We start from the raw sequence: 53,980 nt of genomic DNA on the forward strand, positions 1-53,980 counted from the left end.
ACCAGAGCGAGTTCGACGTCATCACCAGAGGCGGCGCGCCGCCAGAGTACGCACCCGGCCGCGCGGGTCACCCACCCGTCCGCTCGGATTTCCTTTTGTGTCTCCGCCATGTCAGTGCCCCTTCCGCACCGCCGGGCCCTGCTCGGGCGGCTGGCCGTGGAGCCATATCCGGCCGAACACGAAGCGGGCGGCTTCGACTTCGTGCCGCTGGTCGGCGTGGAGTACGCCGAGTGCGTACGCGGTGGCCGGGGCGATCCGTGGCGTACGGGCCGCGGCGGCGGTCGCGGCGGCGGCCTCGGCGGCGTCGCGGTGCCGTTCCAGGGCGCGGCAGGCCTCGTCCAGGCGCGGGTCGGCGTCGTCCGGGTCGGTCACCTCCTGGGCGTACCGGCTCAGCCGGGCGAGCAGCCGTACCTGGTGCCAGGGCGCGTCCTGGCGGGAGTCGGAGGCCAGCGCGTCGGCGTTGTACGGATGTGCGGCGCGGGCGAGCGGCAGTGCCGCGACGGCCTCCGCGAGCCGCCGGTGGGCCTGCTCGGCCAGCGGTGGCAGCACCTCCGTCGCGGGCTGGTCCGCTGCGGCGGTGAGCGGCGCCTCGGAGGCGAGTACGGCTACGGCGTCGGCGACGGCGTGGAAGCGGGAGGAGCCGAGGGCCTGGAGGGCGGCGGAGTGGGCGCGCGTACGGGCGAGGGTGATCTGCCGCTCCAGAAGGGCGCCGGCCCGCGCGGCCCCGGCGGAGAGGGTGGCGGCGGCCTCGCCGAGGTCCGCCTGGTCCGGACCGGAGGAAACAGAATTGGCGGTGGGGGCCGAATGGGCGGTGGGAGCGGAATTGGCGGTGCGGGTGGAGTTCCTTGCCTGGCCGGCGCCGGGCTCGCGCTCGCCCCGCCCCGTGAGCCGCTGAAGCGCTCCCATCAGCCGGTCCAGCCGGGCCGTGCCGGCGTGTTCGCGGGCCAGTGTGCCCGAGAGCCAGGCGAGTTCGCCGCGCAGGTGGTCGGCCCACTTCTCGTCCGCGAGGGGGCGGAAGGTGTGCAGCGCGCCGCCGATCCGGCGGGAGGCGGAGCGCAGGTGGCGGGCCGCTTCGCGGGCGCCCTCCGCGTCGGGGCCGCTGTCTCGGTGCGCGCGCAGGCTGCGCAGGAACTCGGTGGACTGGTGGTGCAGGTAGGCGGCCAGTACCTCGCCCGCGGTGTGTCCGGTAAGCGGGGAGCCGCTGGGCACGCCCGGCCGTCCCTGGCCGCCGGGCCAGGCCGACGGGCCGGGGCGTGCCGGCCCCTCGGCCAGTGCGGCAGGCGCGCCACCGGGACCTGCGGGCTCGTAACGCGGTGGGGGGAAGTCATGTCGCTGGGCCACGCCGGCGCCTCCGGGCGTCTATGAGCATTTCCTGTACGTTGCGCAGCGGCGCGCCGTCCGCGTCGGCCGCGTGCCGGGTCCAGTTGCCGTCCGGGCCCAGGTGCCAGGACGAGGTGGTGTCCGACGTGCCGGTCTCCAGCAGGCGGTTGAGCGCGGCGCGGTGGGCCGGGTCGGTGACCCGTACCAGCGCCTCGATCCGCCGGTCCAGGTTGCGGTGCATCATGTCGGCGCTGCCGAGCCACACTTCGGGCTCGCCGCCGTTGCCGAAGGCGAAGACCCGGGAGTGTTCGAGGAACCGGCCGAGGACGCTGCGGACCCTGATGTTCTCGCTGAGCCCTTCGACGCCTGGCCGCAGGGCACAGATGCCGCGTACCCACACGTCGACCGGTACACCGGCCTGTGACGCGCGGTACAACGCGTCCACGACGGCCTCGTCGACCATCGAGTTGACCTTGACGCGTACGTAGGCGGGCCGTCCGGCGCGGTGGTGCGCGATCTCCTTGGTGATGCGCTGGACGAGGCCGTCACGCAGGGACTTCGGGGCGACCAGCAGGCGCCGGTAGGTCTCCCGCCGGGAGTAGCCGCTGAGCCGGTTGAAGAGGTCGGAGAGGTCCGCGCCGACCTGCGGGTCGGCGGTCAGCAGCCCAAGGTCCTCGTACAGCCGGGCCGTCTTGGGGTGGTAGTTCCCCGTCCCCACATGTGAGTAGCGGCGCAGCATCTCGCCTTCCTGGCGGACGACGAGCGACAGTTTGCAGTGCGTCTTGAGCCCCACCAGCCCGTACACGACATGGCAGCCCGCTTCCTCCAACTTGCGTGCCCATTTGATGTTGGCCTGTTCGTCGAAGCGCGCCTTGATCTCGACGAGGACGAGCACCTGCTTACCGGACTCGGCCGCGTCTATGAGCGCGTCGACGATCGGCGAGTCGCCCGAGGTCCGGTAGAGGGTTTGCTTGATGGCCAGTACGTCGGGGTCGGCGGCGGCCTGCTCCAGGAACGCCTGTACGGAGGTGGAGAACGAGTCGTACGGGTGGTGGAGCAGTACGTCGCGGGTGCGCAGCGCGGCGAAGATGTCGGGCGCCGAGGCCGATTCGACCTCGGCGAGGTCGCGGTGGGTGCCCGCGACGAACTTGGGGTATTTCAGCTCGGGGCGGTCCAGGGCGCCGATTCCGAAGAGTCCGGTCAGGTCCAGCGGGCCCGGCAGCGGGTAGACCTCGGAGTCGGAGACCTTCAGCTCCTGGACGAGCAGGTCCAGTACGGCCGGGTCGATGGACTCCTCGACCTCCAGGCGGACCGGCGGCCCGAAGCGGCGCCGCATCAGTTCCTTCTCCAGCGCCTGGAGCAGGTTCTCCGCGTCGTCCTCCTCGACTTCCAGGTCCTCGTTGCGGGTCACCCGGAACATGTGGTGCGCCCGCACCTCCATTCCGGGGAACAGCTCCTCCAGGTGCGCGGCGATCACGTCCTCGATGGGCACGTACCGCTGCGGCGCGGCCTCCAGGAAGCGGGACAGCAGCGGCGGCACCTTGACCCGCGCGAAGTGGTCGTGGCCGCTGACCGGGTTGCGTACGACGACGGCCAGGTTCAGGGAGAGGCCGGAGATGTACGGGAACGGGTGGGCGGGGTCGACGGCGAGCGGGGTGAGGACCGGGAAGATCTGCTGACGGAACAGGGTGAAGAGGCGGGCCTGCTCCTTCTCGGTCAGGTCGGGCCAGCGGATGAGGTGGATGCCCTGGTCGGCCAGCTCGGGGGCGACGTCCTGCTGGTAACAGGCGGCGTGCCGGGCCATGAGTTCGCGCGAGCGGGTCCAGATGAGGTCCAGCACCTCGCGGGGCTGGAGGCCGGAGGCGGAGCGGGTGGCGACGCCGGTCGCGATGCGCCGCTTCAGGCCCGCCACCCTGACCATGAAGAACTCGTCGAGGTTGCTCGCGAAGATCGCCAGGAAGTTGGCCCGTTCGAGTAGCGGGGTGGCCGGGTCCTCGGCCAGCTCCAGGACCCGTTCGTTGAACGCCAGCCAGCTGCGTTCGCGGTCCAGGAAGCGGTTGGGCGGCAGCTCCCTGCCGTCTTCGCCCGCCGCGCCGTCGTCCTCGTAGTCGTCCAGGTCGGCGTCGAGGTCGGGTTCCAGCTCGGGCACCGGCACGGCGACCGCGTGCGGCCGGTGCGCGGCTATGGAGCCCACCGAAGGCTGCGCGTTCGGCGGCTGGGGGGACGCCGTGCGGGACGACGTCTCGGTCCGGTCCGTGGCCTGGGCGCTCGGCTGCTGGGTCATGGCCTTATTCTTCCGCGCCGGGGCCTTCGTCAGCCCGTCGGACGGAGTCGGTACGGGACGCAGGCGGCGGCCGGCGGCATTCGGGACAGCGGGCTGCATTCAGCGATGCTCGCAAGCGACGTTGAATCACCGGTAACGCGGACATGGCGGCCAGGCAAGCGGGCCGCTACTCCCCGGTGTTTACGTTCCCGTGTCTTGTGTTTTCGGGGGCGCGCCTCGGGGCGCAAAAGGGGGCGCGCGAAGTACACGTAAAGCGCCCCCGGAGGTCCGTACACCCACCAGCCCCAGCAGTCTCAGCGGCGCCGCAGCACCCGGTACGCGATCAGCGTCAGGGCCGGGAGCAGCACCAGCGCCACCCCCGCGACCATCGCCGACTCGGTCCACGCCAGGGGCCAGTGGTGGCTGACGGGGTGATTGTCGATGTAGGCGCCCACCACTTTGTGCCCGCTCAGACACGACGCGTAGCCCTCGCCGGCGGGACAGGTCCCGTCCGGCAGCCGGTCGCCCGACGCGGTCAGCAGGCCGCCGCCCTGGTACCAGGAAGAGTCCGGCAGCTCGGAGGCGTCGGTGCTGCCCGAGGCGGACCACGTGGTCACGGTCGGCATCAGGTGGGGGCGTACGGCGTCGAAGGCGTACGACATCAGGGCCGTGAGCACGGCGGTGAGCGCCATCGCGGGCACCGTGCGCCGTACCACCAGCCCGCCCAGCACGCCCGTCGTGAACGCCAGCAGGCAGTACGCGACCGGGACCGGGCCGAGCGCGTTGAAGGCGGACGTCGCGTACCAGTACGTGCCGGAGACCTCGTCGACGGCGGGCCGCAGACACCAGGTGACCAGCGCGGCCAGGGCCGACGACGCCACCAGCACGATCCCGGCGGGCACCGCGCACTTCGCGGCCAGCCACCGCACCGGGCTCACCGCCTGCGTCCAGGCCAGCCTGGCCGTACCGTGCTCCAGCTCGCGGGCGATCAGCGGCGCGCCCAGGAGCATGCCGGTCACCACGGGCAGGAACAGCATGCCCGTGGTCATCAGGCCGATCGGCCCTCCGTAGGCGGCGCGGAAGGCGGCGACGGCGTCCTGCGTGCCCGCGCAGGCCGCGAGCCGGGAAATCTCGGAGCAGCCCGCGATGTGATGGCTGTCGATGTAGTCGGCCATCCGGGCGCGCAGCAGTACGGCACCGGCCGCGCAGACGAGGACGAGCGCCGTGAGCAGCCGGACGGCCCACCGGTGCTGGCGCCAGACCAGCCAGGTCGCGCCGCGCAGCGGGCTCCGCCAGATGCGCCGGGAGTGCGCGCTGCCGGACCCGGTCGTCCGCGTGCTCACGTCAGGCTCGACCGTTCGGCTGGGCGGGGCCCCGCCGAGCGGGGTTCGGCGCTCGGGGCGATCAGCTCGGGCGCGTTGGGTACCCGCAGGTAGGAGAGCAGCAGCTCTTCGAGGGTGGGGTCGGCGGCCGTCCACGGCCCCGCGACCGGGCCCTGGCGCCGGACGAGGGCGGTGAGCTGCCGGCCGGTGACCCGGGACTCGATCACGGTGTGCGCGGCGATCTCCGGCGGCAGGCCGGCCCCGGCGGCCCCGGTGGCTCCGGCGGCCCCGGCGGCTCCGGCGCCCGGATACGGGCCGGTCAGAAGCGTGTGGGCGCCGATCACGTCATCGGCCTCCCCGGCCACCCGTACCCGGCCGTCCGCGAGGACGAGCACGTAGTCGCAGACACCGTCGAGTTCGGCGAGGACGTGCGAGGACAGCACGATGGTGGTGCCGTGCTCGGCGGCCTGGGCCATCAGCAGGCCCACGATCTCATGGCGTACGAGGGGGTCGAGGTCGGCCAGCGGCTCGTCCAGCAGCATCAGTTCGGGCCGCCTGCCGAAGACGAGGGCCAGCGCGACACGGGTGCGCCGGCCGGACGACAGCGTGCCGACGCGCACGTCGAGGGGCACGTCCCCGCCCCGTACGATCCGCTCCGCCGTCTCGCGGCACCACCGGCCCCGGTTCAACTCGTAGCCCATGCGCAGGGTCTCGGCGACGGTCAGCCGCGGATACAGCGGCTTGTCCTGGGTGAGGATGGCGACATGGGCGCGGCCGTGCGGGGTGGCCGGGTCGACGCCGAAGACCGACACGGTGCCCTCGGTCGGCCGGTGCAGCCCGGCGGCCAGGGCGAACAGGGTGCTCTTGCCGGCGCCGTTGGGGCCGACCAGGGCGCAGACCCGGCCGGCCGGCAGCCGGAAGGTGCAGTTCCGCAGGGCCCAGTCGCGGCGGAACCGCAGCCCGAGGCCGACCGCCTCGATGGCGGTGTGCCCCGCGATCCGGCTGGCCGGATCGCTCCTGCCCCGCAGCACGCTCCCGCGTCCCTCCCCGTCTCAGGCCCCGTCAGTTCCACTAGCGAAGTAGTGGAAGCGTGATCCACACGTGTGACGCCTGTCAACCCGCGTCCACGGGCGGCAGGGTACCGGGCCGCTTCGGCACGGCCGTGGGGTGCCCGGTGGTCCGGCCGGACCGGGCACCTGGCCGTGCCGGGCGCCGTCACATCTCCGTGCGGTACATCAAGTCCGTCTCGTGCGTGGTGAAACCGAGCCGCTCGTAGACCGTCACGGCGGGCCCGTTGTCCGCGTCCACGTACAGCATCGCCGTCGGCACGCCCTGCCCCGCCAGGTGCCGCAGGCCGATCGCGGTGAGGGCCTTGCCGAGCCCGCCGCCCTGCGCGTCCGGCCGGACGCCGACCACGTACACCTCGCCCAGGCCCTCGTCGGCGTGGACCTTGGTCCAGTGGAAGCCGACCAGCCGGCCGTCCTGCTCCGCGAGGAAGAAGCCCTTGGGGTCGAACCACGGCTCCGCCTTGCGGTCGTCCAGGTCGCGCTGGGTCAGCGACCCCTGCTCGGGGTGGTGGGCGAAGGCGGCCGCGTTCGCCTCCAGCCAGGCCGCGTCGTCCGTACCCGGCTGGAAGCTCCGTACGGTGACGCCCTCCGGAAGCGTCGGTTCCGCCAGCTCCAGTCCGCTCAGCGGGCGCCGCATCTGCCGCAGCTCGCGGAAGAGCGTCATGCCGAGCGTCTGCGCGAGGTGGCGGGCCGCCGCGTGGCCGCCGTGCGCCCAGACCCGCAGCCGGCGGCCCGACTGCTCCATCAGCCCGGTGCCCAGCGCACGGCCGTGCCCGTGTCCCCGGTGGCTCGGATGCACGACCAGCTCGGCGGCCGGCGCCTCCACGGGGTCGGCGTCCTCCAGCTGTGCGTACCCGGCGAGCTGCCCGGCCTCGTCGTCCGGGCCGCCCGGTACGTACAGCAGCAGGTGCCGTACGCCCTCGCGCCGCCCGCCGCGCAGCTGGAGCCGCCCCTGTTCGGACACGGCGGGCTGCCCGTCCACCGCCGCGGCCTGCTCGATCAGTGCGAGGACGGCGGCGGCCGCGTCCGGCGGCAGCTCGTCCGCCACCGCGATCCGGCGGCCCGTCCGGTCCATGTCCTGTGCTGCGTCAGTCATGCCTCGAAGCGTACGACCCGGGGGCCGGTACACCCGATGCACACCGGTCCGTAACCCGGTACCCCCTGTTCCGCTACGCGCGTTGACCGTAGGCTGCGTCCGCTCGACACCAGCCAGCATGCCCGGACGCCGGCCCGCATGCCCGGACGCCGGTCCCAGGCCCGGACGCCGGCCGGCAAGCCGGGCCCCAGCCCACAAGGGGGACCCACCTCATGTCACCGAGACCGCAGCGGCGGCGCACGACGCGCCGGCTGACGGCGGGAGCGGCCGTGCTCGCCGCCGCCGTCGGCATCACGGCCGCCGCGCCCGCCGGCGCCGAATCCACCGCCACGGCCGGCGGGAGCCACTCCTCCCGCACCGTCGACGTCCAGCTGCTCTCCTTCAACGACCTCCACGGCAACCTCGAACCCCCGCAGGGCTCGTCCGGCACCGTCGAGGAACTCCAGGCCGACGGCAGCCGCAAAAAGGTCGAAGCGGGCGGTGTCGAGTACCTGGCCAACGCGCTCCGCACGGCACGCAAGGGACACCCGTACTCGGTGACCGCGGCGGCCGGCGACATGGTCGGCGCCAGCCCGCTGCTGTCCGGGCTCTTCCACGACGAGCCGACCATCGAGGCTATGAACAAGCTCGGCCTGGACGTCACCTCCGTCGGCAACCACGAGTTCGACGAGGGCCGCGCCGAGCTGGCCCGTCTCCAAAAGGGCGGCTGCCACCCCACGGACGGCTGCTACGAGAAGGGCAAGCGCTTCAAGGGCGCGGACTTCCCCTACCTCGCCGCGAACGTCACCGACCAGAAGACCGGCCGCCCGATCCTCAAGCCGTACACCGTCTGGAAGCACAAGGGCGTCAAGATCGGCTTCATCGGCGTCACGCTGGAGGGCACCCCCGACGTCGTCAGCGCCAACGGCGTCAAGGGCCTGAAGTTCCACGACGAGGCCGAGACCATCGACAAGTACGCCAAGGAGCTGGACCGGCAGGGCGTGAAGTCGATCGTCGCGCTGGTCCACGAGGGCGGCATGCCGGCCTCCACCGCGTACAACCACGACTGCGACAGCCCCGGGCCGGGCTCCGGCATCTCCGGACCGATAGCCGAGATCGCCAAGAAGGTCACGCCCAAGGTGGACGCGCTGGTCACCGGCCACACCCACCAGGCGTACGCGTGCACCATCCCGGACCCGTCCGGCATGCCGCGCACCGTCACCTCGGCCGCGTCCTTCGGCAAGCTCTACACGGACACGACGCTCACCTACGACCGCCGCACCAAGGACATCGTCCGTACGTCGGTGAAGTCGCCCAGCGCGCGCAACCACGTCGTCAACCGCACCCAGCCCAAGGCCGCGGACATGACCGCGCTCATCCAGCGCTGGAACAAGCTGGCCGCGCCGGTCGCCAACAAGCCCGTCGGCTACATCTCCGCCGACATTCCGGGCCGCGGCTCCGCGTCCCCGGAGACACCGCTCGGCGACCTGATCTCCGACGCGCAGCTGGAGGCCACCAGGGCCGCCGACAAGGGCGGCGCGCAGCTCGCCCTGATGAACCCCGGCGGAGTCCGCTCCGACCTGGCGTACAAGGCGTCCGGCAGCGAGGGCGACGGCGTCGTCACGTACGGCGAAGCCTTCACCGTGCAACCCTTCACCAACATGACCAACGTCGTGGACCTCACCGGCGCACAGGTCCTCACCGCGCTCCAGCAGCAGGTCAGCGGCGCGAACGCGGCGTCACCGAAGATCCTCCAGGTGTCGCGGGGGCTGACCTACACCCTGGACCTGACCAAGGCGGGCGCCGACCGCGTCGTCAAGGACTCGGTCCGCCTCGACGGCGCGCCGCTCGACCCCGCGAAGACCTACCGCGTGGCCATGAACGAGTTCCTGGCCGGCGGCGGCGACGGCTTCACCGTCCTCAAGGAGGGCAAGAACAAGTACGTCGGGCCGTCCGACCTGGACGCGCTCACCGCGTACCTGACGGCCCACTCCTCGCCCGCCGCGCCGCTCGCGCCGCCCAAGGCGGACCGGATCACGGTGGTGAAGTAACACCCGCCGGTACGTCGTCAGTTCTCCCGGACCGCCGCCACGAAACCGATGCCCAGGTTGGTCGTCGGATACGTGTCGGCGGTCAGGTAATCCGGACCCAGCTGGTACCGCACCGTCTGGTCGAACCGCTTCCGCACGTCTTCCTCGACCTTCATGGTCTCTTTCGAGCACCGGGCGTCGGAAGTGGGTTCGGCGTGCGAGAACGTGATGGTCTCAGCACCGACGTCGGCCTTGCCCCGGTAGTCGTTACAACCGAAATTCCCGTGGAAGGTGCCGTCCCCGTCGAGGGTGAAATACACCTTCCCCCGGACCGGGGCGTCGCGGTCGACGGGCCACTCCTCGTCCATCCAATTCAGCTTCGCGATCTCCCACTTGCTGCCGACGAACGGTACGGGGCGGCCCTTGCGGAGCACCAGCTTCGAACCGTGCTCGTTGGTCAGGTTCACCCAGGCGTAGTTCGTGGTGACTTTCAGCCGGCCGTTGAGGATCCGCTGTACGTCCTTCTCGTAATCCTGGCGCGCCGGGTCACACTTCTCCTCGTTGCCTCCGCCCTCGCCCTCGCCCTCGCCCGGCAAGGTTTTCCGGTCGCTCACCGTCACCCGATCACCCTTGATGTCGGCCTTCGCCCGGAACGCATGGCACCCGAAATTGCCGGACGCCTGCCCGGCACCGTCGAATTTCACCCAGGCCGCTCCGCGCGGCGCCCGCTTCAACCCGCCGCCCTTGTCGGCCACCTCCCAGATGTTCCAGTGCGGGCCGGCCAGCGGCAGCGGATTCTCGTCGGTGGGCGAAGAAGCGGGCGATGCCGCCGTGCGCTCGCCCGCGCCCGGCCTCTTCTGCGCCCCACAAGCCGACAGCGCGGCAACCAGTGCCACGGCTCCGGCACAGGTCAGAACACCGCCTGTTCTTCTTCGCCACAACACCACGAGCCCCGCTTCTCCCGGTTCGACTCCTACGCCTCGCCCACCAGCCTCTCAATCCGTGTCACACACACGGAACCGGGGGCCCGGGGGATGTCCGGAACGTACAGAGCGCCGCCCCGCCCCCACCCGCTACCTTCGCTCCCCCGACCGCCCTCCGTTTCCCACGAAAGGCACGGCCGATGACACCAATCACCAACCGCTTCCGCCGCCCCCGGCTGCGGCTGGCCGCCCTCGCGCTGAGCGCCGCGCTGCTCGGCGCCGGCACGCCGACCGCGTACGCGGCACTCACCGACGAGTCGCGCCCCTTCACGGCCACCGCCTCATCGCCAAAGGCCGCCGAGGGCCGCCCCTACATCGAGACCAGCCTCCTGTTCGGCACCGCCCGCCCCAACGGCGGCCCCCCGGTCACCGAGAAGGAATTGCACGCCTTCGTGGACGAGTTCGTCACCCCGCGCTTCCCCGACGGTCTCACCGTCCAGGACGGCTACGGCCAGTACCGCGACTCCCACGGCACGATCGAACGCGAGCGCTCGTACGAACTGATCCTGCTCTACCCCACCTCCGAGGCCGGCCCCAACGACCCCAAGATCGAGCAGATCCGTACCGCCTACATGAAGCGCTTCGGCCAGGAATCGGTGGCCCGCATCGACGACCGTGCACGGGTGGACTTCTAGGGGTCGCAGCCTCGAACCACCGCCGGGAAGACCCCGTAAATCCGCCGGCTTTACTTTCCCGTTGCTGTTTGCCTGCTCAGTTTGTGGCGTCCTTATCGGCTCCTTGACAGGCCAGGCCCGCCGACCGCCCCGCTCCATCATTAGCGTGTTCGACAGAACCAGTGCGACCGCGACGGGGAGCGAGGCATGGCGCACAACCATTAGCCTCCAGGGCCTGCGCGAACAGCTCGCCGGATACGCGGCCGGGCTGGACCACAACGCCGCGAGCTATGAGCACACCGACGCGTGGCGGGAGATGGCCAACGACCTGCGGACGGCGGGACGCGACCTCGACCGGCAGGTCGACGACCTCGGCGAGGCCCCCACTCATGTTCACCCCGGGGTGAACATGAGCTAAGGTGGCTGCCGTCCCGCCGGGCGCGCGAGCGCGCACCCTCGTGCCCGACCCGCTCGGCCGGCCGGACGCCCACCAGCCGCGACAGCAGTGAGATCGAGGGGCAATGCCGACTCTGGGAATCATCGGGAGCGGAAACATCGGCGCGGCGGTCGCACGCCTGGCGGTGGCGGCCGGCATCCCGGTCTTGCTGGCCAACTCCCGCGGCCCTGAAAGCCTCGGCCGCCTCGTCTTCGAGCTGGGCCCGCTGTCCGCGGCGGGCACGGTCGAAGAGGCGGCCCAGGCCGGCGGCCCGGTCGTGACGTCCGTACCGCTGACCGCCGTCCCCGCCCTGCCCGCGGACGCCCTACGGGGCCGGACCGTGCTGGACACCAGTAACTACTACCCGCGCCGGGACGGCCGGATCGCGCCCCTCGACTCCGAGGAACTGACCACCAGTGAACTTGTCCAGCAGCACCTGCCCGGAGCGCACCTGGTCAAGGCGTTCAACAACATCCTGGCCCACCACATCCCCCAACTCGCCCTGCCCACCGGCGCACCGGACCGCTCCGCGCTGCCTCTCGCCGGTGACGACGCCCACGCGAAGAGGATGGCGGCTGACCTGATCGACCGGCTCGGGTTCGACACGGTCGACGCCGGACCGCTGAGCGAGAGCTGGCGGTTCGAGCCGGAATCCGCCGCGTACACCCGGCTGTACGCGGCCGACCCCGACCTGCCGCGAGCCCGCCTCCTCGAATCCCTCGCCGTCCCCGTACCGGCCGAGGGCCTCCGCACCGCCCTCCACCGCGCCCATCGCGTACGCGTAGCCGACCGCACGTTCTAACGCGCGCCGCCTCCGCCCTACTTCACCTTGTCCTCCGCGAGCGCGTGCGCCACCAGAGCGTTGGCATGCCCGTGCCCCATCCCGTGCTCGGCCTTGAGCCAGCCGACCAGCTCCATGTGCTTGCTCAGCGGCGAAGCACGGACGAGCCCCTTCCACTCGGCTATCGGCCGCCCGTACTTCTTCTCGATCGACGGAAAGTAACTGGCCGGGCCCTTCACGGTTTCTGTCATGTTGGTGAGTCTGACATCCACCACTGACAACGCCCTTGGACCTTGGGGCCAGCCCCCGCTCCCCTACCCGCGCCCGCCGAGGCGCCCCGCCTTCACCTGGCATATGAGGCGACGCAGGCCTTGGGGGGTGGCCCTGAGAACCGTGTCCGGCGCCTCGCTCTCCACCAGACTGACGCCTCCGCCGCGCTCGTCCGCAGCCACGAACAGGCAGTTCGCCCCCTCGCCGCTGAACGACGACTTCTGCCAGACGCCCTTTTCCATGAGCCCCTCTCACAGTTCGCGGGCGACGCCGTGGATCAAGTCCCTGGACTTGTCCGGTGTGAGGGCGCACCCTTCCATTCGGTCGAGCACCGACCGGTACTTGTCCAACTGGGCCGCTGCGTCCAGGAACTCCTGCCCGTGATCCGCGTCGAGCTGAACCGTGTCGAGCTGCGGTACCGACGCGGATACGTACACGATGGGTTGGCCCGAGCCAGGGAACGATCCCCCTCCGAACGGGATGACCACGATGGTGACGTGGCCACTCGCCCCCATCTCATTCAGGTGCTCCAGCTGCGCGCGAGCTGTGTCCCGTCCCCCGAACGCCATACGCAGGGCCGCCTCGTGCAGAATCACCGTCACCGGCGTGGGCCGGTCGCCGTGAAGAATGGCCTGCCGCTTGATCCGGTGTGAAACGCGGTGTTCGACCTCGTACGCCGCCAGTTTCGGTACAACCTCGCTGAAGATCGCGCGGGCATGAGCCGTGGTCTGGAGAAGGCCGGGCATGTGGACGACGGAAGCGACCCGCAACCCCATGGCGTGATGTTCGAGTTCCGCCAAATCCAGCAGGCTAACGGGCAACAGGTCGCGGTACTCCTCCCACCACCCACGAGTACGGCCTCCCGTCATGGCGGCCATCGAGGCGATGAGGCGTTCGTCCGCGCACGCGTAGTTATGGGCCATGACGCGCACTCGCTCGGGCCCCACGGCGTATCTGCCCGACTCGATGTTGCTGATGCGTGACTGGTTGACGCCGAGCATCGCGGCGGCTGCCGTCGTGGACAACCCGGACCTCTCCCGCAGCTTGCGCAGTTCGGCCCCGAGACGCCGCTGCCGCAGCGTCGGCGCAGTACTTGACGGCACCGGCTCCCCTTTCCGCAACGCGAGTCACCCACACAGGGGAAATTGGCCTTCATTTCGCCAGCCCGGCGGAATATAGGCCACCGTCGACACTAGCGTGTGAACCACGTCACCACCATCTCCTCCTGACGGGAGACTGCCATGCCCACCGTATCCTCGCCCCAACACTGGGCGTACACCCTGCAACCGCCCCGCTCACCCGGGGCTCCCCGTGTCGCGCGGGCCATGTTGCGTGCCGCGCTCGACCACCACGGGTTCGGGGAACTCGGCGAGACGGCCGAGCTGTTGACCAGTGAGCTGGTCACGAACTCTTATCTGCACACCGACGGGCCGTCCTCCCTGCGGGTGCGGCACGTGCGCGGTGACCGGCTTCGCGTCAGCGTGTGGGATACCGGCCCTACTATCCCGCCGCCCTTCGACCGGCCTGTCGATCTGCTCGACGGGCTCGGCGCCGCGTGGGACGCGGAGAACGGGCGCGGGCTGCTGCTCGTTCGGCTCTGTGCGGCCAACTGGGGCGGTTACCCGATCGGGGCGGAGTTGTTCGGGATGGAGGGCAAGTTGCTCTGGTTTGAGCTGGTGACGGGGTGGGAGGCGTTCGACGTCGCGGCATGAGGCGTGGGGACTTCCCCCGGGCGGGGGAGGTGGGCGCTACTGCGGGTGGTTACTGGAGCGTCGGGGGTAGGGGCCGTCGTCGTCTTGGCAATGGTGCGGCCCTGGGGTGGGCGGTTCCCGGTGTGGATGGTTCCGCTGCCCTGGTGGTTTGGGGCGGGGCTGCTCGTCGTACGGGGTGTGCCCGGCCTCGTCGAGAAGGTGACGACGGCGACCGGGCTCACCCCGTGCGGCCTGCTCGGCCAGGGGGCGGAGTTGGCCGATATCGGGTCGGGCGCGTTCTGGACCGGTGCGGCCGCCGGGTGGGTCAGCGGAAGTCCGCGGCGTGGTCCCGGGCCCACTGTTCGAAGGTGCGGGCCGGGCGGCCGGTGACGTGCCGGACGGTGTCCGTGACAGGGGCCGCCGTGCCGACGGTGGTGGCGAAGAGGCGGAAGAGTTCGAGCAGGGTCTCCTTCGGGACGGACGGCGTCGCGCGTTCTTCGGCCGCCTGCTCCTCGGATATGGATTCCACGCGCGTCGGGCGGCCGATGACCCGGCCGATGACGGCGACCTGCTCCTCCCTGGTGAGGGACTCCGGCCCGGTGACCACGTACGCCTTGCCGATATGCGCGCCGGTGCGGTCCAGGAGGGCCGCGGCGGCGACGGCGGCGAGGTCGTCCTCGTGTACGGCGGAGGTGGTGGCCCCGGGGTGCGGGTCGCGGACCACGCCGCCCTCCCGGATCTCCTGGGTCCACTGGAGCGCGTTGGCGGCGTACGCGCCGCCGCGCACGAAGGTCCACTCCAGGCCGGAGGCGCGTACCGCGCTCTCCACGGCGCCGTGCATCCGGGCGAGGAAGTTGTCGTCGCCCTCCGGGTCGTCGGTGACGGCGATCGAGGAGTTGAGGACGATCCGGCGTATCCCGGCCCGCACCGCGGCCTCGACGACGGTGGCGGCCGCGCCGCCTCCGCCCGCCGCCAGGTTGAGGAAGAGCGCGTCGGCGCCGCGCAGCGCCGGTTCCAGCGAGGCCGGGTCGGTCAGGTCGGCGCGCACCACCTCGGCGCCGGCCGGCAGCGCGGCGCGGTCGGGGTCGCGGGTCAGCGCGCGTACCGGGGCGCCCTCCGCGAGCAGCTGCCCGACCAGACTGCGGCCGATGTTGCCGGTGGCTCCGGTTACTACGATCATCGCTGCACCCTTCAGGAGAGGTAGTACGTCGTATCGGGAGAGGCCGTACGTCGTAGGTCGACTGACTTTGGTCAACATCTGGGGGCGTACGGAATTCCCGGCAGCGGCAGGGCGCCGCGCGCACACCGACCCACGCACCCGCGGGTTTTGGCCAAGCGGAGACCGGGCGGGCGGGACAAGCCCGCGTATACCTCACTTACCACCGGTAGGACTTGCGTTCGAGGGTCGTAAGCATGGTGGGATGTCCTGATGCGCCTCCCCACACGCATACCCTCACCCTCGAAATCCGTCCCCCCACCAGGAACTCGGACACCGGCACAACCAGCAGCAGCGGAACGGCGATCCCCCACCGCAGCCGCACATGACGAACAGGGCAGTACGGGCGATATGGGCGGCATCGGCGGAAACCGCGGCGTTGAAGGAAACGACGGCGTCGGCGGCTCGGACGGCGACGGGCCCGATACCCGGCGGTTCGAGAAGGTCAACCCGTACGCGGACCTGGCCGCGCTCGCCGACCCCGAGCCGGAGCCCGAAGCGGGCACCGCGACCGGCCCGGCCCCGCTGACCCGGCGTACGTACCTCAACGAGCGCGACGACAGCGACGACCCGCTGGGCCTGGGCCTGCGCTCCGACGAGGACGACGCCGACGGCGCCTGGACGCCGCCCGACCACCGCCGCCGCAAGCGCGGGATCAGCCGGTTCGCTGCGGTGTCGAAGACGGTGAAGCTGCTGGTCGCGGTGGTGGTGCTGGTGGCGTTCCTGGCGCTGTCCGACCGGTTCGCGGTGCTGTACGCGCAGCACGAGGCCGAGGAGAAGCTGAAGGAATCGCTGCACCTGAACGCCAACCCGGAAGTCGACATCAAGGGCTTCCCCTTCCTGACGCAGGTGCTCGGCAAGCGGCTGGAGCAGGTGGACGTCACCGTTCCCGACCTGGCGGCCGACCGGGTGTCACTGGCCAAGGTCGAGGCGAGCGCGAAGGACATCCGGCTCGACGGCGACCTGCCCGACTCCGTCAAGGGCGCGACGGTCGGCTCGATGCGGGGCACCGTGCTGCTGTCGTTCGACGACATGAACCGGGAACTGGGTGCCTCACAGGTCAAGTTCAGCGAGCTGGGCCCGAACTCGGTGCGGGCGGTCGGCCGGCTGCCCATCGCCGGGCACGAGCTGCGCGTACAGGCCGAGGCGCACATCCGGCAGGCCGGTGACCGCGGGATCTCCACCGACATCGGCAACATGCGCCTGGACATCGCGGACGTGGCCGTCTACCGCCCGGGGACCGGTGCGGAAGAGGGCCTGCGGCTGACCCGCAAGGCCGCGGCCGAGGTGAGCCGGCAGGCCGCCAAGGTGAAGTCGCTGCTGGGCGTGCCGGCCATCGCGGAACGCATCGGCATCCCGCGGCAGACCATCGACGAAGCCCTGCGCAACGAGAAGAAGCTGCACGAGCTGACCGGGGCGCCGCGCTTCATCGAGCAGCTGATGAAGGTCAACCTCGTCGATGTGGTGGCCGACCACCCGTGGCTGCTCCAGAAGGTGGGCATCGACCCGGACATCCTGGGCGCGCTGACCGGGCTGACCAAGCCGCAGCTGGCCGACCAGCTGTCGCTGTCCTTCCGGCTGCCCAAGACGCCCGGCGACGTACGGCTGCGGCACATCTCCGTCGAGGAGGACGGGATCCGGGCGGAGCTTTCCGGGTCCCAGCTGCCGATCGGCAGCACCGCGAAGGGGAAGGGGGAGGGGAAGTAGGCGCATCCCCTCCGGGGCCCCTGGGCTGCCGCTACGCCACCGGCAGCCCGGGCGGCGGTACGGACGCCCCCGGCAGGCTCAGCACGGCCTCCGCGCCGCCGCCCGCCGCGGCGCGCAGCTCCACGGTGCCGCCCGCCTGGTACGCCGTACGCGCCACGATCGACAGCCCGAGTCCGCTGCCCGGCAGGCTGCGCGCGGACGGCGACCGCCAGAAGCGTTCGAAGACGTGCGGGAGGTCCTCCTCGGAGATGCCGGGCCCGTGATCGCGTACCCGCAGCTCGCCCTGGCGCAGGGCGACCTCGACCGCGCCGTCCTCCGGGCTGAACTTGACCGCGTTGTCCAGCAGGTTGACCACCGCGCGCTCCAGCGCGGCGGGTTCGCCCCGTACGTACCAGGGGTCCAGCGCGGCGGTGATGTCCAGCGACGGGCCGCGCAGCCGGGCTCTGCGCAGGGCCGAGTCCACGACCTCGTGCAGCGGGACCACCTGGACGCCGGCCGGGCCGCCGGGCCCCGTGTCGGGCGTCCTGGACAGTTCCTGGAGGTCGCCGATGAGCGCCGCCAGCTCCCCCATCTGCGCCTTCACCGATGCCAGCAGCGCCTCCCGGTCGGCGGCCGGGATCTGCCGGCCGGACTGCTCGCTGCGTACCAGCAGGTCGATGTTGGTGCGCAGCGAGGTCAACGGCGTCCGCAGCTCGTGCCCCGCGTCGGCGATCAGCTGCTGCTGGAGGTCGCGGGAGGAGGCGAGGGCCGCGGTCATGGAGTTGAAGGACCGCGAGAGGCGGGCGATCTCGTCCTCCCCCTCGGTGGGGATGCGGATCGTCAAGTCCTCCGTACGGGCTACGTGTTCCACGGCTTCGGTGAGCCGGTCCACCGGCTTCAGGGCGGCGCGGGCAACCCACAGGCCCGCGGTCGCGGCGCCCAGCACGCCGATCCCGGTGACGATCAGCAGGATCAGGGCGAGCTGGTTGAGGGGGTCGGTGACCTGCGCCATGGGCGACGCGATGGAGATCGCGACCTGGTTGCCGTGCGCGTCGGTGATCGGCCCCCGGTACGCGCGGGTGATGACCCGCATCTCCTTGCCGTCGTTGGCCCGGGTGGTGTGGGTGGCCTCCTCGATCTGCCCCTTGGCGACCGCCATGTCCGATTCCTGTGCCGGGATGCGGGTCTTCTCCCACGAGGTGCAGACGGTGCCGTCGGCCGTCACGATCTGGATCGTGTACGGGGTGGGCAGTTGCAGCCGCGCGTCACCCGGCAGGGGGCTGTTGCACTTGGTGCGCAGGGCGTCCACGTACTGGGCGGGGATGTCCTTCGCCTGCTGGCTCAGCGTCTCGTCGAGCTGCTCGGTGAGCCGGTCCCGGGTGACCAGCCAGCAGGCGGCGGCCGAGGCGGCCACGGCGATCGCCACGGCGACCGCCGTGAGCATGGCCAGCCGGGAGCGCAACGGGAGCTGCCGGTAGCGGTGCACGACGCGGTCCTTCAGGCCGGGGCGCGGCGCCGTACCGTCGTCGGGAGAAGGACCACCGGTGCCCGGAGCGTGAACGTCGGTCATTCCCCGCCGCCCTCGGTCCGCAGGACGTAGCCGACGCCGCGCACCGTGTGCACGAGCCGTGGCTCGCCGCCGGCCTCCGTCTTGCGGCGCAGGTACATCACGTATACGTCCAGGGAGTTGGACGTCGGCTCGAAGTCGAAGCCCCAGACGGCCTTGAGGATCTGCTCGCGGGTGAGCACCTGGCGCGGGTGCGCCAGGAACATCTCCAGCAGCGTGAACTCGGTACGGGTCAGCTCGACCTTCCGTGCCCCGCGGGTCACCTCCCGCGTCGCCAGGTCCATCCGCAGGTCGGCGAAGGTCAGCGCGTCGCCCTCGGCCGGCTGCGCGCCGGCCGCCGCCGCGTACGAGCTGCGGCGCAGCAGCGCGCGGATACGGGCCAGCAGTTCGTCCAGCTCGAAGGGTTTGACGAGGTAGTCGTCGGCGCCCGCGTCCAGCCCGGTGACCCGGTCGCCGACCGTGTCGCGGGCGGTCAGCATCAGGATCGGTACGGTCACGCCGCTCGCCCGCAGCCGCCGGGCGGCCGTCAGACCGTCCATGCGGGGCATCAGCACGTCCAGGACGATCAGTTCCGGATCGTAGGAGGCGACCTTCTCGACCGCGTCCAGGCCGTCGACGGCCTGCTCGGTTCCGTACCCCTCGAAGGCGAGGGAGCGTTGCAGCGCCTCGCGGACGGCCGGCTCGTCGTCGACGATCAGGATGCGGGCGGGCTGATCACCGTGCTCGGCGGGGCTCATGGATGTGACTACCTCGGATGTGAAGGGGGGTGGCGGGCCGGGGATTCCGCGGTCCTGCCCGTCAGCCTCGCATGTCCGCGGCCGGGGCACGCCGCTCGGCACGGACCTGGTGCTGCTCCGCGCGGTGTCCGGCACGCGCGCCGTGGAGCCGGGGTGGGCGGTCGCCGCCGGTCACCTACGGGTGACCGCGGACCTGGGCGGCCGGGCCTGGCCGGTCGCGGCGGCCCGCTTGGGGCGGGGGCGGGTGGCCGCCGCGACCTCCGTGGGCCGCTCGGCGCGGGCGTGCTCCACCTTGGCGCAGGCCCGTGCCAGGGCGAGGGCCAGGTCCAGGTCGGCGGGGCCGGTACGGATGTCGGCGCCGTGGTCGACGGTACCGACGGCCGTGCTGCGCCGTTCGCCGCCCGCGCTCCAGGCGACGGCGGCCGCGAGGGCGCGGCGGGCGCGGTGGGCCGGGACGGTGATCTTGCTGGCCATGGGGGCCTCCTCGGCGTGAGGTTCGGGCGGGAGGGGAGGCGGGGAGGAGCGGGGGTGGTGGTTGCGGGAAGGGAGGATCCGGGGCGGGGCCTCCAGAAGACCGGACTCGTGAAGCCTGCGGCCTCTGAGGCGGTGACCACTCGGGCGTGGCTCGGAAGCGTGGCCGTTCGAGCCGGGCGTTCGCCTCAGGTGTTGTTGCTGCCACCGGCCCGCAGGTTGGCGAGGTCGGCCTTGACGGTGTTGATCGGGATGGCGAAGCCGAGGCCGACGCTCCCGGCCGAGCTGCTGCCCTGACCGGTACCCGGCGAGTACATCGCGGAGTTGATGCCGACGACCTGGCCGTTCATGTCGATCAGCGCGCCGCCGGAGTTGCCGGGGTTGAGCGCCGCGTCGGTCTGGATGGCCTTGTACGTGGTCTTCGACTGGCCGGTGTCGCCGTTGTACTGTTCGCCGCCGAACTCGAACGGCCATTGCGGACCGCCCCGCGGGTCCCGCTGTCCTTCCTTCTCCTCGCCGTCGTCCTTGGGGACCGTCACATCGCGCTTGAGGGCGGAGACGATGCCGCTGGTGACGGAGCCGGTGAGACCTTCGGGCGAGCCGATGGCGACGACCTCGTCGCCGACCGCGAGCTTGTCGGAGTTGCCGAGCGAGGCGGTGGGCAGGTTCTTGGCGCCCCTGACCTTGAGCAGCGCCAGGTCCTTGTCCGGGTCGGTGCCCACGACGTCGGCCTTCTTTTTGGTGCCGTCGCTGAAGGTGACGTCCACCGAAGACGCGCCGGCCACCACGTGGTTGTTGGTGACGATCTCGCCGTCGGGGGTGATGACCACGCCGGAGCCGGTGGACTTGCCGCTCGTCGTCTGCGCCGAGATCTCCGTTATGGCGGGGCTGACGGCCTTGGCCACCGCGGCGACGCTGCCGCCCTTGGCGGCGCCCGCGTTCACGACCGGTGTGGTGGTGTTGGCCTGCGGCTGGTCGGTGGCGCTGCCGATGAGCGCGGCGCTGCCGCCGCCGATGAGGCCGGAGGCGAGGGCCACGGCCGCGATGAGCGCGACGGGGCGGCGGGCCCGGCGGCGGGGCGCGGGCCCGCCGGCGCTCTCGGGGCCGCCGGGACCGCCGGGGCCGTCGGAGCCGCCGAAGCCCGCGGCGCCGGGCCCTGCGGGGCCGGCCGCCGGCTGCTGCGCGCCGTGCGGCGGGTGCGGCGGAGGGGGCGGGTAGCCCGCGCCACTCGTCCCGGACTGCGCCTGCTGCCCCTGGACGTAACCCTGGTTCTGAGGTGTTTCGTCGCCGCTTCGGCGGTAGCTTTCGGTCATGTACCCGACTGTGCGAGCCCACCATGAGAACCGTCTGAGAACGCCCTGAGAGGCCCGACAGAAGTCGGTATGCCCGGTGTAAGGAAGATCAGCTACGGGGCGCGTGCTCGACGCTCGGCACCGCGCCGGCGGCGGCCGGGCCGCAGCCGCACGACCCCCGGACCACCAGCCGCGCCGGGAACAGCCGCAGCCGCTCGCGCCGCGACCCGACCACCCGCAGGCCGTCGTCCAGCACCAGGTCGACCGCGGCCCGCGCCATCGCCTCGCGGTCGGAGGCGACCGTGGTCAGCGGCGGGTCGGTCAGCGCCGCTTCCTTGACGTCGTCGAACCCGGCCACCGCCAGCTGGCCCGGCACGTCGATGCGCAGTTCGCGGGCGGCCCGCAGGACGCCGATCGCCTGGTCGTCGGTCGCGCACATGATGGCCGGCGGCCGGTCGGGGCCGGCGAGCAGGTCCAGGGCGACCTTGTAGGCGTCGTAACGGTTGTACGGCGCCTGGAAATAACGCCCTTCGAGGGACTTGCCGGACTCTTCCATGGCCCGCCGCCAGCCCTCCAGGTGGTCGGTGACCGGGTCGCCGGACTTCGGCGTCTCCTCCGTACCGCCGAGGAAGGCGACGTACGGGTGGCCGTGCTCCAGCAGGTGCCGGGTCGCCAGCTGCGCGCCGCCGACGTCGTCCGTCATCACGGCCACGTCGTCGATCGCGTCGGGGCGCCGGTGCAGCAGGACGACCCGGGCGTCCCAGGCGTCGATCTCGGCGGCGGCGTGCTCGCTGGGCCCCTGGCTGATCAGGATCAGGCCGGCCACCCGCATCCCCAAGAAAGCGCGCAAATAGTGCACTTCACGCTCGTCGAGGTAGTCGGCGTTGCCGACCAGGACCATCTTCCCGCGCTCGGCGGCAGCCTGCTCGACGGCGTGTGCCATCTCCGCGAAGAACGGCTGCCGGGTGTCCGGCACGATCAGGCCTATGAGGTCCGTGCGCCGCGACGCCATCGCCTGCGCGACCCGGTCCGGGCGGTACCCCAGCTCCTTGATCGCGGCGAGTACCCGCTCGCGCGTGGCCGGGGCGACCGGCCTCGGCCCGTTGTTGATGACGTAACTCACCACGGCGGTCGAGGTACCCGCCAGTTTTGCCACATCATCCCGCGTCACCTTGGCCACGCGCGGCAGTCTACGCGGGTGGTTCTACCTCTTGGCAGGCCGAGCCGCGGCGGCCTCGATCCCGGCACCGGCGCGCGAGGGCGCGTCCCGGCGCGCGCCGGGGCCCGCGCCGTTCTCCGTACCGCCGCCGCTCCCGGCCCGCCCGCCGCTCTTGCCCGGCGCTTCCTTGCCCTCCGCGGCACGCTCGGACTTCTCCGGCTTCTCCGGCGTGACGAAGCGGTAGCCGACGTTGCGCACGGTGCCGATCAGCGACTCGTGCTCGGGGCCCAGCTTCGCGCGAAGCCGCCGCACGTGTACGTCGACCGTGCGCGTACCGCCGAAGTAGTCGTAGCCCCACACCTCTTGCAGCAGCTGGGCGCGGGTGAAGACCCGGCCGGGGTGCTGCGCCAGGTACTTGAGCAGCTCGAACTCCTTGAAGGTCAGGTCCAGGACCCGGCCCTTGAGCTTGGCGCTGTAGGTCGCCTCGTCCACCGACAGGTCGCCGTTGCGGATCTCCATCGGGCTGTCGTCGACGCCGATCTGCTGGCGGCCCATGGCCAGCCGCAGCCGGGCCTCGACCTCGGCCGGGCCCGCGGTGTCCAGCAGGACGTCGTCGATGCCCCAGTCCGCCGTGACGGCGGCCAGACCTCCCTCGGTCACCACCAGCACGAGGGGACAGCCGGGCCCGGTGGACCGCAGCAGCTGGCACAGCGACCGTACGTGCGGCAGGTCACGCCGCCCGTCGATCAGTATGACGTCGGCGCCGGGGGTGTCCACCAGGGCCGGTCCCTCGGCGGGGGCGACCCGGACGCTGTGCAGCAGCAGGCCGAGCGCGGGAAGCACCTCCGTCGAGGGCTGGAGTGCGTTGGTCAGGAGCAGCAGCGAGCTCATCGCCGACCACCCGCCCGGGTCCCGGCCAGCCGTTTGCTGCCCTTCGTGTCCTGCACGCTTCGCTCGCCCATTACGTCGGTTCCTCCTCGGTCCCTGCGAGGACGCATTGCGGCACTGCTTCGTACGGGGGCGGATCCGTGGCCACCGAGGGGCCCTGTGGAGCGCCGGTGTGCTCATCCGCGCGTGAACGCGGTCCAAAGCACAAAAGGACCCGGGGGCAACGCTGCCCGGATCCTTCTTGCCCAGCAGAATAGCCCACATGACTTCCGGACCCGAGGCCGATTTTGCGCGATCTTGTGTTCCGTCGATCACAACGAGTGGCCGGCGCACGGCCTTGTTGACGGAGGACGGGGTCCGGATCGACGCCGCGTACACACCTCCGCGCGCCCCCTCGGGCGACCTGGCCATCGTGCTCGCGCACGGCTTCACCGGTGCGCTGGAACGGCCCGCGCTGCGCCGGGCCGCCGGGGTGTTCGCCCAGCGTGCGGCCGTGATCACATTCTCGTTCCGGGGGCACGGCAGGTCCGGCGGCCGGTCCACGGTCGGCGACCGCGAGGTGCTGGACCTGGCCGCGGCGGTCCGCTGGGCGCGGGCGCTGGGCCACCGCAGGGTCGCGACCGTCGGATTCTCCATGGGCGGCTCGGTCGTCCTGCGGCACGCTGCGCTGTTCGGAGGGGCGCGCGGGGGGCGCACGGATGCGCACACCGACATGGTGGTGTCGGTGAGTGCTCCCGCGCGGTGGTTCTACCGGGGTACGGCCTCGATGCGCAGGCTGCACTGGGTGGTGACGCGTCCCACGGGACGCCTGGTGTCCCGGCTGGGGCTCAAGACGCGCATCCACCCCGAGGACTGGGACCCCGTACCGCTGTCCCCCGTCGCCGCCGTCCCGCGCATCGCCCCCACCCCGCTGCTCGTCGTGCACGGCGACCGCGACCCGTACTTCCCGCTGGACCATCCGCGGATGCTCGCCGCTGCCGCCGACCCGGACACCAGCGACCTGTGGCTGGAGCACGGCTTCGGCCACGCGGAGAACGCGGCCCCCGAGGCGCTGCTCACCCGGATCGGCGACTGGCTGGCGCAGCGGGCATGAGAGCGGCCCGCACCCGGGTGGGTGCGGGCCGCCGCCCGGTGGCCCGGCTCCTACCGTCCCCCGGTCACTCCGCCTCCGCCAGCGGCTCCGCGAACTGGGCCGCGTACAGCCTCGCGTAGGCGCCGTCCGCCGCCAGCAGCGCGTCGTGCGTGCCCTGCTCGACGATGGCGCCGGACTCCATGACCAGGATCAGGTCCGCGTCGCGGATGGTGGACAGCCGGTGCGCGATCACGAAGCTGGTGCGGCCGGTGCGCAGCTGGGCCATGGCGTGCTGGATGAGCACCTCGGTACGGGTGTCGACCGAGCTGGTGGCCTCGTCCAGGACCAGGATCGCCGGCTCGGCGAGGAAGGCCCTGGCGATGGTGATCAGCTGCTTCTCGCCCACCGAGACGTTGGCGCCCTCGTCGTCGATGACGGTGTCGTACCCGTCGGGGAGGGTGCGTACGAAGCGGTCCACGTGGGTGGCCTTCGCCGCCTCGATGATCTTGTCCATCGAGGTGCCCTCGGGGGCGCCGTAGGCGATGTTCTCGGCGATGGTGCCGCCGAAGAGCCAGGTGTCCTGGAGGACCATGCCGATGTTGGAGCGCAGCTCCTCGCGGCTCATCGCCTTGATGTCCACGCCGTCCAGGGTGATCCGGCCGCCGCGCACCTCGTAGAAGCGCATCAGCAGGTTGACCAGCGTGGTCTTGCCGGCGCCCGTCGGGCCGACGATCGCGACCGTCTGGCCCGGGTGGACGGCCAGCGACAGGTCGTCGATGAGCGGCTTGTCGTCCTCGTAGCGGAAGGCGACGTCCTCGAAGACGACATGGCCGCTGACGTGCTCGGGGCGCTGCGGCCTGGCGTCGTCCGGCTCCTGCTCGTCGGCGTCCAGCAGCTCGAAGACGCGCTCGGCCGAGGCAACGCCGGACTGCACCAGGTTGGCCATCGAGGCAACCTGGGTCAGCGGCTGGCTGAACTGGCGGGAGTACTGGATGAACGCCTGCACGTCGCCGATGGACAGCGCGCCGGACGCGACGCGCAGGCCGCCGACCACCGCCACCAGCACGTAGTTCAGGTTGCCGATGAACATCATCGCGGGCTGGATGATCCCGGAGATGAACTGGGCCTTGAAGCCCGCCTCGTACAGCGCGTCGTTCTGCTTGCGGAACAGCTCGGCGGACTCCTTCTGGCGGCCGAAGACCTTGACCAGGGAGTGGCCGGTGTACATCTCCTCGATGTGCGCGTTGAGCTTGCCGGTGGTCTTCCACTGCTGGACGAACTGGGGCTGCGCCCGCTTGCCGACCTTGGTGGCGACGACGACCGAGACCGGCACCGTGATCAGCGCGACCAGGGCCAGCAGCGGCGAGATCCAGAACATCATCGCCAGCACGCCGACGATGGTCAGCAGCGAGGCGACGATCTGGCTCAGGGTCTGCTGGAGCGTCTGGGCGATGTTGTCGATGTCGTTGGTGGCGCGGGAGAGGACCTCGCCGCGCGGCTGCTTGTCGAAGTAGCGCAGCGGCAGCCGCGCGAGCTTCTCCTCCACCTGCTCGCGCATCCGGAAGACGGTCCGCTGGACGACGCGGGTGGCGATCCTGGCCTGTACGAAGCCGAAGAGGGAGGCGCCCACGTAGATCAGGAAGACCCACAGCAGGACCACGCCGACGGCGTCGAAGTCGATGCCCCGGCCCGGTACGACCGGCATCGTGCCGAGCATGTCGGCCAGCCCGTTCTCGCCCTGCGCGCGCAGGTGCGCGACGGCCTCCGCCTTGCTGATGCCGCCGGGCAGCTGCCTGCCGACGATGCCCGCCATGATCAGGTCGGTGGCGTGGCCGAGGACCTTCGGGGCCAGCACGGACAGCGCGACGCTCAGCACGCCGAGCGTCAGCGCCACCCACATGACCGCGCGGTCGGGCCGCATCTGCCGCAGCAGCCGCAGACCCGACCCCTTGAAGTCCATGACCTTCTCGGTGGGCTGGCCGCCCATCATGCGCGCGGGCCCGGCGGCCGGCGCAGGCCCGCGCCGCTGCGGGGCCTGTTGGCTGCTCACGCCGCCTCCTGCTCGGTCAGCTGGGAGAGCACGATCTCCCGGTAGGTCTCGTTGTCCGCCATCAGCTCGGCGTGCGTGCCGGTGCCGACCACCCGGCCCTCGTCCAGGACGACGATGCGGTCGGCGCCGCGGATGGTGGAGACGCGCTGGGCGACGATCACGACCGTGGCCCGGTCCGTCTCCCGGGCCAGCGCGGCCCGCAGCGCGGCGTCCGTGGCGTAGTCCAGGGCGGAGAAGGAGTCGTCGAAGAGGTAGATCTCGGGCTTGCGTACCAGCGCCCGCGCGATGGCCAGCCGCTGCCGCTGCCCGCCGGAGACGTTGCCGCCGCCCTGGGCGATCGGCGCGTCCAGGCCGCCCTCCATCCGTTCGACGAAGTCGCGGGCCTGCGCGGTCTCCAGCGCGTGCCACAGCTCCTCGTCGGTCGCTTCGGGGTTGCCGTAGCGCAGGTTGGTGGCCACGGTCCCGGAGAAGAGGTACGGCTTCTGGGGTACGAGGCCGATGGTCTTGGCCAGCGTCTCGGGGGCGAGGGTGCGCACATCCACGCCGTCCACCAGCACCGCGCCGTCCGTCGCGTCGAACAGCCGCGGCACCAGGCCGAGGAGGGTGGACTTGCCGCTGCCCGTCGAGCCGATGACGGCGGTGGTCTCGCCGGGGCGCGCGGTCAGCGAGATGTCCTTGAGGACCGGCTCCTCGGCGCCGGGGAAGCGGAACCCGACACCGCGCAGTTCCAGTTCCCCGTGCCGGCGCAGCTCGGTGACCGGCGCCTTCGGCGGGGTGACGCTGGTGTCGGTGGCCAGCACCTCCTGGATGCGCTCGGCGCAGACCTCGGCGCGCGGCAGCATCATCACCATGAACGTCGCCATCATGATCGACATGAGGATGTACATCAGATAGCTGAGGAAGGCGGTCAGCGCGCCGATCTGCATCCCGCCGCTGTCGATGCGGTGCCCGCCGAACCAGACGACGGCCACGCTGGAGACGTTCACGACGAGCATGACCAGCGGGAACATCAGCGACATCAGCCGGCCGGCGCGCAGCGACACGTCGTACAGGTCGCGGTTGGCGCCGGCGAAGCGCTCGCGCTCGTACCCGTCCCTGACGAAGGCGCGGATGACCCGTATGCCGGTGATCTGCTCGCGCAGCACCCGGTTGACGGTGTCGATGCGCTCCTGCACCCCGCGGAAGAGCGGGCGCATGCGCCGGACGACCAGCGACACGAGGACCGCCAGGACCGGCACGATGACCAGGATCAGGCCGGACAGCGGCACGTCCTGGTTCAGGGCCATCACGACGCCGCCGACGCACATGATGGGCGCCGCGACCATCATCGTGAACGTCATCAGGACCAGCATCTGGACCTGCTGTACGTCGTTGGTGGTACGGGTGATCAGGGACGGCGCGCCGAACCTGCCCACCTCGCGGGCGGAGAAGGACTGCACCCGGTCGAAGACCGCCGCCCGGATGTCACGGCCCAGTGCCATGGCCGTGCGGGCGCCGAAGTAGACGGCGCCGATCGAGCAGACGATCTGCAGCAGGGTCACGGCGGTCATGACGCCGCCGAGGCTCAATATGTAGCCCATGTCCCCTTTGACGACACCGTTGTCGATGATGTCGGCGTTGAGGGTGGGCAGGTAGAGGGTGGCCAGCGTCTGGACGAGCTGGAGCAGCACGATCAGGGATATCGGGCGCATGTGGGGCCGCAGATGCGCCCGCGCCAATCGGACCAACACCTTTCGAGCCTATGCGAGCTGATTCGCGCGGCAATCGAATTTCCCCCCGTCACTCGAACGGAGCTGGAGGTTTTGCCAGAACTTGTCCGGACCGGCGTCCCGACTCGCCCCGAACGGGACCGGCCTTCGCGTGCGCCATCATGGAGGCATCTGACGACTCACGACGATTCACGATGAAGAGGCCGCCGTGACAACAACTGGCACCGTGCGTTACTGGGCCGCGGCGAAGGCCGCCGCCGGCACCGCCGAGGAGCCGTACGCGGCGGCGACGCTCGCCGAGGCACTGGCCGCGGCGCGCGAGCGGCACGCCGCGAACCCGGAGTTCGCCCGCGTCCTGACGCGCAGCTCGTTCCTGGTCGACGGCGATCCGGTCGGCAGCCGCGACCACGCGGCGGTACGGCTGGCCGAGGGCGGCACCGTCGAGGTCCTGCCGCCGTTCGCGGGAGGATGAGCGAGAACATGAGCGAGAACCAGCCGCAGAATCCGTACGGGTCCTACGGGCCGTACGACCCGCAGGACCCGCACCGGCAGCAGCGGGCCCCCCAGGACGCCCACGATCCGTACCGGTCCGCCGACCCCTACGAGACGCCCGGGTCGTACGAGACCGGCGGTACGTACGGGTCCCAGCCCGCGCAGCCGTACGGCAGTTACGAGGGCACGTACGGACAGCAGCAGCCCCCCGCGCAGCAGCCGCAGCAGCAGTCCTACGGCCACCAGGCATACGGACAGCAGGCCTACGGTCAGCAGTCGTACGGGCAGCAGGCATACGGCCACCAGCAGCAGGGCTACGACACCTACGGGCAGCCGCAGCAGACCTCCTGGCCCTCCGCAGCCGGACAACAACAACAGCAGCAGCATCCGGGGCAGTACGGGCAGGGCTCGTACGGAGCCGACGCCTACGCCCCGGCCAACGGCGGCCAGGACGATCCGCAGACGCAGATCTGGACCGCGCCGACCTGGGACACCAGCGCCCAGCTCCCCGTCGTGAACGGGCCGGGCGCCGCAACGCCCGACCCGTCCGCCGCCGAGACGTCCTACCTGCCGAAGCAGAGCCCCGCGCCGGCCGCCACCCGGAACCCGCAGCCGCAGCCGCAGCCGCACACCGGCGCCCAGCCCGCGCAGGAACCCGAACCCGCCCCCGACCTGTCGCGGCTCGCGCCCAACCAGCGCGCCCGCGCCGAGGGCCGCTCGCCGATCATCCCGCCCGGCCTCAAGCCCGCCGCGGTCACCGCCGTGCTGGCCCTGCTCCTCGCGCTCGCCGCCCCGCTGCCCCGCGTGGGCCTGATGGTGCCGGTGGTGCTCCTCCAGGCCGTCACCGCCGCCGGCTGGTTCCGCCTCAACGGCATGTGGCCGGCCCGGCAGGGCATCGCGCTCGCCTTCCTGGCGGGCGTGACCACCGACATCGCGCTACTGGCCACGGACCGCGACCAGGCGCCCACGGTCGCCATCGGCACGCTCGGCGTCTGGTGCCTGTTCGTCCTCGTCCTACAGCTGCGCAACCGCAGCAGCGCCGACGAACGCATGTACGCGCTGACCGCCGGTCTCACCTCGACCGCGCTCGCGGTCATGGCGTCGGGCCAGCTGGCCGCCGCGGCCGACGCGGTCACGGTCGGCGCCATCGCGGTGGCCGTGGCGACCCTCGCCCGCGCCCTGCCGCTGCCCCCCGCCGCCTCCCTCGTCGTCGCCCTGCTCGGCGGCGCGGGCGCGGGCATCGCGGCCGGCCAGCTCACCGGCCTCGGCGCGGCGGGCGCCCTGCTGGGCCTGGTCGCCGGCGGCTGCGCCCTGATCGGCCTCCGCGTCGCCAGCTACGACTACCCCTCCCGCTTCGTCCACATGACCGCGGGCGTAGCTCTCCCCCTGGCCCTCGCCTCCCCCGCCGTCTACGTCCTGGGGCGCGCCCTGACCTGACCGATCCAGCCTGTCCGGCCGCGGGCCGCCTGCCCGGCCGCAGGCCCGCGGAACAACACCGGCCCCCCTGGGCCGGTTAGGCTCGCAGGCGCAACATCAAGGTCTGAACCGGAAAAACCGGGCCGAATTCGGCCCCACGCCTGGGGGTAGTGGTTCGATGCGCGCACTGCGAGTGCTGCTGGTGATCGTCGTGATATTCGGCGGCCTGTTCGTCGCCGCCGACCGGGTGGCCGTGAACATCGCCGAGGACAAGGCCGCGGACAAGATCCGCAGCAGCCAGGGCCTGGACCGGACGCCGGAGGTGTCGATCACCGGCTTCCCGTTCCTGACCCAGGTCGCGAGCCGCAGGCTGGACCGGGTGGACGCCAAGATCGACGGCCTGAACGCGACCGCCGAGGGCCGCACGCTGCGCATCGAGCAGATGTCGGCGCAGTTCCACGACGTGAAGCTGACCAGCGACTACACCTCGATCGAGAGCGCGGCCAGCGCCACCGGCGAGGCCCGTATCTCGTACGCGGACCTGACCGCCGCCTCGGGCAAGAACGTGAAGGTGAGCTACGGCGGCGAGAAGAACGGCAAGAGCCAGGTGAAGATCTCCCCGAACCTGCCGAACCTGCCGATGCTCAACGCGCTGGAGATCACCGGCACCGTGAGCATAGTGAACGGCGACACCGTCCAGCTGCGCGCCGACAAGCTGCCGGACCTGTGCTCGCGGCTGTCCGCCTGCCGGGACCAGGTCCGCGGGGAGACCGACCACCGGTGGAAGCTGAACCGGCTGCCCGGCAGCCTGAAGCTGGACAAGGTCGTTTCGACGCGGGACGGCATCTCGATCTCGGCCAGCGGCACGGACGTCAAGATTTCCGGCTGATCCGGCGCCCGGCCGGGGCACCCCCCACCCCCGGCCGGCGGCATCGGTACGAATCACCACGAACCACCCGGCCGTCCATACGCTGAGACATCCCGTCCCGCACGCCAGTCCCCCACCGGCCCGCGGGCCGCCGCGGCCCGGCCGGCAGGCCGCCCGCACCCCCTCCTCGTATCGCCATGCGGACCCACGCGTCTCAGCATCCGACACGCCGGTGACACGTCCCACCGCGCCTCCCTACGATCGGTCGCATGCAGAGCTCTCTGAGCGGTTCCCGTTCGCGGGGACAGGCGAATCTCACGAAGCGGCGGGCAGTCGATCTGTGCCGCGTCGCCGCCATGCTCTGTCGCACTGCCTGACGGGCGGCCTCTTCCCCCCGCCCCCGCCCGGCCCGCCGAGGCCACCCTGCCCTTCCCCACGCAGCGCCGCGTCCCCCGCCCGCAGCGCGCACCGGCGTACGCGTGCCCCGTAACTGCCCCGGAGGAGAACAACATGAGCCGTAGCGACGTCCTGGTGGACGCCGACTGGGTCGAGGCCCACATCGACGACCCGAAGGTGGTCATCGTCGAGGTCGACGAGGACACCTCGGCCTACGACAAGAACCACATCAAGAACGCCGTCCGCATCGACTGGCAGAAGGACCTCCAGGACCCGGTGCGGCGCGACTTCGTCGACCAGGCGGGCTTCGAGAAGCTGCTGTCCGAGAAGGGCATCGCCAACGACGACACGGTCGTCCTCTACGGCGGCAACAACAACTGGTTCGCCTCGTACGCGTACTGGTACTTCAAGCTGTACGGCCACGGCAGCGTCAAGCTGCTCGACGGCGGCCGCAAGAAGTGGGAGCTGGACTCGCGCGACCTGGTCGACGGCTCGCAGGTGCCGAACCGCCCGCAGACCCAGTACAAGGCGAAGGCCCAGGACACCTCCATCCGCGCCTTCCGTGACGACGTCGTCGCCGCGATCGGCAACCTGAACCTGGTCGACGTGCGCTCCCCCGACGAGTTCAGCGGCAAGCTGCTCGCCCCCGCGCACCTCCCGCAGGAGCAGTCGCAGCGCCCCGGCCACGTGCCGAGCGCCCGCAACATCCCGTGGTCGAAGAACGCCAACGACGACGGCACCTTCAAGTCGGACGACGAGCTCAAGGCCCTGTACGAGACCGAGAACGTGGACCTGGCGAAGGACACCATCGCCTACTGCCGCATCGGCGAGCGCTCCGCGCTCACCTGGTTCGTGCTGCACGAGCTGCTCGGCCAGAGCAACGTCAAGAACTACGACGGCTCCTGGACCGAGTACGGCTCGCTGGTCGGCGTGCCGATCGAGCTCGGCGCCGCGAAGTAAGCGCACCGCCTCCCCGTACCCCTCAACCCACCAAGGAAGTACCCATATGTGTGGAGCACAGGCCGGCGGCCCGGACGCTTCGACGATCAAGCCGGGCGAGACCACCATCCAGGGCAGCGTGACCCGCGACGGCCAGCCCGTCACCGGGTACGTGCGGCTGCTGGACAGCACCGGCGAGTTCACCGCCGAGGTCCCCACCTCGGCGACCGGGCAGTTCCGCTTCTACGCGGCCGAGGGCACCTGGACGCTGCGCGCCCTGGTCCCGGGCGCGACCGCGGACCGCACCGTCGTCGCGCAGCACGGCGGGCTCGCGGAGGTCGCCATCGCCGTCTGACGGCGACACCCATACGTACGCACGTACGGCCGCCGGGCCGCACCCCAGGGGTTTGGACGCCTTGGCTGGGGGTGCGGCCCGCCGCGCTTCCCAGCGGCCGCGGGCCGACCTACGGTGGAGTCATGTACGCGCACCAGCGTCCGCCCGCGCAGCGCCGGCACCGCCGGTACTTCGCCCTGATGGGCGTCTGCATCGCCCTGTTCGTGCTGGCGTGGGGCGTGGTCCGGCTGTGGTCCGTGCCGGCGGCCGTGGCGATGTGCGTGGTCGCCATGGTCATCCCGCCGTTCGCGGCGATCGTCGGCAACCGCAGGGAGCCGGGCGAACGCTGGTGGGACGAGTCCGGCGACCCGGAGTCCGACCGCTGGTGGCGCGAGATCGACGACCACGGCCCCGGCCGCCGCTGAGAGCCGGTGCCGGCCGGGAACCGGCTCAGTAGACCAGCGCCTGCACCCCGTCCGGCACGACCTCGCTGACGAACACCTGCGCCCCGGCGATCCGGGCGCCCTCGATGAGGTCCTTCTCCTCGATGCCGCGGCGCGCCGCGCACTGCGTGCACACGGTGATGGTGCCGCCGCCCGCCGTGATCGAGTCGATCAGGTCCGGCAGCGGCGCCGCGTGCGGCAGCTCGAACTCCGCAGCCCGCCCCGGCAGCGCGAACCACGCCGACTCCCCGGTCAGCCACAGCGAGACCTGCACCCCGCTCGCCACGGCGACCGCCGCCACCGTGAACGCCTGGGAACAGCGCTCGGGAGCGTCGGCCCCCGCCGTCACCTTGATCACCAGCTTCTTCGCCATACGGCCACTCTAGGGCGCGCGGCGGACCTCACAGCGCTGCCCTGAGCCACGCCGACTAGACTCGCTCCCGGTCCGTAATACCTCACTCCGTCCGAGGAGCGCGCTCGTGCTTGAGGCAGTCTTCACCACCCTGCTCGTCCTGGTAGCCGTCGGCGTCGTCGCTTTCGCCGGGCTGACCTGGAAGAAGCTGTACCAGGGCCAGCGCTAGAGACCAGAAACCTCCCCTAATACAGATCGCCTGAGCTCATGATCGAGATCCCGTCCGACCTGAACCCGGCCCTCGTGCCCCTCGCCTTCCTGCTCGGCAACTGGGAGGGCGCGGGCGTCGCGGACTTCCCCGGTACCGAGAAGTGCAACTTCGGCCAGGAGGTCACCTTCACGCACGACGGCCGCGACTTCCTCGAATACACCTCGCACAGCTGGGTGCTGGACGGTGAGGGCAAGAAGGTCGCGCCGCTGGAGACCGAGGCCGGCTACTGGCGCATCGACAAGGACCGCAAGGTCGAGGTCGTGATGATCCGCGACGGTGGCGTCGCGGAGGTCTGGTACGGCGAGCTGGCCGACCAGAAGCCGCAGATCGACCTGGCCACCGACGCCGTCGCGCGCACCGCCGCCTCGGGCCCGTACAGCGGCGGCAAGCGCCTGTACGGGTACGTGAACAGCGACCTGATGTGGGTAGGCGAGAAGACCACCCCCGAGGTGCCGCTGCGCCCGTACATGTCCGCGCACCTGAAGAAGGTCGTCGACCCCAGTGAGTGGGCCAAGGACCTCAAGGACCTGCCGGACGACGGCATCGCTTTCTTCAAGTAACAGCCGTCTTCCCAGCAACGACAGACGCAGAGCGCCCCGCGGGGAAAGTCCGGTGAGAGTCCGGCGCTGACCCGCAACGGTGAGCGGAAACCTCCTTCCGCCAGCCCGATCGCCCGCGGGGGCGCCCGTTCCGACAACTCGCCGTGGACTGCGAGGGGACGCCGCCGCCGGCCTCGCGCCTCGGACCACGGCCCCTTCCCGTACGGACGCGGCCCGAGCCGAAGGCGCTGGTCCCTTGGCCGCCCCCGCCCGTACCGCCGCTCCCCCGGCCCCAGCGACGGCGCCGCGCCGCCCAGCGCCGCTGCGTACCGGCCCGCTGGCCGCCGGGCTCGCCGCCGCCCTGCTCGGCTCGCTGCTGTGCGGCGTCGGCCTCGGCGCCTCCGGCGTCGGCTGGGGCGACGTGCTGCGCTACCTCGGCGCGGGCCTGAGCGGCGGCACCATCTCCGCCGACGAGGTCTCCGCCTACACCATCGTCTGGGAGCTGCGCTTCCCCCGCGCCGTGCTGGCCGCCGTCGTGGGCGCCGGGCTCTCCGCGATCGGCGTCGCCGTCCAGGCGCTGGTGCGCAACGCGCTCGCCGACCCCTTCGTGCTCGGCGTCTCCTCCGGCGCCGCGGTCGGCGCCAACGCCGTCCTGCTCTTCGGGTCGCTGGCCGCGCTCGGCGTGTGGGCGCTGTCCACCGCCGCCTTCTGCTCGGCGCTGCTGGCGATGGCGCTGGTGTACGCGGCGGCCCGCAGCGCGCACGGGCTGACGCCGCTGCGGCTGGTCCTGACCGGCTCCGCCATGTACTACGGCTTCTCCGCCCTCTCCACCCTGATGGTGTTCGCCGCCGACCGCGGCGAGGCCGCGCGGTCCGCGATGATGTGGCTGCTCGGCAGCCTCAGCGGAGCGGGCTGGGGCTCGGTGCCGATCGCCGCGGCCGCGGTGGCCGCCGCGCTGGTCTACCTGGTGGCCTCGGCGGGCCGCCTCAACGCGCTGGCCATGGGCGACGAGTCGGCCGCCGCGCTCGGCGTGGACCCGGGGCGGCTGCGCCGGGAGCTGTTCGTGGTGACGGCGGGCGTCACCGGCGCGGTGGTCGCGGTCAGCGGGGCGATCGGGTTCGTCGGGCTGATGGTGCCGCACGTGACGCGGATGCTGGTGGGCGCCGGGCACCGGCGGGTGCTGGCCGTGGCGCCGCTGCTGGGCGCGGTGCTGCTGGTGTGGGTGGACATTCTGAGCCGGGTGCTGCTGGCGCCCGTGGAACTGCCCGTCGGAGTGATCACCGCCGTCATCGGCGTGCCCTGCTTCGTCCTGCTGATGCGGCGCCGCGGCTACTCCTTCGGAGGCGGTGCGTGATGCGGATCGACATCGACGCGGTGTCCGTGGACGTGGCCGGCGCCCGGCTCGTGCACGACATCACCCTGCACGCCGGCAGCGGCCGGGTCGTCGGGCTGGTCGGGCCCAACGGCAGCGGCAAGTCCACCCTGCTGCGCTGCGCCTACCGGGCACTGCGCCCGGCCGCCGGCACCGTGCGGCTGGACGGCGCCGACCTGCACGCCATGGGCGTACGCGAGGGGGCCCGGCAGCTGGCCGCGCTGCCGCAGGAGTCGGCGACCGAGTTCGGTTTCACGGCCGCCGAGGTCGTCGCGATGGGGCGGCTGCCGCACCAGCGCGGCTCGGGGCGGCCGAGCGCCGCCGACACCCGGTTGTGCGAGGAGGCCCTCGCGCGGTCCGGCGCCGCCCACCTGGCCGAGCGCTCGTTCCTGAGCCTGTCCGGCGGCGAGAAGCAGCGGGTGCTGATCGCCCGCGCGCTGGCCCAGGAGCCGAAGGTGCTGGTGCTGGACGAGCCGACCAACCACCTGGACATCGCGCAGCAGTTGGAGCTGCTGGCGCTGGTGCGGGACAGCGGGCTGACGGTGCTGACCGCGCTGCACGACCTGAACCTGGCCGCCGGGCACTGCGACGAGCTGTACGTCATCTCCGGCGGCCGCATCGTCGCCTCCGGCGCCCCGCACGACGTGCTGGACACCGAGCTGCTGGCCGAGGTGTTCGGGGTGCGCGCGCACCGCGTACCGCATCCCGAGACCGGCGCCGTACAGCTGCTCTTCGACCGCCTGCCCGCCCGTACCGACCCGCCGACCACCCCGTGAGGACCCCCATGCGCACCCGCCACCGCTCCGCCGCCCTGCTCACCGCCCTCGCGCTCGCCGCGCTCACCGGCTGCGGCGCGCAGGTCGCCGAGGGCGGGAAGGACGGCAAGGACGGCTCGGCCGAGGCGTCGGGCGCCGGATCGGGGCACTACCCGGTCACGGTCGAGAACTGCGGTACGAAGACGACGTACGACAAGGCGCCGCGGCGCGTGGTCACCAACGACATCGGAATCGCCGACATCATGTTCGCGCTCGGTCTGGAGGACCACATGGCCGGGTACGTCACGCCGGAGTACCGGGGCGACATCGACGCCGTCGCCTGGAAGGACGCGTACGCCAAGGTGCCGTGGCTGTCCAAGAAGGCGATCACCAAGGAGATCGCCCTGGACGCCAGGGCCGACCTGGTCTTCGCGGGCTGGAACTACGGCTTCGGCGAGGACAGCGGCGTCACGCCCGCGTCCCTGGAGAAGCTCGGCATCGGCAGCTACGTGCTCACCGAGTCCTGCCGCAACGGGACCGACGGCGGCCGGGACCGCGCCCGCGGCGTGATGCCGCCGCTGGACGCGCTCTACACCGACCTGCGGACCCTCGGGAAGATCTTCGACGTCGAGGACCGGGCCGAGGCGCTGGTCACCAAGTACCGCAAGCAGGTCGCCGACGCGCAGGCCAAGGCGCCCGCGGAGGGCGAGCGGCCCTCCGTCTTCCTCTACGACGGCGGCCAGGACAAGCCCCTGACCTCGGGCCGCTTCGCCGGGCCGCACGACATCATCACCAAGGCCGGCGGCGACCACGTCATGAAGGACCTCAAGGACTCCTGGACCACGGTCGGGTGGGAGACGGTGGTCGAGCGCGACCCCGACGTGATCGTGATCAACGATTACGGCACGCCGACCGCCGAGCAGAAGAAGTCGTTCCTCAAGTCGTACGCGCCACTGAAGAACGTCTCGGCGATCAAGAACGACCGCATTTACGTCATGGATTACGCCGATCTGGTGGAGAGCCCGCGCAACCCCGCGGCCGTCACCGCGCTCTCCGGCTACCTGCGCGGCGTACGCACCGGCTGACCGCCCTCCTACACTGGGAGCGTGGTGACCACCGACTGGCAGAGTGACCTCCGCAAGCGCGGCTACCGGCTGACCCCGCAGCGCCAGCTCGTACTGGAGGCCGTGGACAAGCTGGAGCACGCCACCCCCGACGACATCCTCACCGAGGTGCGCAGGACGGCGGGCGGCGTGAACATCTCCACGGTCTACCGGACCCTGGAACTGCTGGAGGAGCTGAACCTGGTCAGCCATGCCCACCTCGGGCACGGCGCCCCCACGTACCACCTCGCCGACCGGCACCACCACATCCATTTGGTGTGCCGGGACTGCACGGACGTGATCGAGGCCGACCTGTCGATCGCCGAACCGTTCACGACGACGCTCAGGGAAACGTTCGGCTTCGACACGGACCTGAAGCACTTCGCGATCTTCGGTCGCTGTGCGGCCTGCGGCGAGAAGGACACCGCGCCGGCGCCGGACGGCGGCCCGCACGCGGAGGGCGGGTCGGGGCCCGTTTCGTAGCCGGTCGTACGCTTGGGGTATGCCGCGCCAACGTGAAGCCAGTCCGCTGCTGTCGCTGCCCGGTGCCGTTCCGGCCGAGGCCCCCGACGAAGGTGTCGCCGCACACTACGGCGACCTGTTCCGTGAGCAACGCGCCCTCGCGGACGGCCGCGGCCTGGTCGACCTCTCGCACCGCGGCGTGGTCACCGTCAGCGGCCCCGAGCGGCTGAGCTGGCTGCACCTGCTGCTGACCCAGCACGTCAGCGAACTCGCGCCGGGACACGCCACCGAGGCCCTGATCCTCTCCGCCAACGGCCACATCGAGCACGCCCTCTACCTCGTCGACGACGGGGAGACGACCTGGCTGCACACCGAGCCGGGTACCGAGGAGGCGCTGATCGCCTACCTGGAGAGCATGAAGTTCTTCTACCGGGTCGAGGTCGCCGACCGTACGGACGACTACGCGGTCGTCCACCTGCCGGCCGGCTCGATCGCCGAGGCCCCGAAGGACGCGGTCGTACGGGAGACCCCGCACGGCCGGGACCTGTTCCTGCCCCGCGGTGAACTGGAGGCCTTCGCGGCGGCCAACGGCCCCGCCGTCGGCACCCTGGCCCTGGAGGCGCTGCGCGTCGAGGCGCACCGGCCGCGGCTGGGCATGGAGACCGACCACCGCACCATCCCCCACGAGCTGGGCTGGCTCGGCACCGCCGTGCACCTCCAGAAGGGCTGCTACCGCGGCCAGGAGACCGTGGCCCGCGTCCACAACCTGGGGAAGCCGCCGCGCCGCCTGGTCTTCCTGCACCTGGACGGCAGCGAGGTGCACCTGCCTCCGCACGGCGCGCCCGTACGCCTCGCCGCCGACGGCGCGGAGGGCCGCCAGCTCGGCTTCGTCACCACCTCGGCCCGCCACCACGAACTCGGCCCCATCGCCCTGGCCCTCGTCAAGCGCAACGTGCCCGTCGACGCGGAGCTGCTGGCGGAGACCACGGCGGCGGCGCAGGAGGTCGTGGTCGAGCCGTAGCGCCGGCTTCCGGGGCTCAGACCTCCAGGAGCACCGTGAACGGGCCGTCGTTCGTCAGGGACACCTTCATGTCCGCGCCGAAGCGGCCCGTGTGCACCTCGGCGCCCAGCTCGCGGAGCCGGTCGACGACCGCGTCGACGAGGGGTTCGGCCACCGGCCCGGGGGCCGCCGCGTTCCAGGTGGGCCTGCGGCCCTTGCGGGCGTCACCATAGAGAGTGAACTGGCTGACCACCAGCAGCCCCGCTCCGGTGTCCGAACAGGACTTCTCGCCGTCCAGGATGCGCACCGACCACAGCTTCCCGGCGAGCTGCGCCGCCTTCGCCGGGGTGTCGTCGTGCGTGACCCCGACCAGCACGCACAGCCCCTCACCGACGATCTCACCGACCGTCTCGCCGTCCACCTCGACGCGTGCGCCGTCGACCCTCTGCACCACAGCTCGCATACAGGCCATGATGCACGGCGCGCCCGGGACCCTGACAGCCGTACCCTCCCGGGGCCGTTCGGGTGCCATGGCCATGGCTGGCCCTGCGGGCGGCACGCGCAGGGTGGCACGATGCGTGCACGCGGTGCGTTTCACGGACAACCTGCCCGTGCGACCGCACCGGACGAGGGGACGGAACGACTCATGAGCACTGCCGGTTCCGGGCAGACACCCGGTCCCGTACCGACCGCCCGTACGGCGCCGACGGCGGCCCGTACGACCACGCAGGCCCAGGCACACCCCGGGCCCGCCCGCACGGAGGACGGCCCCATGTCCCAGGCCGGCACGGCACCGCACCGGGCCCCGCTGCAACGCGACCGCTTCCGCCCGGGACCGCCGCCCGACCTGCTCCGGCTGAGCCTGCCCGATCTGCGGGTCCTGCGCCGCTCCGCGCAGCGGGAGGAGGCCGACCTGAGCTATGTGCGGCGCCTGCTCCAGGGCCGGATCGACATCCTGCGCGCCGAGAGCAGCCGCCGTACGGCCCCGCACTCCCCGCTGCTGGACCGCCTCCCGGAGATCCTGACGGACGGGCCGTCGCGGCACCGCTCCTCGGCCCGCCATGTGACGCTCGGCATGCCGCACAGCGAGGAGTACCGCCAGCTGGCGGAGCAGATGCTCGGCGAGGTGGAGCTGTCCGACCTCACGGCCCGTACGGACCAGGAGCTGCACGACGCCATGGGGCGGCTCGTCCGGTACGAGCAGCAGGTGTCGCGGGCCCGCCAGTCCCTCCAGCGGACGGCCGACGATTGCAGTGCCGAGATCGCCCGCAGGTACCGTGAAGGCGAAGCACAAGTAGACGACCTGCTCTCCTGACCCACCGGCCGCACGGCTCCGGGGAGGGGCGCGGGTCACTCCCCGGAAGGCCGCCGATGAGCTCCACCACCCTTACCGACGGGCCCGCCCCGGCCGGTACAGCCCCCGTCCTCGCCGAGGTCGTGCGTTCGGGGTTCGTCGAGGGCCGGCACCGCGGCTCGCTGGTGGTGCTGGCGGCGGACGGCAGCGTGCAGACCGCGCTCGGCGATGTGACCTCCCCGGTCTTCCCGCGCTCCGCCAACAAGCCGATGCAGGCCGCGGCCATCCTGCGGGCCGGCCTCGACCTGTCGGGCGAGCGGCTGGCGCTGGCCGCGGCCAGCCACTCCGGCGAAAGCTTTCACCTCGACCTGGTGCAGAAGATGCTCAGCGAGCACAACCTCCCCGCCGAGCTGGTGCGCACCCCGCCGGACCTGCCGCTGGACCCGGCCGAGGCGGAGACGTACCTGGCCTCCGGGCGGGTGCGCGACCGGCTGACGATGAACTGCTCCGGCAAGCACACCGCGATGCTCGCCGCCTGCGCCGCCAACGGCTGGCCGATGGACTCCTACCTCCACCCGGACCACCCGCTCCAGCAGCTCGCCCTGGAGGAGGTGCGCTCCGCGAGCGGCGAGCGCGTCGAGCACATCGGCACGGACGGCTGCGGAGCGCCGCTGATGGCGATCTCCCTGACCGGCCTGGCCCGCTCCTTCCGGCACTTCGTGCTGGCCGGCGAAGGCACGCCGGAGCGGCGCGTGGCCGACGCGATGCGCGCGCACCCGGAGTACGTGGCCGGCACCCGCCGCCCGGACACCTGGCTGATGCAGGCGCTGCCCGGCGTGCTGTCGAAGATGGGCGCCGAGGCCGTGCAGGCGGTGGCGCTGCCGGACGGGCGGGCGCTGGCGTTCAAGGTGGAGGACGGCGCGACCCGCACGCTCGGCCCGATACTCGGGCGGGTGCTGCGCCGGATGGGCGTCGAGTCGCCGGTGCTGGCGCGCATCGAGGAGGCGCCGCTGCTGGGCGGGGCCGAGCGCGTGGGAGCGATACGCGCGGCCTTCTGAGACGCCCGGCTCCCGAGCGCCCGCCGTACGGGAAATTCCCGCGACGGCAGGACAGGGCCATGGCTACCGTACGGTCATGGGCATCGAGGTGCGTAAGGTCGGCGAGGCGGAGTTTCCCGGTTGGCTGCGGGGCGTGAAGGTGGGCTTCCTGCGGCCGCCGGTGGTCCCCGACGAGGAGATCGAGCACCGCCGCGGCTCCTATGACCCGGACCGCACCCAGGGCGCGTACGACAACGGCCGCTGGGTCGCCACGTTCCACAGCTTCTCGCAGGAGCTGACCGTCGTCGGCGGCGCCCGGGTGCCCGCCGACGCCGTCTCGGCCGTGACGGTCTCCCCCACCCACCGGCGGCGCGGCCTGCTCAGCCGGATGATGGAGAACGACCTGCGGGCGGCGAAGGAGCGCGGCGACGCCCTCGCCACGCTGATCGCCGCGGAGTACCCGATCTACGGGCGGTACGGCTTCGGGCCGGCCACCTGGTGCACCGAATGGCACATCGAGGTGGCGCGCGCCGCGCTGGACCCGCGCCACGCGGGCCCGGACGACGGCGGCCGGGTCGACTTCGCCGACGCGGCGGAGGTGCTGGAGGTCGGCCCCCCGCTGCACGAACGGTTCCGCGCCGGGCAGCCCGGCGCGATCGACCTGCCGGACGTCTGGTGGCGGACCCATACCGGTGCCGTCACGCTCCCGCACCACCCCGCCAAGGACCGCTTCCACGCCGTCTACCGGTCCGCGTCCGGCGAGGTCGAGGGCCTGGTGTCGTACCGCGTGGACGACAAGTGGGAGCGCAAGCTGCCGCAGAACACGCTGACCGTCGACCGGCTGGCCGCGACCACCGCCGCCGCCGAGCGGGCCCTGTGGCGGTTCCTGTGCTCGATCGACTGGGTCATGCACGTCGAGACGGGGTTGCGCGGCCCGGACGACCTGCTGCCGTACTACCTCGGCGACCCGCGCGCGGCACAGATCCGGCATCAAGCCGACTACCTGTGGATCCGGCCGCTGGACATCCCGCGGCTGCTGGAGGCCCGTACCTACCCGGCGGCCGGCTCGCTCGTCCTGGAGATCCGGGACAAGGCGGGGCTGGCCGACGGGCGGTTCCTGCTGGAGGCCGGGCCGGAGGGCGCCACTTGCGCGCGTACGGAGCGCAGCGCGGAACTCACGCTGGACGTCGGTGACTTCGCGGCCCTCTACCTGGGCGACGAGTCCGCGGTACGGCTCGGCGCGCTGGGCCGCGTGGCCGAGGAGCGGCCCGGGGCCCTGGCGACCGCCGACCTCCTGCTACGCACGCCGCGCCGGCCGTGGTGTCCGGACATGTTCTGAAGGACCGCGCGGCCGCCAAACGCCCGGCGCGCGCCAGGGGCCGCGCGGCGGCGCGCTGCATAAGGTGGCGGGGACAGCAAAGGTCCAGGCGGGCGTTGCAGGACACCGCCCCACCAGCAGAGCAGGAGGCCGGCGACCATGAGTGACGCGAACCCCGAGCCGCAGGGTCCCGAGACGACCGAGCACGCGCACGACCCCGAGGTGCTGCACCTCGCGGCCAAGGTCTTCGACCTGGCCCGGCACGGCGACACGGACACGCTCGCCGCGTACGTGGACGCGGGCGTACCCGCCAACCTCACCAACGACAAGGGCGACTCCCTGGTGATGCTGGCCGCCTACCACGGCCACGCCGACGCCGTCTCGGTCCTCCTGGCACGCGGAGCCGACGCGGACCGGCCGAACGACCGGGGCCAGACACCCCTGGCCGGAGCCGTCTTCAAGGGCGAGGACGAGGTGGTACGGGTCCTGACCGCCCACGGCGCCGACCCGGCCGCCGGCACCCCGTCGGCCGTCGAAACGGCCCGGATGTTCCAGAAGACGGATCTCCTCACGCTCTTCGGGGCCCAGTGACGCGCTGAGGCCGGTCGCGCGGCGGATCCGGTGACATGGTGAGGGCCGCCCGGGAGGGCGGCCCTCACCCGTACCGGAGCGGCGGACCGGGGTGAGCCCAGGGCCACGCATTGACATGAAGTTTGGTTGAGGTTTTAGCGTCTCGTCCTGAAGCCGACCACGGCTCCACCCCACCGCCTTCAGGAGGCCCCGCCATGCCCCAGCGCCCCTTCACTCTCGCCGTCATCGTCGGCAGCACCCGGGAGGGCCGGTTCGCCCCCGTCGTCACGAACTGGTTCACCGAGCACGCCGGCCGGCGCGACGACCTCGTCGTCGACGTCATCGACCTCGACGAGATCCGACCCTACGAACTGCGGTACGGCAGCGAGGAGATGGCCTCCTACGCCAAGCGCGTCGGCGCGGCGGACGCCTTCGTCGTCATCACCCCCGAGTACAACCACTCCTTCCCCGCCCCCCTCAAGCACGCCGTCGACCTGCTGCGCGAGCAGTGGCAGGCCAAGCCGGTCGGCTTCGTGTCGTACGGCGGGATCTCCGGCGGCCTGCGCGCCGTCGAGCAACTGCGCCTGGTGTTCGCGGAGTTGCACGCCACGACGGTGCGCGAAACGGTCAGCTTCGCGATGGCCGGCGGGCTCTTCGACGGCGAGGGGCGGCTGCGCGAGCCCGCGGACGCCGACCGGGCCGCGACCGTGCTGCTGGACCAGCTGGCCTGGTGGGCCCAGGCGCTGCGCGAGGCCCGCGAGGCCCGCCCGTACGCGGGCTGACCCCCGCCCCGCGCGAGCGCGGTCCCGTACGGGGGTCGGGCCCGCGCTGCGCGCGGCGGGCGGGCCGGCACCCACCGGCGGGCACCGGGCCGCCGAGCAGCCCGGTCACGCCGGGGAAGCCGCCCGCTCCTCCGCGTGCCGCTCCCTGGCAGCGGCCAGCGACCGGTCGAAGTCGCGCTGGGTGGCGTCACACCAGTGCATGAGATCGGCCAGCACCCGCTGGAGCGTCTCGCTCGGACTCGCCCGCCAGCCCTCCTCGGAGAGCGTGTACGTCTCCAGTGCCACGCCCGCGCGCGCCACCCGTTCGTCGTTCCCGGCCATGCCGTCCCCTTCCGTCGCCGTCGCACCCACCGTACCAATGCAACCGCATCGAAAAAGCCACGGCAACCGGATTCCGCTCCTCCGCCTCCGCCCCCGCTCACTCCCGGTCGGGTATCCAGTTGCCGTGGAACCCGACCGGCACCCGGACCGGCAGGTGCACGCGCGCGACCGGCTCACCCGTGAAGTCCTGGGCCGCGAGGATGACGAGGTCCGTGGCGTCGCGGTCCGGGTTGAACACGTACGCCATCAGCCAGCCCTCGTCCTCCTCCGCGTCCGGCCCCGCCGGCACGAACACCGCCTCGCCGACGCCGCCCTGCGGCGAGAAACGCCGCAGCTCACTGCTCCCCCGCTCCAGGTCGTACTTGACCAGCCCCACCCCCGTCCGCTCGATCCCCGGAAACCGCACGGCCCCCGCGTCCGCGTCGTCCGACTCCAGTACCGCGTAGCCGTACCGGTGCCACAGCGTCAGCCGCCGCGGATCCACCCGCGGCAGCTCCACCGGCCGGTCGTCCACCGGCTCGCGCCGGACCCGGCCCGCCCGCAGATCGACGGTCCAGCGCTCCAGCACGGGCGGCGACCCGTCAGGGCCCGTACGACCCTTCGCGAACAGCCGCTCGTACCGCGCGAGATGCACGACGATCCGGCCCGCGTCGTCCTCCGCCTCGTACGCGTTCATCGGGTGGAAGACGAAGCACGGCTCCACCTCCAGCCACCGCACGTCCGCCGCGCCGCCCTCCCGCGGCAGCACCCCCAGCCGGGCCGGGCGGTGCGCGTCCCACACGTACGGGAACGACGGGCCGACCCCGACGGCGCCCGGGTTGAAGACCACCGGCAGGTCGTACAGCAGCACGTGACGCTCGGTCAGCGAGAAGTCGTGCATCATCGGCCGCCCGTCGACGGGCACGTTCACGCGCCGCCGTATCCGGCCGTCGGTCCCGGCAACCAGGTACTGCACGTACGGCCACGCCCAGCAGTACGCGACGCAGTGCAGCTCGTCGGTGTCGGGATCGATCGTGGTGTGCGCGGCGAGCCCGCCCGGCAGCGTGCCGGCGAAGTCGAAAGGGCCCACCGTGTCCAGCTCGCCGTCCAGCTCGTACGGCAGCGCCCCGCCCTCGACCAGCGCCAGACAGCGCCCGGCGAACCGGGTGATGTGCGTGTTCGGCGCGAAGTCCATGTCCATGTGCCGCGGCCCGTGCAGGATCTTCTCGCCCAGCCGCAGCGCCATCGCGTCGGACCGCACCCAGCGGTTGCGGTACCACTCGGCCCGCCCGCCGCGCAGCCGCACACCGTGCAGCATCCCGTCGCCGCTGAACCAGTGGTACGCCGCCGGGTCCTCCACCCCCAGCGGATTCGGCCCGTTGCGCACATAGCGCCCGTCCAACTCCTCCGGAATCCGGCCGGTCACGGCCATGTCGTACGCGGTGATCTCCTCCCGCACCGGAGCGAACAGACCCCGCATGTACGGATTCACGGCACCCGCCATCGCCGCCCACCTTCCCGGCTGCCGCCCGCGGTGGCCCCCCGGCCACCACCTCCCGCTGCGGCACCCCGCTCCCACCCTCCAGCCGGGGCCCCGCCACGTCGAGACCCGGCGCCGCACCGGCGGGCGTACGGGGCCTCGTGCACGCCCCCTTCCGGCGTGCCCGGCCAGCGCTCCGGCACCTGCGCCCCGCACCCGCATTCGGGTAAGGTGACCAGCTCAAGCAGTGGACGACCAAGGAGGTGAGACCCATTACCGCTGTACCAGGCTGGGTGCTCTCACCTCACGGCTGCACGGTCCCTCAGAGGTAGGAAGACCGCGAGAGCGCCCTTCGGCACACCCCGAAAGGCCCACCGCGATGTCGCTCCCTTCTTCACCTTCCGCCCTCTCCGCTCCCGCCGTCTCCACCCTCGTCACCCGGCTGCGCGCCGCAGGCTGTGTCTTCGCCGAGGACGAGGCGGAACTGCTCCTCACCACGGCCCGCACACCGTCCGACCTCACCGCCATGGCGGACCGGCGGATCGCCGGCCAGCCGCTCGAACACGTCCTGGGATGGGCCGAGTTCTGCGGACGGCGGATCGCCGTGGACCCCGGCGTCTTCGTACCCCGCCGCCGCACCGAATTCCTCGTCCACCAGGCCGCCGCGCTCGCCCGCGCCGTACCCCGCAGGCGCCCGGTCGTCGTCGACCTGTGCTGCGGCACGGGCGCCGTGGGCGCGGCACTGGCAGCGGAGCTGGGCAGCCCAGCCAGCCGCGAAGCCGCCTCCCCCCAGGCCGGGATCGAACTCCACGCGGCCGACATCGAACCCGCCGCCGTACGCTGCGCCCGCCGCAACATCCCGCCCGCCACCGGACGGGTCCACGAGGGCGACCTCTACGCCCCCCTGCCACCCGCCCTGCGCGGCCGCGTCGACATCCTCGTCGTCAACGCCCCCTACGTACCGACCGAAGCGATCGGCCTGCTGCCCTCGGAAGCCCGCGACCACGAACCGCGCGTGGCGCTCGACGGCGGCGCGGACGGCCTGGACGTGCAGCGCCGGGTCGCGGCCGACGCGTACCGGTGGCTCGCCCCCGGCGGCCACCTCCTCATCGAAACCAGCGAACGCCAGGCCCCCCGGACCCTCGCCGCCTTCCGCCGCCACGGCCTCGTCCCCCGCCTCGCCACGGACGACGACCTCTGCGCCACGGTCGCCATAGGCACCAGACCGACCGCGTCCGCCCGGCCCGCCACGGCGGAACCGGCTTGACCTTGACGTCGGCTACTTAGCGGCGCTGAACCAGCCCCTGGACCTGACCACCCGCCGGGCAGCTTCTAGCGGCGCAGCGCCTCCGCGCCTGCGTACCGGGCGCTGTCGCCCAGATGCTCCTCGATGCGGATGAGCTGGTTGTACTTCGCGGTGCGGTCGGAGCGGGACAGCGATCCGGTCTTGATCTGGCCGCACCCCGTGGCCACCGCCAGGTCCGCGATCGTCGTGTCCTCCGTCTCCCCCGAGCGGTGCGACATGACGACCGTGTAGCCCGCGCGGTGGGCGGCGTCGACGGTGGCCAGGGCCTCCGTCAGGGTGCCGATCTGGTTGACCTTCACCAGGATCGAGTTGGCGACACCGGAGCCGATGCCCTCGCGCAGGATGGCCTCGTTCGTGCAGAACACGTCGTCACCGGTGAGCTGGCAGCGCGCTCCGACCCGTGCGGTCAGGTCCCGCCACCCTGCCAGGTCGTCCTCGGCCATCGGGTCCTCGATCGACACGATGGGGTAGGCGTCGATCAGCTTGGCCAGGTAGTCGGCGTTCTCGGCGGGTGTCCGCCGCACCCCCTCCCCCGTGTAGTCGTAGACGCCGTCGCGGAAGAACTCGGACGACGCCGGGTCCATGACCAGCCCGATGTCCGTGCCCGGCCGGTACCCCGTGCGCTCGACGGCGGCCACCACGAAGTCGAGGGCCTCCTCGGCGGTACGCAGCGCGGGCGCGAAGCCGCCCTCGTCGCCCACGCCCGTGGAGTGCCCGGCGGCGAGGAGGTCGCGGCGCAGGGTGTGGAAGATCTCGGACCCCATCCGCACGGCCTCGGCGAAGCTCTCCGCGCCGATCGGGGCGATCATGAACTCCTGGAAGTCCAGGGGGTTGTCGGCGTGCGCGCCCCCGTTGACGATGTTCATCATCGGTACGGGCAGCAGCCGGGCGCCGGAGCCGCCGAGGTAGCGGTAGAGCGGCAGGCGGTGGGCGGCTGCCGCGGCCTTGGCGGTGGCCAGGGAGACCCCGAGGATCGCGTTGGCGCCGAGCCTGGACTTGGCGGGGGTGCCGTCCGTGGCGACGAGGACGGCGTCGAGGCCGGCCTGGTCCTCGGCCTCACGACCGGTGACGGCGGCTGCGAGTTCGGTGTTGACGTTGCGTACCGCCTGGTCGACGCCCTTGCCGTGCCAGCGGGCCGGATCACCGTCGCGGAGTTCGACGGCCTCGCGGGCACCGGTCGAAGCGCCGGAGGGGACCGCGGCCCGGCCGATGGCTCCGTCCGCCAGTTCCACGTCCACTTCGACGGTGGGATTGCCCCTGCTGTCGAGGACGCGGCGGCCGGTGACGGAGGTGATGGCGGTCATGAGAGCCCTTCCCGTTGTCGCATACGTGCCGGGGCTCGACTGCGGCGACGGTGACGCTGGACCCGACGCCGAAAACTCTACAGCACTGCTGCACAGTCTCGCTGTTCAGCCGCACTGTTCAGCACGGCTGCGCAGAACCCCTGCACAGTCACACCGCGTTAAAATTCGGTATGCCCCTTCCGGAATCCGCCGCCATCGCCGCCGAACTGCGCACCGCGATGGGCAAGCTCACGCGGCGCGTGAAGCTGGAGGACCAGATGCCGCACGGCCAGGTGGCCGTCCTCGGCGCACTGGACCGCAGCGGCGCGATGACGACCAGCGAACTGGCGGCCGACCAGCGAGTGCGCCCGCAGTCCATGGCCCGGGCCGTCGGGCTGCTCATGGAGCAGGGACTGATCACACGCCGGGCACACCCGACCGACGGCCGCAAGAGCCTGGTCGAACTCTCCTCCGCGGGACAGGCGCTGCTGGAGGAGGAGCGGGGACGCAGGGCAGATTGGCTCGCGCGGGCGATCGAGGCCGAACTGACCGGCGAGGAACGGGAGTTGCTGGCACGGGGGGTCGAACTGGTGGAGCGGCTCGCGGCGCACTAGCCGGACAGCCGGTAACCATGTGAAGGCGGCGCCGACCGAGTGCCCTGGCGGGGCCTCAGTCGCTTTGGGCGACCGGCCCGGGCTCGGCGGTGTCGAGCGCGTCGAGTACCGCGTCGCCGTTCGCCCTCGCCCACTCGGTCAGCGTGTGGATCGGCTCGATCAGCGTCGCTCCCAGCGGGGTGAGTTCGTACTCGACGCGGGGTGGCACCTCGGCGTAGGCGTGGCGGCGGACGAGTCCGTGCGCCTCAAGCCGTCGGAGCGTCTGGGCGGTCGAGCTGATCGCCGACAAGTGGACGGTGGCCGTGCTCTACGGCCCTAGCCTGGATTCGCCCCTCCTTCCCTCCCGAAGCAAGGAGAGTCATGCGAGTCATCACCCAGCAGATGCTCGGCGGCCCCGAAGTGCTCACCGTCGAGGACGCGCCCGAGCCCCGCCCCCTCCCGACCGAGGTGCTCGTCCGCGTCAAGGCGATCGGGCTGAACCCGCTGGAGGCCCGCCTGCGCGCCGGCGAGTTCCCGCTGATCGGCCGGCCGCCGTTCATCCTCGGCTGGGACATCAGCGGCGTGGTCGAGGAGGGGTCGCTGACGTATCGGTTCAGGCCCGGTGACGAGGTGTTCGGGATGCCGCTGTTCCCGCGGGCGGCGAACGCGTACGCCGAGGTCGTGTCGGCGCCGGCGTTGCACCTGGCACCCAAGCCGGCGTCGCTCTCGCACGTCGAGGCGGCGGCGCTGCCGGTCGTCGGGCTGACGGCGTGGCAGGGCCTCGTCGACCTCGCCGGCGTGACCGAGGGCGACCGCGTCCTGGTCCACGGCGGTGGCGGCGGGGTAGGCCACGTCGCGATCCAGATAGCGAAGGCGCTCGGCGCGCAGGTGATCGCGACCGCCGGCGGGAGCAAGCGGGAGTTCGTCGAGGGGTGCGGCGCCGACGAGGTGATCGACTACACGGCGGTCGACTTCACGGAAGCGGTCCGCGACGTCGACGTCGTGCTCGACACGATCGGCGGCGACACCGCCGAGCGGTCGCTCGCCGTGCTCCGCCCGGGCGGCCACCTGGTGACGGCGGTCGCCGAGGACGATCCGGCGCTCATCGCCACGTACGAGGCGGCCGGCCTGCGCTTCAGCGGCATCGCGGTCGACCCCGACCCGGTCGCCCTGCGAGGTCTCGCCGCACTCGTCGAACAGGGCAGGCTCCGGGTCCACGTGCAGGAAACGTTCCCGTTCGAGCGCATCGCCGACGCACACCGGTTGCTCGACGCCGGCCACCTCCGGGGCAAGCTCGTCCTCACCGTCTGATCCTGTCCTGTCCCAGATAAGTGTGGGCGGGGTGAGGCTCTGACCTGCGGCGCCTACGGTTGAGTGGGACAGGTCGGCCGTCAATGTCCCGCTTATCCGTAGGCAGCCGCCTCCAGGGTGCTCATCGCGGAAGTCCACTGGTCGGCGCGGAGGTGCCGGGCCCGCCGAGGCCCGGCGGCAAGAAGTCGGGGAACCTTCCCCGCTTGCAAGTCCTCCCCGCCTCCCTGGGGACGTCGCCGAGTTCGCCAGTCTGCTCGCGCCCGGCGACGCCCGACGTTTGCGGCGGTCAGGCCGTATGGGAACGGGTAGAGGTGATCACGACGGATGTGTAGGGCATGGTGGCGTGGCCGCCGAGCTTGTCGATCGCGGACCCGGCGCTGTCCAGGACGTCCGCCATTTTGTCTGCGGGGAGCTGGGTGAGGCCGCCGAAGGTGGGGAGCTGGTCGAGCCACTCCTCTCGGGAGTAGGTGCGTTCCCAGGTGAAGCGCCACTGTTCCGGCTCGCTGAACCTGCCGGTCTGCCGGATGCCGTCGGCGATTTTCGCGAACAGTGGCTGGTAGGCGTCCACGGCCGAGCCTCTCAGCAGGCCGGGGTTGAACGGGGAATCGGGGGCGACTCGTTGGAGTGTTTCGGCGAGGGCGTCGATCACCTGGGCCGGGAGCTGGGGGACGTGGTGGAAGGGGGCGAGTCGGCCGCCGGGCCGGAGCACCTGGGCTGCCTTGGCCGCGCCGGCGACGGGGTCCACCCAGTGCCAGGCGGTGCCGGCGATGACCGCGTCGAACTGCCGCCCGGCCGGCTGCCAGTCCTCGAATCTGGCGACCTCGACCTCGACACGGCTGTGTCGCGCGAAGGCGGCCATCCGCTCGTCGGGCTCGACACCGAGCACCGTGCAGCCGGCCGCCTGGAATTGCCGGGCCTCGATGCCGGTCCCGGCTCCGACGTCGAGGATGCGCCGACCGGGGCTTGCCGCGACGATCCTGTCCACCAGGGCGTCAGGATATGGCGGTCGGGCGCGGTCGTAGCGTTCGGCGTCCGCTCCGAACGACTCGGCCGTCTGCCGGTGGCGGTGGGGCTCGGGGCCGGACTTGTCCGGCTGTCCCTGCGATAAAGTGGGCATGCGCCCACACTAATGGGCGGTTGCCCACTTGTTAAGACGGGGCGGCGCAGAAAGGGAGACAATGCCGTCAGGGGTGCACATCCACAACGTGCGCGGCCAGTTGTTCGAAGCTGCCGAGCGCGTCCTGCTTCGGGACGGTCCCGACGCGTTGACCAGCCGGGCCGTCACGGAGGAGGCGAACTGCGCCAAGGGTGTGCTGCACCGGCACTTCACCGACTTCGACGCTTTCCTGGCAGAACTGGTCCTCGACCGCGCCCGCGGCATCGAGGACCGGACCACGACATTGCGCGCGGCCGCCGGGACCGGGAGCGTGGTGGGCAACCTTGCCGACGCGCTGCAGGACCTGTTCGGGCCGGTCACGGTAGCGATCGTCGCGCTCATCACCTTCCGTGACGGCCTCCGCGCCCGGCTGCGCGAGGCCGGTCTGACCGGCATCCCGCTGGCCGTGCACGGCGCCGCCATGATCGCCGCATACCTCACTGCCGAGCGGGAGTTGGGGCGTCTGGCCGGTAACGCCGACATCGACACGCTCGCCCCCACCCTCGTCGGGGCCGGGCACCTGCTGTTCGCCGATCGGACAAGCGCCCCACCGCAGGGCGCCGCCGTCCGCAAGATGGTGACCACCGTCATCGCCGGCGCCTTGCGACCACCCCAGTCGTGACCCGAGCGCCCAGGTCGCGTGTCGCCCCGGCCACCCCTGCCCCTGGATCTGGCAGGCCTCCGTATCTGCCCCAGGCTAAGCACTTGGACGTTGCCGAGGTCCGGCTGCTGGAGCTGAGTGCGGGCAAGTCGGATCACCAGCCGCATGGGGACAAGGCGCGGGTCCCCGCCAATCCGGTTGGGCATCCCACCTGCTTCAGCCTGCGCTGATTGCCGGATTCGCGAGGCCCTCGACCTGTCTGGCAGTGGCCTCGATGGTTGTGCTGAGCCATGTGCGGCTGGTGCCTCGCAGGGGCGCTTGCAGCGGGAAGCGGCGGTGGAATTCGGCGATGGCCCGGGTGACGACGAGGAGATCGTCACTGAGGATCGATCGCCTCCAGTGACCTGCTGCGAACAGGCTGATCAGCGTGTCGTGTTCGGGGTATCCAGCGGCTTCCAGCCATGGGGCCTTTTTGTCCGGTTCGACGGTGGGTGCCCTGACCACGACACGAGCCCGGTGTGACCACCTCGAAGTCCTTGCCGGACAGCAGATGGGCCGGCATCACCACGCTCGGTGACAGTGCCCCGTCGACCAGCCGGACCGCGGTACCCTCCAGCGCGGCCACCGTATGCAGCCGCCCGTCGAAGCGGACCACATCACCCGCTCGCAACAGCCTCGGACGCGACGGCATCCCCACCCCCTTCCCGCACCACCGCGAGGCGCACCCGCGAGTCTGCCGGCAACAGGCCGGACTCAAGATCCGCGGCCAGGACACGGCGCCAGAGCAGGTGGAAGAGCACCGGCAGCACCGCGATCTGGTCACCCACCCGCAGAGCCCCAGCCAGCAGCCCGCCGCCGTCACGGCGAACTTGGCGACGTCATCCGGCTCAATGTGCTCGTCCGGACGCACGTCCACCACCAAGCCCGTGCCGTCGGGGCGGCGGGCGAAGAAGTCCGGCGTGTGCCGCACCCTCTTCCCGTCCGACCCGGCCCACGACAGCCGGAACGGTTGCGAAGCCATACCCGTCACCAGCGGATCGAAGTCGAGCAGCATCAAGTGGTCGCGCTCCAGCCACGACTCGTATCCCACATGGCCACCACAGGTCGCCGACCAGTACCAGCCGCACCAGTTGCCCTGACCTCGGAAGGCCGGGAACCGGCGCTCAGGCCGTACGGACTCGAACCGGACCGGCCACAGGTGTCCCAAGGCTCCCGGATGCCGACCGCATTGACGTACTCCAGCTCGACGTCCTCCGCCGATACCTCGCGCACAACCATCCGGGCCTTCGGTACGACGCCGACCAGCCACTTCGACCGTAGAAGCGCCCCGACCGCCGGACCTACACATGAACGGGACCGTCCGCACATGCCTACAGAAGAGTGGGACTGCCTACACATCGCAGGGACAGGACACGTCTGATCCCGACGCGATCACCCGCCCCGCACCACTATTGCTAGCACCCGCTTGCAATAGTTAGCACGATGGCGCACCATCGGGGTATGGCATCACTCAACGTCGGCAACCTCGGCGAGTTCCTGCGGGAGCAGCGGCGTCACGCGCAGCTGAGTCTCCGGCAGCTCGCCGATGCCGCCGGGGTGTCCAATCCGTATCTCAGCCAGATCGAGCGCGGGCTGCGCAAGCCGAGCGCGGACATCCTGCAGCAGCTGGCCAAGGCGCTGCGGATCTCCGCCGAGACGCTCTACGTGCAGGCCGGGATCCTCGACGAGCGGAAGGTCGACGGGGTCGAGGTGCACAGCGCGATCCTCACCGACCCGTCGCTGACCGAGCAGCAGAAGCAGGTGCTGCTCCAGATCTACGAGTCCTTCCGCAAGGAGAACGGGTACGAGAGCGGGCGCGAGAGTGCGAGCGCGCGTACGAACGAGCGCGCTCCGGACGCCCGAGAGGCCGACGGCGACCCGCACGCCACCTGAGCGACCGACCACCAATTCCAGGAGGAACCACGCCATGGCCATCACCGACGACCTCCGCAAGGCTGTTACCGACCCGACCCCGCTGTACGCCCTGGCCGGCGGTGTGGATCTCGTCGCCGAGAAGGCCAGGGAGATCCCGGGCCTGGTCGAGAAGATCCGCCAGGAGGCCCCGAAGCGGATCGAGGCCGTCCGCAACACCGACCCGAAGGTCGTGCAGGACCGCGTCACCAAGGAGGCGAAGGAAGCCCAGGAGCGCCTCACCCGGCTGCTGGGCTCGCTCGACGCCGACTTCAAGAAGCTCAGCCAGCAGGCGCAGGACGCCGCGCTGCAGGGTGTGGGCCTGGCGGCCGAGGCCGCTGTGAAGGTGCGCGAGGGCTACGACGAGCTGGCCGAGCGCGGTCGCGGCGCGGTGCAGACCTGGCGCAGCGAGACCGCCGAGGCGACCGAGGACCTCGCGGTCGCGATCGAGCCGGAGCCGAAGCAGGAGCCCGTGACGGAGCCCAAGGCCGAGGGCCTGACCGGCACCGACGCGGAGACGCCCGCCGCGGCCAAGAAGTCCGCGCCCGCGAAGAAGAC

Annotated in this window: 57 protein-coding genes, 2 pseudogenes and 1 riboswitch (2 of these 60 running past the window's edge); of the genes and pseudogenes, 31 read left to right on the forward strand and 28 right to left on the reverse strand. The window is 71.9% G+C overall.

Annotated elements, in window-relative coordinates; all coding sequences use genetic code 11:
- The 6 genes from ACH4K4_RS31335 to mshD all read right to left on the reverse strand — a co-directional run.
- Positions 1 to 110, reverse strand: the beginning of a protein-coding gene (locus ACH4K4_RS31335; protein WP_398171876.1) for an NUDIX hydrolase. Its footprint begins 361 nt before the window's first position; the window shows 110 of its 471 coding nt (coding positions 1-110); it begins with the start codon at positions 108 to 110; its stop codon lies beyond the left edge, outside the window.
- A 1-nt stretch (position 111) separates the two neighbouring features.
- Positions 112 to 1,341: a CHAD domain-containing protein gene (locus tag ACH4K4_RS31340; RefSeq protein ID WP_398171877.1), complete on the reverse strand. Its 1,230-nt coding sequence runs from the start codon at positions 1,339 to 1,341 to the stop codon at positions 112 to 114.
- Positions 1,325 to 3,604, reverse strand: a complete 2,280-nt coding sequence (locus tag ACH4K4_RS31345; protein ID WP_398171878.1) for an RNA degradosome polyphosphate kinase — start codon at positions 3,602 to 3,604, stop codon at positions 1,325 to 1,327. Before ACH4K4_RS31345 ends, ACH4K4_RS31340 begins: the two co-directional genes overlap by 17 nt.
- Positions 3,605 to 3,897: 293 nt before the next feature.
- Positions 3,898 to 4,926 (reverse strand): ABC transporter permease, encoded by a 1,029-nt coding sequence (locus ACH4K4_RS31350; RefSeq protein ID WP_398171880.1) that lies wholly within the window; start codon positions 4,924 to 4,926, stop codon positions 3,898 to 3,900.
- Positions 4,923 to 5,936: an ABC transporter ATP-binding protein gene (locus ACH4K4_RS31355; protein ID WP_398171882.1), complete on the reverse strand. Its 1,014-nt coding sequence runs from the start codon at positions 5,934 to 5,936 to the stop codon at positions 4,923 to 4,925. Before ACH4K4_RS31355 ends, ACH4K4_RS31350 begins: the two co-directional genes overlap by 4 nt.
- A gap of 184 nt (positions 5,937 to 6,120) precedes the next feature.
- A complete protein-coding gene (gene mshD, locus ACH4K4_RS31360; protein WP_398172020.1) occupies positions 6,121 to 7,047 on the reverse strand; it encodes a mycothiol synthase in 927 nt (308 codons plus the stop codon).
- 233 nt (positions 7,048 to 7,280) lie between these two features.
- Between mshD and ACH4K4_RS31365 the strand changes: the two genes are divergently transcribed.
- The gene (locus ACH4K4_RS31365; RefSeq protein WP_398171884.1) at positions 7,281 to 9,098 is read left to right on the forward strand and encodes a bifunctional metallophosphatase/5'-nucleotidase; all 1,818 of its coding nucleotides are present in this window, start codon (positions 7,281 to 7,283) and stop codon (positions 9,096 to 9,098) included.
- Positions 9,099 to 9,115: 17 nt separating this feature from the next.
- Here the strand turns inward: ACH4K4_RS31365 and ACH4K4_RS31370 are convergent, their stop codons facing one another.
- Positions 9,116 to 10,024, reverse strand: coding sequence for an META domain-containing protein (locus tag ACH4K4_RS31370; RefSeq protein WP_398171886.1), 909 nt, complete (start codon positions 10,022 to 10,024; stop codon positions 9,116 to 9,118).
- A 176-nt stretch (positions 10,025 to 10,200) separates the two neighbouring features.
- Here ACH4K4_RS31370 and ACH4K4_RS31375 point away from each other — a divergent pair, with 176 nt between their 5' ends.
- The 3 genes from ACH4K4_RS31375 (at position 10,201) to ACH4K4_RS31385 (ending at position 11,912) form a co-directional block, all read left to right on the forward strand.
- On the forward strand, positions 10,201 to 10,695 hold the full coding sequence (locus ACH4K4_RS31375; protein ID WP_398171888.1) for a DUF3574 domain-containing protein: 495 nt from the start codon (positions 10,201 to 10,203) through the stop codon (positions 10,693 to 10,695).
- 145 nt (positions 10,696 to 10,840) lie between these two features.
- A complete protein-coding gene (locus tag ACH4K4_RS31380) occupies positions 10,841 to 11,092 on the forward strand; it encodes a hypothetical protein (RefSeq protein ID WP_398171890.1) in 252 nt (83 codons plus the stop codon).
- Positions 11,093 to 11,195: 103 nt separating this feature from the next.
- Positions 11,196 to 11,912: an NADPH-dependent F420 reductase gene (locus ACH4K4_RS31385; RefSeq protein WP_398171892.1), complete on the forward strand. Its 717-nt coding sequence runs from the start codon at positions 11,196 to 11,198 to the stop codon at positions 11,910 to 11,912.
- 17 nt (positions 11,913 to 11,929) lie between these two features.
- Here the strand turns inward: ACH4K4_RS31385 and ACH4K4_RS31390 are convergent, their stop codons facing one another.
- From ACH4K4_RS31390 to ACH4K4_RS31400, 3 genes are all read right to left on the reverse strand, one after another.
- Positions 11,930 to 12,142, reverse strand: a complete 213-nt coding sequence (locus tag ACH4K4_RS31390; RefSeq protein ID WP_398171894.1) for a DUF4287 domain-containing protein — start codon at positions 12,140 to 12,142, stop codon at positions 11,930 to 11,932.
- Between the two features lie 63 nt (positions 12,143 to 12,205).
- Positions 12,206 to 12,403 carry a DUF397 domain-containing protein gene (locus tag ACH4K4_RS31395; RefSeq protein WP_398171896.1) on the reverse strand — a complete coding sequence of 66 codons (198 nt, stop codon included), beginning with the start codon at positions 12,401 to 12,403 and terminating at the stop codon, positions 12,206 to 12,208.
- Positions 12,404 to 12,412: 9 nt separating this feature from the next.
- Positions 12,413 to 13,264, reverse strand: a complete 852-nt coding sequence (locus ACH4K4_RS31400; RefSeq protein ID WP_398171898.1) for a helix-turn-helix domain-containing protein — start codon at positions 13,262 to 13,264, stop codon at positions 12,413 to 12,415.
- 138 nt (positions 13,265 to 13,402) lie between these two features.
- Between ACH4K4_RS31400 and ACH4K4_RS31405 the strand changes: the two genes are divergently transcribed.
- Complete coding sequence (locus ACH4K4_RS31405; RefSeq protein WP_398171900.1) at positions 13,403 to 13,873, forward strand: ATP-binding protein; 471 nt, start codon at positions 13,403 to 13,405, stop codon at positions 13,871 to 13,873.
- Positions 13,874 to 14,177: 304 nt separating this feature from the next.
- Here ACH4K4_RS31405 and ACH4K4_RS31410 read toward each other — a convergent pair whose 3' ends face one another.
- Positions 14,178 to 15,032 (reverse strand): NAD(P)H-binding protein, encoded by an 855-nt coding sequence (locus ACH4K4_RS31410; RefSeq protein ID WP_398171902.1) that lies wholly within the window; start codon positions 15,030 to 15,032, stop codon positions 14,178 to 14,180.
- A gap of 387 nt (positions 15,033 to 15,419) precedes the next feature.
- On the opposite strand from ACH4K4_RS31410, the gene ACH4K4_RS31415 reads away from it, so the two are divergent.
- Positions 15,420 to 16,775 carry a DUF2993 domain-containing protein gene (locus tag ACH4K4_RS31415; protein ID WP_398171904.1) on the forward strand — a complete coding sequence of 452 codons (1,356 nt, stop codon included), beginning with the start codon at positions 15,420 to 15,422 and terminating at the stop codon, positions 16,773 to 16,775.
- 31 nt (positions 16,776 to 16,806) lie between these two features.
- On the opposite strand, the gene ACH4K4_RS31420 is transcribed toward ACH4K4_RS31415, so the two are convergent.
- From ACH4K4_RS31420 to ACH4K4_RS31445, 6 genes are all read right to left on the reverse strand, one after another.
- Positions 16,807 to 18,324, reverse strand: coding sequence for a sensor histidine kinase (locus ACH4K4_RS31420; RefSeq protein WP_398171906.1), 1,518 nt, complete (start codon positions 18,322 to 18,324; stop codon positions 16,807 to 16,809).
- Positions 18,321 to 19,058 (reverse strand): response regulator transcription factor, encoded by a 738-nt coding sequence (locus ACH4K4_RS31425; RefSeq protein ID WP_398171908.1) that lies wholly within the window; start codon positions 19,056 to 19,058, stop codon positions 18,321 to 18,323. The genes ACH4K4_RS31420 and ACH4K4_RS31425 overlap by 4 nt, the downstream gene beginning before the upstream one ends.
- 171 nt (positions 19,059 to 19,229) lie before the next feature.
- A complete protein-coding gene (locus tag ACH4K4_RS31430) occupies positions 19,230 to 19,532 on the reverse strand; it encodes a hypothetical protein (RefSeq protein ID WP_398171910.1) in 303 nt (100 codons plus the stop codon).
- Positions 19,533 to 19,717: 185 nt separating this feature from the next.
- On the reverse strand, positions 19,718 to 20,842 hold the full coding sequence (locus ACH4K4_RS31435; RefSeq protein WP_398171912.1) for a S1C family serine protease: 1,125 nt from the start codon (positions 20,840 to 20,842) through the stop codon (positions 19,718 to 19,720).
- Between the two features lie 88 nt (positions 20,843 to 20,930).
- A complete protein-coding gene (locus ACH4K4_RS31440) occupies positions 20,931 to 22,001 on the reverse strand; it encodes a LacI family DNA-binding transcriptional regulator (RefSeq protein ID WP_398171914.1) in 1,071 nt (356 codons plus the stop codon).
- A 24-nt stretch (positions 22,002 to 22,025) separates the two neighbouring features.
- On the reverse strand, positions 22,026 to 22,871 hold the full coding sequence (locus tag ACH4K4_RS31445; RefSeq protein ID WP_398171916.1) for a response regulator transcription factor: 846 nt from the start codon (positions 22,869 to 22,871) through the stop codon (positions 22,026 to 22,028).
- Between the two features lie 259 nt (positions 22,872 to 23,130).
- On the opposite strand from ACH4K4_RS31445, the gene ACH4K4_RS31450 reads away from it, so the two are divergent.
- A complete protein-coding gene (locus tag ACH4K4_RS31450; protein WP_398171918.1) occupies positions 23,131 to 23,961 on the forward strand; it encodes an alpha/beta hydrolase family protein in 831 nt (276 codons plus the stop codon).
- A gap of 64 nt (positions 23,962 to 24,025) precedes the next feature.
- On the opposite strand, the gene ACH4K4_RS31455 is transcribed toward ACH4K4_RS31450, so the two are convergent.
- A complete protein-coding gene (locus tag ACH4K4_RS31455; RefSeq protein WP_398172022.1) occupies positions 24,026 to 25,927 on the reverse strand; it encodes an ABC transporter ATP-binding protein in 1,902 nt (633 codons plus the stop codon).
- A 59-nt stretch (positions 25,928 to 25,986) separates the two neighbouring features.
- Positions 25,987 to 27,720: an ABC transporter ATP-binding protein gene (locus ACH4K4_RS31460; protein WP_398171920.1), complete on the reverse strand. Its 1,734-nt coding sequence runs from the start codon at positions 27,718 to 27,720 to the stop codon at positions 25,987 to 25,989.
- A 187-nt stretch (positions 27,721 to 27,907) separates the two neighbouring features.
- On the opposite strand from ACH4K4_RS31460, the gene ACH4K4_RS31465 reads away from it, so the two are divergent.
- The 7 genes from ACH4K4_RS31465 to ACH4K4_RS31495 all read left to right on the forward strand — a co-directional run bounded on the left by ACH4K4_RS31465 (position 27,908) and on the right by ACH4K4_RS31495 (position 32,569).
- Positions 27,908 to 28,171: a MoaD/ThiS family protein gene (locus ACH4K4_RS31465; RefSeq protein ID WP_360125610.1), complete on the forward strand. Its 264-nt coding sequence runs from the start codon at positions 27,908 to 27,910 to the stop codon at positions 28,169 to 28,171.
- 8 nt (positions 28,172 to 28,179) lie between these two features.
- A complete protein-coding gene (locus tag ACH4K4_RS31470) occupies positions 28,180 to 29,628 on the forward strand; it encodes a hypothetical protein (protein WP_398171922.1) in 1,449 nt (482 codons plus the stop codon).
- A gap of 157 nt (positions 29,629 to 29,785) precedes the next feature.
- Complete coding sequence (locus tag ACH4K4_RS31475; RefSeq protein ID WP_398171924.1) at positions 29,786 to 30,496, forward strand: DUF2993 domain-containing protein; 711 nt, start codon at positions 29,786 to 29,788, stop codon at positions 30,494 to 30,496.
- A 248-nt stretch (positions 30,497 to 30,744) separates the two neighbouring features.
- On the forward strand, positions 30,745 to 30,852 hold the full coding sequence (locus ACH4K4_RS31480) for a putative leader peptide (RefSeq protein ID WP_360125604.1): 108 nt from the start codon (positions 30,745 to 30,747) through the stop codon (positions 30,850 to 30,852).
- Positions 30,853 to 30,985: 133 nt separating this feature from the next.
- The gene (locus ACH4K4_RS31485; RefSeq protein WP_360125602.1) at positions 30,986 to 31,831 is read left to right on the forward strand and encodes a sulfurtransferase; all 846 of its coding nucleotides are present in this window, start codon (positions 30,986 to 30,988) and stop codon (positions 31,829 to 31,831) included.
- Between the two features lie 46 nt (positions 31,832 to 31,877).
- Positions 31,878 to 32,165, forward strand: a complete 288-nt coding sequence (locus ACH4K4_RS31490) for a DUF1416 domain-containing protein (RefSeq protein WP_385228406.1) — start codon at positions 31,878 to 31,880, stop codon at positions 32,163 to 32,165.
- A 122-nt stretch (positions 32,166 to 32,287) separates the two neighbouring features.
- On the forward strand, positions 32,288 to 32,569 hold the full coding sequence (locus tag ACH4K4_RS31495) for a DUF3099 domain-containing protein (RefSeq protein WP_398171926.1): 282 nt from the start codon (positions 32,288 to 32,290) through the stop codon (positions 32,567 to 32,569).
- A 25-nt stretch (positions 32,570 to 32,594) separates the two neighbouring features.
- Here the strand turns inward: ACH4K4_RS31495 and ACH4K4_RS31500 are convergent, their stop codons facing one another.
- On the reverse strand, positions 32,595 to 32,960 hold the full coding sequence (locus ACH4K4_RS31500; protein WP_398171928.1) for a DsrE family protein: 366 nt from the start codon (positions 32,958 to 32,960) through the stop codon (positions 32,595 to 32,597).
- Between the two features lie 246 nt (positions 32,961 to 33,206).
- Here ACH4K4_RS31500 and ACH4K4_RS31505 point away from each other — a divergent pair, with 246 nt between their 5' ends.
- The 6 genes from ACH4K4_RS31505 (at position 33,207) to ACH4K4_RS31530 (ending at position 38,462) form a co-directional block, all read left to right on the forward strand.
- Positions 33,207 to 33,770: an FABP family protein gene (locus ACH4K4_RS31505; protein ID WP_360125594.1), complete on the forward strand. Its 564-nt coding sequence runs from the start codon at positions 33,207 to 33,209 to the stop codon at positions 33,768 to 33,770.
- A riboswitch (cobalamin riboswitch) is annotated at positions 33,766 to 33,906 on the forward strand. (Overlaps the previous gene by 5 nt.)
- 165 nt (positions 33,907 to 34,071) lie before the next feature.
- On the forward strand, positions 34,072 to 35,103 hold the full coding sequence (locus ACH4K4_RS31510; RefSeq protein WP_398172024.1) for a FecCD family ABC transporter permease: 1,032 nt from the start codon (positions 34,072 to 34,074) through the stop codon (positions 35,101 to 35,103).
- The gene (locus ACH4K4_RS31515) at positions 35,103 to 35,897 is read left to right on the forward strand and encodes an ABC transporter ATP-binding protein (protein WP_398171930.1); all 795 of its coding nucleotides are present in this window, start codon (positions 35,103 to 35,105) and stop codon (positions 35,895 to 35,897) included. The genes ACH4K4_RS31510 and ACH4K4_RS31515 overlap by 1 nt, the downstream gene beginning before the upstream one ends.
- An 8-nt stretch (positions 35,898 to 35,905) precedes the next feature.
- Positions 35,906 to 36,961, forward strand: coding sequence for an ABC transporter substrate-binding protein (locus tag ACH4K4_RS31520; RefSeq protein ID WP_398171932.1), 1,056 nt, complete (start codon positions 35,906 to 35,908; stop codon positions 36,959 to 36,961).
- A gap of 21 nt (positions 36,962 to 36,982) precedes the next feature.
- Positions 36,983 to 37,462 carry a Fur family transcriptional regulator gene (locus tag ACH4K4_RS31525; RefSeq protein WP_398171934.1) on the forward strand — a complete coding sequence of 160 codons (480 nt, stop codon included), beginning with the start codon at positions 36,983 to 36,985 and terminating at the stop codon, positions 37,460 to 37,462.
- A 19-nt stretch (positions 37,463 to 37,481) separates the two neighbouring features.
- Positions 37,482 to 38,462 carry a YgfZ/GcvT domain-containing protein gene (locus tag ACH4K4_RS31530; RefSeq protein ID WP_398171936.1) on the forward strand — a complete coding sequence of 327 codons (981 nt, stop codon included), beginning with the start codon at positions 37,482 to 37,484 and terminating at the stop codon, positions 38,460 to 38,462.
- 16 nt (positions 38,463 to 38,478) lie between these two features.
- On the opposite strand, the gene dtd is transcribed toward ACH4K4_RS31530, so the two are convergent.
- Positions 38,479 to 38,904 carry a D-aminoacyl-tRNA deacylase gene (dtd, locus tag ACH4K4_RS31535; protein WP_398171938.1) on the reverse strand — a complete coding sequence of 142 codons (426 nt, stop codon included), beginning with the start codon at positions 38,902 to 38,904 and terminating at the stop codon, positions 38,479 to 38,481.
- Between the two features lie 183 nt (positions 38,905 to 39,087).
- On the opposite strand from dtd, the gene ACH4K4_RS31540 reads away from it, so the two are divergent.
- The 5 genes from ACH4K4_RS31540 (at position 39,088) to ACH4K4_RS31560 (ending at position 43,442) form a co-directional block, all read left to right on the forward strand.
- On the forward strand, positions 39,088 to 39,756 hold the full coding sequence (locus tag ACH4K4_RS31540) for an ABC transporter substrate-binding protein (protein ID WP_398171940.1): 669 nt from the start codon (positions 39,088 to 39,090) through the stop codon (positions 39,754 to 39,756).
- Positions 39,757 to 39,812: 56 nt separating this feature from the next.
- Positions 39,813 to 40,793, forward strand: coding sequence for an asparaginase (locus ACH4K4_RS31545; RefSeq protein WP_398171942.1), 981 nt, complete (start codon positions 39,813 to 39,815; stop codon positions 40,791 to 40,793).
- Positions 40,794 to 40,869: 76 nt separating this feature from the next.
- On the forward strand, positions 40,870 to 42,111 hold the full coding sequence (locus ACH4K4_RS31550) for a GNAT family N-acetyltransferase (RefSeq protein WP_398171944.1): 1,242 nt from the start codon (positions 40,870 to 40,872) through the stop codon (positions 42,109 to 42,111).
- Positions 42,112 to 42,249: 138 nt separating this feature from the next.
- The gene (locus tag ACH4K4_RS31555; protein WP_398171946.1) at positions 42,250 to 42,681 is read left to right on the forward strand and encodes an ankyrin repeat domain-containing protein; all 432 of its coding nucleotides are present in this window, start codon (positions 42,250 to 42,252) and stop codon (positions 42,679 to 42,681) included.
- Between the two features lie 194 nt (positions 42,682 to 42,875).
- A complete protein-coding gene (locus tag ACH4K4_RS31560) occupies positions 42,876 to 43,442 on the forward strand; it encodes an NADPH-dependent FMN reductase (protein ID WP_398171948.1) in 567 nt (188 codons plus the stop codon).
- Between the two features lie 105 nt (positions 43,443 to 43,547).
- Here the strand turns inward: ACH4K4_RS31560 and ACH4K4_RS31565 are convergent, their stop codons facing one another.
- Both ACH4K4_RS31565 and ACH4K4_RS31570 read right to left on the reverse strand, forming a co-directional pair.
- On the reverse strand, positions 43,548 to 43,763 hold the full coding sequence (locus ACH4K4_RS31565) for a hypothetical protein (protein WP_398171950.1): 216 nt from the start codon (positions 43,761 to 43,763) through the stop codon (positions 43,548 to 43,550).
- Between the two features lie 97 nt (positions 43,764 to 43,860).
- The gene (locus ACH4K4_RS31570; protein WP_398171952.1) at positions 43,861 to 45,246 is read right to left on the reverse strand and encodes a carotenoid oxygenase family protein; all 1,386 of its coding nucleotides are present in this window, start codon (positions 45,244 to 45,246) and stop codon (positions 43,861 to 43,863) included.
- 355 nt (positions 45,247 to 45,601) lie between these two features.
- Here ACH4K4_RS31570 and ACH4K4_RS31575 point away from each other — a divergent pair, with 355 nt between their 5' ends.
- Positions 45,602 to 46,489, forward strand: a complete 888-nt coding sequence (locus ACH4K4_RS31575) for a putative protein N(5)-glutamine methyltransferase (protein ID WP_398171954.1) — start codon at positions 45,602 to 45,604, stop codon at positions 46,487 to 46,489.
- Positions 46,490 to 46,554: 65 nt separating this feature from the next.
- Here ACH4K4_RS31575 and eno read toward each other — a convergent pair whose 3' ends face one another.
- Positions 46,555 to 47,832, reverse strand: a complete 1,278-nt coding sequence (gene eno, locus ACH4K4_RS31580; RefSeq protein WP_398171956.1) for a phosphopyruvate hydratase — start codon at positions 47,830 to 47,832, stop codon at positions 46,555 to 46,557.
- 170 nt (positions 47,833 to 48,002) lie between these two features.
- Between eno and ACH4K4_RS31585 the strand changes: the two genes are divergently transcribed.
- Complete coding sequence (locus ACH4K4_RS31585; RefSeq protein ID WP_398171958.1) at positions 48,003 to 48,425, forward strand: MarR family winged helix-turn-helix transcriptional regulator; 423 nt, start codon at positions 48,003 to 48,005, stop codon at positions 48,423 to 48,425.
- A 55-nt stretch (positions 48,426 to 48,480) separates the two neighbouring features.
- Here the strand turns inward: ACH4K4_RS31585 and ACH4K4_RS31590 are convergent.
- Positions 48,481 to 48,690 (reverse strand): annotated as a pseudogene (locus ACH4K4_RS31590) (winged helix-turn-helix transcriptional regulator); the annotation flags it as partial.
- 95 nt (positions 48,691 to 48,785) lie between these two features.
- Between ACH4K4_RS31590 and ACH4K4_RS31595 the strand changes: the two are divergent.
- Positions 48,786 to 49,715 (forward strand): NADP-dependent oxidoreductase, encoded by a 930-nt coding sequence (locus ACH4K4_RS31595; RefSeq protein WP_398171960.1) that lies wholly within the window; start codon positions 48,786 to 48,788, stop codon positions 49,713 to 49,715.
- A 286-nt stretch (positions 49,716 to 50,001) separates the two neighbouring features.
- Here the strand turns inward: ACH4K4_RS31595 and ACH4K4_RS31600 are convergent, their stop codons facing one another.
- Positions 50,002 to 50,832 (reverse strand): class I SAM-dependent methyltransferase, encoded by an 831-nt coding sequence (locus ACH4K4_RS31600; RefSeq protein ID WP_398171962.1) that lies wholly within the window; start codon positions 50,830 to 50,832, stop codon positions 50,002 to 50,004.
- Between the two features lie 61 nt (positions 50,833 to 50,893).
- On the opposite strand from ACH4K4_RS31600, the gene ACH4K4_RS31605 reads away from it, so the two are divergent.
- Positions 50,894 to 51,493, forward strand: coding sequence for a TetR family transcriptional regulator (locus ACH4K4_RS31605; protein ID WP_398171964.1), 600 nt, complete (start codon positions 50,894 to 50,896; stop codon positions 51,491 to 51,493).
- 195 nt (positions 51,494 to 51,688) lie between these two features.
- On the opposite strand, the gene ACH4K4_RS31610 is transcribed toward ACH4K4_RS31605, so the two are convergent.
- Positions 51,689 to 51,976, reverse strand: a complete 288-nt coding sequence (locus tag ACH4K4_RS31610; protein ID WP_398172030.1) for a hypothetical protein — start codon at positions 51,974 to 51,976, stop codon at positions 51,689 to 51,691.
- A 397-nt stretch (positions 51,977 to 52,373) separates the two neighbouring features.
- Positions 52,374 to 52,820: pseudogene (locus tag ACH4K4_RS31615) on the reverse strand (TnsA-like heteromeric transposase endonuclease subunit); the annotation flags it as partial.
- Positions 52,821 to 52,972: 152 nt separating this feature from the next.
- Here ACH4K4_RS31615 and ACH4K4_RS31620 point away from each other — a divergent pair.
- Positions 52,973 to 53,404 carry a helix-turn-helix domain-containing protein gene (locus tag ACH4K4_RS31620; RefSeq protein ID WP_398171966.1) on the forward strand — a complete coding sequence of 144 codons (432 nt, stop codon included), beginning with the start codon at positions 52,973 to 52,975 and terminating at the stop codon, positions 53,402 to 53,404.
- A 34-nt stretch (positions 53,405 to 53,438) separates the two neighbouring features.
- Positions 53,439 to 53,980 carry the 5' portion of a hypothetical protein gene (locus ACH4K4_RS31625; protein WP_398171968.1) on the forward strand. Its footprint extends 43 nt past the window's final position, so only the first 542 of its 585 coding nucleotides appear in the window; its start codon is at positions 53,439 to 53,441; its stop codon lies off the right edge, out of view.

The sequence above is a fragment of the Streptomyces sp. NPDC017529 genome, from assembly GCF_044329785.1.
In the GTDB taxonomy this organism is placed as follows: domain Bacteria; phylum Actinomycetota; class Actinomycetes; order Streptomycetales; family Streptomycetaceae; genus Streptomyces.

Excerpts from the sequence above, each read along its gene's own strand:
- ACH4K4_RS31345 (WP_398171878.1), bottom strand. The coding sequence starts at position 3,604 with ATGACCCAGCAGCCGAGCGCCCAGGCCACGGACCGGACCGAGACGTCG.
- mshD (WP_398172020.1), bottom strand. The coding sequence starts at position 7,047 with ATGGACCGGACGGGCCGCCGGATCGCGGTGGCGGACGAGCTGCCGCCG.
- ACH4K4_RS31365 (WP_398171884.1), top strand. The coding sequence starts at position 7,281 with ATGTCACCGAGACCGCAGCGGCGGCGCACGACGCGCCGGCTGACGGCG.
- ACH4K4_RS31375 (WP_398171888.1), top strand. The coding sequence starts at position 10,201 with ATGACACCAATCACCAACCGCTTCCGCCGCCCCCGGCTGCGGCTGGCC.
- ACH4K4_RS31385 (WP_398171892.1), top strand. The coding sequence starts at position 11,196 with ATGCCGACTCTGGGAATCATCGGGAGCGGAAACATCGGCGCGGCGGTC.
- ACH4K4_RS31390 (WP_398171894.1), bottom strand. The coding sequence starts at position 12,142 with ATGACAGAAACCGTGAAGGGCCCGGCCAGTTACTTTCCGTCGATCGAG.
- ACH4K4_RS31395 (WP_398171896.1), bottom strand. The coding sequence starts at position 12,403 with ATGGAAAAGGGCGTCTGGCAGAAGTCGTCGTTCAGCGGCGAGGGGGCG.
- ACH4K4_RS31405 (WP_398171900.1), top strand. The coding sequence starts at position 13,403 with ATGCCCACCGTATCCTCGCCCCAACACTGGGCGTACACCCTGCAACCG.
- ACH4K4_RS31410 (WP_398171902.1), bottom strand. The coding sequence starts at position 15,032 with ATGATCGTAGTAACCGGAGCCACCGGCAACATCGGCCGCAGTCTGGTC.
- ACH4K4_RS31415 (WP_398171904.1), top strand. The coding sequence starts at position 15,420 with ATGGGCGGCATCGGCGGAAACCGCGGCGTTGAAGGAAACGACGGCGTC.
- ACH4K4_RS31420 (WP_398171906.1), bottom strand. The coding sequence starts at position 18,324 with ATGACCGACGTTCACGCTCCGGGCACCGGTGGTCCTTCTCCCGACGAC.
- ACH4K4_RS31425 (WP_398171908.1), bottom strand. The coding sequence starts at position 19,058 with ATGAGCCCCGCCGAGCACGGTGATCAGCCCGCCCGCATCCTGATCGTC.
- ACH4K4_RS31430 (WP_398171910.1), bottom strand. The coding sequence starts at position 19,532 with ATGGCCAGCAAGATCACCGTCCCGGCCCACCGCGCCCGCCGCGCCCTC.
- ACH4K4_RS31435 (WP_398171912.1), bottom strand. The coding sequence starts at position 20,842 with ATGACCGAAAGCTACCGCCGAAGCGGCGACGAAACACCTCAGAACCAG.
- ACH4K4_RS31445 (WP_398171916.1), bottom strand. The coding sequence starts at position 22,871 with ATGAGCTCGCTGCTGCTCCTGACCAACGCACTCCAGCCCTCGACGGAG.
- ACH4K4_RS31450 (WP_398171918.1), top strand. The coding sequence starts at position 23,131 with ATGACTTCCGGACCCGAGGCCGATTTTGCGCGATCTTGTGTTCCGTCG.
- ACH4K4_RS31455 (WP_398172022.1), bottom strand. The coding sequence starts at position 25,927 with ATGGGCGGCCAGCCCACCGAGAAGGTCATGGACTTCAAGGGGTCGGGT.
- ACH4K4_RS31470 (WP_398171922.1), top strand. The coding sequence starts at position 28,180 with ATGAGCGAGAACCAGCCGCAGAATCCGTACGGGTCCTACGGGCCGTAC.
- ACH4K4_RS31475 (WP_398171924.1), top strand. The coding sequence starts at position 29,786 with ATGCGCGCACTGCGAGTGCTGCTGGTGATCGTCGTGATATTCGGCGGC.
- ACH4K4_RS31480 (WP_360125604.1), top strand. The coding sequence starts at position 30,745 with ATGCAGAGCTCTCTGAGCGGTTCCCGTTCGCGGGGACAGGCGAATCTC.
- ACH4K4_RS31485 (WP_360125602.1), top strand. The coding sequence starts at position 30,986 with ATGAGCCGTAGCGACGTCCTGGTGGACGCCGACTGGGTCGAGGCCCAC.
- ACH4K4_RS31490 (WP_385228406.1), top strand. The coding sequence starts at position 31,878 with ATGTGTGGAGCACAGGCCGGCGGCCCGGACGCTTCGACGATCAAGCCG.
- ACH4K4_RS31495 (WP_398171926.1), top strand. The coding sequence starts at position 32,288 with ATGTACGCGCACCAGCGTCCGCCCGCGCAGCGCCGGCACCGCCGGTAC.
- ACH4K4_RS31500 (WP_398171928.1), bottom strand. The coding sequence starts at position 32,960 with ATGGCGAAGAAGCTGGTGATCAAGGTGACGGCGGGGGCCGACGCTCCC.
- ACH4K4_RS31505 (WP_360125594.1), top strand. The coding sequence starts at position 33,207 with ATGATCGAGATCCCGTCCGACCTGAACCCGGCCCTCGTGCCCCTCGCC.
- ACH4K4_RS31515 (WP_398171930.1), top strand. The coding sequence starts at position 35,103 with ATGCGGATCGACATCGACGCGGTGTCCGTGGACGTGGCCGGCGCCCGG.
- ACH4K4_RS31520 (WP_398171932.1), top strand. The coding sequence starts at position 35,906 with ATGCGCACCCGCCACCGCTCCGCCGCCCTGCTCACCGCCCTCGCGCTC.
- ACH4K4_RS31530 (WP_398171936.1), top strand. The coding sequence starts at position 37,482 with ATGCCGCGCCAACGTGAAGCCAGTCCGCTGCTGTCGCTGCCCGGTGCC.
- dtd (WP_398171938.1), bottom strand. The coding sequence starts at position 38,904 with ATGCGAGCTGTGGTGCAGAGGGTCGACGGCGCACGCGTCGAGGTGGAC.
- ACH4K4_RS31540 (WP_398171940.1), top strand. The coding sequence starts at position 39,088 with ATGAGCACTGCCGGTTCCGGGCAGACACCCGGTCCCGTACCGACCGCC.
- ACH4K4_RS31545 (WP_398171942.1), top strand. The coding sequence starts at position 39,813 with ATGAGCTCCACCACCCTTACCGACGGGCCCGCCCCGGCCGGTACAGCC.
- ACH4K4_RS31550 (WP_398171944.1), top strand. The coding sequence starts at position 40,870 with ATGGGCATCGAGGTGCGTAAGGTCGGCGAGGCGGAGTTTCCCGGTTGG.
- ACH4K4_RS31555 (WP_398171946.1), top strand. The coding sequence starts at position 42,250 with ATGAGTGACGCGAACCCCGAGCCGCAGGGTCCCGAGACGACCGAGCAC.
- ACH4K4_RS31560 (WP_398171948.1), top strand. The coding sequence starts at position 42,876 with ATGCCCCAGCGCCCCTTCACTCTCGCCGTCATCGTCGGCAGCACCCGG.
- ACH4K4_RS31565 (WP_398171950.1), bottom strand. The coding sequence starts at position 43,763 with ATGGCCGGGAACGACGAACGGGTGGCGCGCGCGGGCGTGGCACTGGAG.
- ACH4K4_RS31570 (WP_398171952.1), bottom strand. The coding sequence starts at position 45,246 with ATGGCGGGTGCCGTGAATCCGTACATGCGGGGTCTGTTCGCTCCGGTG.
- ACH4K4_RS31575 (WP_398171954.1), top strand. The coding sequence starts at position 45,602 with ATGTCGCTCCCTTCTTCACCTTCCGCCCTCTCCGCTCCCGCCGTCTCC.
- eno (WP_398171956.1), bottom strand. The coding sequence starts at position 47,832 with ATGACCGCCATCACCTCCGTCACCGGCCGCCGCGTCCTCGACAGCAGG.
- ACH4K4_RS31585 (WP_398171958.1), top strand. The coding sequence starts at position 48,003 with ATGCCCCTTCCGGAATCCGCCGCCATCGCCGCCGAACTGCGCACCGCG.
- ACH4K4_RS31595 (WP_398171960.1), top strand. The coding sequence starts at position 48,786 with ATGCGAGTCATCACCCAGCAGATGCTCGGCGGCCCCGAAGTGCTCACC.
- ACH4K4_RS31600 (WP_398171962.1), bottom strand. The coding sequence starts at position 50,832 with ATGCCCACTTTATCGCAGGGACAGCCGGACAAGTCCGGCCCCGAGCCC.
- ACH4K4_RS31605 (WP_398171964.1), top strand. The coding sequence starts at position 50,894 with ATGCCGTCAGGGGTGCACATCCACAACGTGCGCGGCCAGTTGTTCGAA.
- ACH4K4_RS31620 (WP_398171966.1), top strand. The coding sequence starts at position 52,973 with ATGGCATCACTCAACGTCGGCAACCTCGGCGAGTTCCTGCGGGAGCAG.